54 protein-coding genes, 5 tRNA genes and 1 pseudogene (1 of these 60 only partly in view) are annotated in these 55,239 nt (G+C 58.8%); 19 read left to right on the plus strand and 41 right to left on the minus strand.

The window, feature by feature from the left end; all coding sequences use genetic code 11:
* Positions 1-944 precede the first annotated feature (944 nt).
* Together PspCFBP13508_RS22470 and PspCFBP13508_RS22475 are read right to left on the minus strand one after the other, a co-directional pair.
* Positions 945-1,868 carry a LysR substrate-binding domain-containing protein gene (locus PspCFBP13508_RS22470; protein WP_137215716.1) on the minus strand — a complete coding sequence of 308 codons (924 nt, stop codon included), beginning with the start codon at positions 1,866-1,868 and terminating at the stop codon, positions 945-947.
* 54 nt (positions 1,869-1,922) lie between these two features.
* Positions 1,923-2,897: an MBL fold metallo-hydrolase gene (locus PspCFBP13508_RS22475; protein ID WP_241669544.1), complete on the minus strand. Its 975-nt coding sequence runs from the start codon at positions 2,895-2,897 to the stop codon at positions 1,923-1,925.
* 243 nt (positions 2,898-3,140) lie between these two features.
* Between PspCFBP13508_RS22475 and PspCFBP13508_RS22480 the strand changes: the two genes are divergently transcribed.
* A complete protein-coding gene (locus PspCFBP13508_RS22480; protein ID WP_137215718.1) occupies positions 3,141-3,572 on the plus strand; it encodes an AraC family transcriptional regulator in 432 nt (143 codons plus the stop codon).
* 134 nt (positions 3,573-3,706) lie between these two features.
* Positions 3,707-6,631: a winged helix-turn-helix domain-containing protein gene (locus PspCFBP13508_RS22485; protein WP_137215719.1), complete on the plus strand. Its 2,925-nt coding sequence runs from the start codon at positions 3,707-3,709 to the stop codon at positions 6,629-6,631.
* Here the strand turns inward: PspCFBP13508_RS22485 and PspCFBP13508_RS22490 are convergent.
* The gene (locus PspCFBP13508_RS22490; protein ID WP_137215720.1) at positions 6,596-8,068 is read right to left on the minus strand and encodes a winged helix-turn-helix domain-containing protein; all 1,473 of its coding nucleotides are present in this window, start codon (positions 8,066-8,068) and stop codon (positions 6,596-6,598) included. The two genes, PspCFBP13508_RS22485 and PspCFBP13508_RS22490, sit on opposite strands and share 36 nt — an antisense overlap.
* A gap of 90 nt (positions 8,069-8,158) precedes the next feature.
* Positions 8,159-9,109 carry a GlxA family transcriptional regulator gene (locus PspCFBP13508_RS22495; protein WP_137215839.1) on the minus strand — a complete coding sequence of 317 codons (951 nt, stop codon included), beginning with the start codon at positions 9,107-9,109 and terminating at the stop codon, positions 8,159-8,161.
* 220 nt (positions 9,110-9,329) lie between these two features.
* Here PspCFBP13508_RS22495 and PspCFBP13508_RS22500 point away from each other — a divergent pair, with 220 nt between their 5' ends.
* Positions 9,330-10,052 (plus strand): pirin family protein, encoded by a 723-nt coding sequence (locus tag PspCFBP13508_RS22500; RefSeq protein WP_137215721.1) that lies wholly within the window; start codon positions 9,330-9,332, stop codon positions 10,050-10,052.
* Between the two features lie 41 nt (positions 10,053-10,093).
* On the opposite strand, the gene PspCFBP13508_RS22505 is transcribed toward PspCFBP13508_RS22500, so the two are convergent.
* Both PspCFBP13508_RS22505 and PspCFBP13508_RS22510 read right to left on the minus strand, forming a co-directional pair.
* A complete protein-coding gene (locus tag PspCFBP13508_RS22505; RefSeq protein ID WP_241664185.1) occupies positions 10,094-10,600 on the minus strand; it encodes a hypothetical protein in 507 nt (168 codons plus the stop codon).
* Positions 10,601-10,780: 180 nt separating this feature from the next.
* Positions 10,781-11,656, minus strand: a complete 876-nt coding sequence (locus PspCFBP13508_RS22510; RefSeq protein ID WP_130911104.1) for a LysR family transcriptional regulator — start codon at positions 11,654-11,656, stop codon at positions 10,781-10,783.
* A 112-nt stretch (positions 11,657-11,768) separates the two neighbouring features.
* Between PspCFBP13508_RS22510 and PspCFBP13508_RS22515 the strand changes: the two genes are divergently transcribed.
* From PspCFBP13508_RS22515 to PspCFBP13508_RS22530, 4 genes are all read left to right on the plus strand, one after another.
* Complete coding sequence (locus PspCFBP13508_RS22515; RefSeq protein ID WP_137215722.1) at positions 11,769-12,968, plus strand: YbfB/YjiJ family MFS transporter; 1,200 nt, start codon at positions 11,769-11,771, stop codon at positions 12,966-12,968.
* Between the two features lie 61 nt (positions 12,969-13,029).
* Positions 13,030-14,028 (plus strand): NAD(P)H-quinone oxidoreductase, encoded by a 999-nt coding sequence (locus PspCFBP13508_RS22520; RefSeq protein ID WP_137215723.1) that lies wholly within the window; start codon positions 13,030-13,032, stop codon positions 14,026-14,028.
* A 113-nt stretch (positions 14,029-14,141) separates the two neighbouring features.
* Positions 14,142-15,086 carry an alpha/beta hydrolase gene (locus PspCFBP13508_RS22525; protein ID WP_137215724.1) on the plus strand — a complete coding sequence of 315 codons (945 nt, stop codon included), beginning with the start codon at positions 14,142-14,144 and terminating at the stop codon, positions 15,084-15,086.
* A 52-nt stretch (positions 15,087-15,138) separates the two neighbouring features.
* A complete protein-coding gene (locus PspCFBP13508_RS22530) occupies positions 15,139-15,741 on the plus strand; it encodes a hypothetical protein (protein ID WP_241669541.1) in 603 nt (200 codons plus the stop codon).
* Between the two features lie 61 nt (positions 15,742-15,802).
* Here PspCFBP13508_RS22530 and PspCFBP13508_RS22535 read toward each other — a convergent pair whose 3' ends face one another.
* Positions 15,803-16,132, minus strand: a complete 330-nt coding sequence (locus tag PspCFBP13508_RS22535) for a hypothetical protein (RefSeq protein WP_137215725.1) — start codon at positions 16,130-16,132, stop codon at positions 15,803-15,805.
* 187 nt (positions 16,133-16,319) lie between these two features.
* Between PspCFBP13508_RS22535 and PspCFBP13508_RS22540 the strand changes: the two genes are divergently transcribed.
* Both PspCFBP13508_RS22540 and PspCFBP13508_RS22545 read left to right on the plus strand, forming a co-directional pair.
* Positions 16,320-16,595 carry a hypothetical protein gene (locus tag PspCFBP13508_RS22540; RefSeq protein ID WP_130911099.1) on the plus strand — a complete coding sequence of 92 codons (276 nt, stop codon included), beginning with the start codon at positions 16,320-16,322 and terminating at the stop codon, positions 16,593-16,595.
* 127 nt (positions 16,596-16,722) lie between these two features.
* Positions 16,723-16,938: a hypothetical protein gene (locus PspCFBP13508_RS22545; RefSeq protein ID WP_016774063.1), complete on the plus strand. Its 216-nt coding sequence runs from the start codon at positions 16,723-16,725 to the stop codon at positions 16,936-16,938.
* A gap of 80 nt (positions 16,939-17,018) precedes the next feature.
* On the opposite strand, the gene PspCFBP13508_RS22550 is transcribed toward PspCFBP13508_RS22545, so the two are convergent.
* The 3 genes from PspCFBP13508_RS22550 to PspCFBP13508_RS22565 all read right to left on the minus strand — a co-directional run bounded on the left by PspCFBP13508_RS22550 (position 17,019) and on the right by PspCFBP13508_RS22565 (position 19,903).
* Positions 17,019-17,306, minus strand: coding sequence for a hypothetical protein (locus tag PspCFBP13508_RS22550; protein WP_137215726.1), 288 nt, complete (start codon positions 17,304-17,306; stop codon positions 17,019-17,021).
* Between the two features lie 172 nt (positions 17,307-17,478).
* Positions 17,479-18,504, minus strand: a complete 1,026-nt coding sequence (rtcA, locus tag PspCFBP13508_RS22555) for an RNA 3'-terminal phosphate cyclase (protein WP_137215727.1) — start codon at positions 18,502-18,504, stop codon at positions 17,479-17,481.
* A gap of 172 nt (positions 18,505-18,676) precedes the next feature.
* The gene (locus PspCFBP13508_RS22565; RefSeq protein ID WP_137215728.1) at positions 18,677-19,903 is read right to left on the minus strand and encodes an RtcB family protein; all 1,227 of its coding nucleotides are present in this window, start codon (positions 19,901-19,903) and stop codon (positions 18,677-18,679) included.
* 195 nt (positions 19,904-20,098) lie between these two features.
* Between PspCFBP13508_RS22565 and rtcR the strand changes: the two genes are divergently transcribed.
* On the plus strand, positions 20,099-21,697 hold the full coding sequence (gene rtcR, locus PspCFBP13508_RS22570; RefSeq protein ID WP_137215841.1) for an RNA repair transcriptional activator RtcR: 1,599 nt from the start codon (positions 20,099-20,101) through the stop codon (positions 21,695-21,697).
* A gap of 849 nt (positions 21,698-22,546) precedes the next feature.
* On the opposite strand, the gene PspCFBP13508_RS22580 is transcribed toward rtcR, so the two are convergent.
* The 9 genes from PspCFBP13508_RS22580 to thrS all read right to left on the minus strand — a co-directional run bounded on the left by PspCFBP13508_RS22580 (position 22,547) and on the right by thrS (position 29,999).
* Positions 22,547-22,623, minus strand: a tRNA-Pro gene (locus PspCFBP13508_RS22580).
* Positions 22,624-22,712: 89 nt separating this feature from the next.
* Positions 22,713-23,069, minus strand: a complete 357-nt coding sequence (locus PspCFBP13508_RS22585) for a MerR family transcriptional regulator (RefSeq protein ID WP_003179985.1) — start codon at positions 23,067-23,069, stop codon at positions 22,713-22,715.
* Positions 23,050-23,352, minus strand: a complete 303-nt coding sequence (ihfA, locus tag PspCFBP13508_RS22590) for an integration host factor subunit alpha (protein WP_002553164.1) — start codon at positions 23,350-23,352, stop codon at positions 23,050-23,052. Before ihfA ends, PspCFBP13508_RS22585 begins: the two co-directional genes overlap by 20 nt.
* Before the next feature lie 3 nt (positions 23,353-23,355).
* Entirely contained in the window at positions 23,356-25,734 is a 2,379-nt protein-coding gene (pheT, locus tag PspCFBP13508_RS22595) for a phenylalanine--tRNA ligase subunit beta (protein WP_137215729.1), read from the minus strand.
* 26 nt (positions 25,735-25,760) lie between these two features.
* Positions 25,761-26,777 carry a phenylalanine--tRNA ligase subunit alpha gene (pheS, locus tag PspCFBP13508_RS22600; RefSeq protein WP_003226365.1) on the minus strand — a complete coding sequence of 339 codons (1,017 nt, stop codon included), beginning with the start codon at positions 26,775-26,777 and terminating at the stop codon, positions 25,761-25,763.
* 109 nt (positions 26,778-26,886) lie between these two features.
* A complete protein-coding gene (rplT, locus tag PspCFBP13508_RS22605; RefSeq protein ID WP_002553161.1) occupies positions 26,887-27,243 on the minus strand; it encodes a 50S ribosomal protein L20 in 357 nt (118 codons plus the stop codon).
* Positions 27,244-27,270: 27 nt separating this feature from the next.
* On the minus strand, positions 27,271-27,465 hold the full coding sequence (gene rpmI / locus PspCFBP13508_RS22610; RefSeq protein ID WP_002553160.1) for a 50S ribosomal protein L35: 195 nt from the start codon (positions 27,463-27,465) through the stop codon (positions 27,271-27,273).
* Positions 27,466-27,525: 60 nt separating this feature from the next.
* Entirely contained in the window at positions 27,526-28,077 is a 552-nt protein-coding gene (gene infC, locus PspCFBP13508_RS22615) for a translation initiation factor IF-3 (protein ID WP_169432615.1), read from the minus strand.
* Positions 28,077-29,999 carry a threonine--tRNA ligase gene (thrS, locus tag PspCFBP13508_RS22620; protein WP_130911084.1) on the minus strand — a complete coding sequence of 641 codons (1,923 nt, stop codon included), beginning with the start codon at positions 29,997-29,999 and terminating at the stop codon, positions 28,077-28,079. Before thrS ends, infC begins: the two co-directional genes overlap by 1 nt.
* Positions 30,000-30,369: 370 nt before the next feature.
* Here thrS and PspCFBP13508_RS22625 point away from each other — a divergent pair, with 370 nt between their 5' ends.
* Together PspCFBP13508_RS22625 and PspCFBP13508_RS22630 are read left to right on the plus strand one after the other, a co-directional pair.
* Positions 30,370-30,672, plus strand: coding sequence for a hypothetical protein (locus PspCFBP13508_RS22625; protein WP_137215730.1), 303 nt, complete (start codon positions 30,370-30,372; stop codon positions 30,670-30,672).
* A 290-nt stretch (positions 30,673-30,962) separates the two neighbouring features.
* Positions 30,963-31,175: a cold-shock protein gene (locus PspCFBP13508_RS22630; RefSeq protein WP_003179963.1), complete on the plus strand. Its 213-nt coding sequence runs from the start codon at positions 30,963-30,965 to the stop codon at positions 31,173-31,175.
* A gap of 64 nt (positions 31,176-31,239) precedes the next feature.
* On the opposite strand, the gene PspCFBP13508_RS22635 is transcribed toward PspCFBP13508_RS22630, so the two are convergent.
* Positions 31,240-31,557 (minus strand): I78 family peptidase inhibitor, encoded by a 318-nt coding sequence (locus tag PspCFBP13508_RS22635; protein ID WP_137215731.1) that lies wholly within the window; start codon positions 31,555-31,557, stop codon positions 31,240-31,242.
* Positions 31,558-31,724: 167 nt separating this feature from the next.
* A complete protein-coding gene (locus tag PspCFBP13508_RS22640; RefSeq protein WP_137215732.1) occupies positions 31,725-32,027 on the minus strand; it encodes a hypothetical protein in 303 nt (100 codons plus the stop codon).
* Between the two features lie 131 nt (positions 32,028-32,158).
* On the opposite strand from PspCFBP13508_RS22640, the gene PspCFBP13508_RS22645 reads away from it, so the two are divergent.
* Entirely contained in the window at positions 32,159-32,359 is a 201-nt protein-coding gene (locus PspCFBP13508_RS22645; RefSeq protein WP_122506567.1) for a hypothetical protein, read from the plus strand.
* 33 nt (positions 32,360-32,392) lie between these two features.
* Here the strand turns inward: PspCFBP13508_RS22645 and PspCFBP13508_RS22650 are convergent, their stop codons facing one another.
* The 8 genes from PspCFBP13508_RS22650 to PspCFBP13508_RS22685 form a co-directional block, all read right to left on the minus strand.
* Complete coding sequence (locus tag PspCFBP13508_RS22650; RefSeq protein ID WP_130911080.1) at positions 32,393-33,421, minus strand: nucleoside hydrolase; 1,029 nt, start codon at positions 33,419-33,421, stop codon at positions 32,393-32,395.
* Positions 33,422-33,452: 31 nt separating this feature from the next.
* Positions 33,453-33,857, minus strand: a complete 405-nt coding sequence (gene rbsD, locus PspCFBP13508_RS22655; protein WP_137215733.1) for a D-ribose pyranase — start codon at positions 33,855-33,857, stop codon at positions 33,453-33,455.
* Positions 33,854-34,771 (minus strand): ribokinase, encoded by a 918-nt coding sequence (gene rbsK, locus PspCFBP13508_RS22660; protein WP_137215734.1) that lies wholly within the window; start codon positions 34,769-34,771, stop codon positions 33,854-33,856. Before rbsK ends, rbsD begins: the two co-directional genes overlap by 4 nt.
* Positions 34,772-34,795: 24 nt before the next feature.
* A complete protein-coding gene (locus tag PspCFBP13508_RS22665; protein WP_071171731.1) occupies positions 34,796-35,815 on the minus strand; it encodes a LacI family DNA-binding transcriptional regulator in 1,020 nt (339 codons plus the stop codon).
* A gap of 3 nt (positions 35,816-35,818) precedes the next feature.
* Positions 35,819-36,796 carry an ABC transporter permease gene (locus PspCFBP13508_RS22670; protein ID WP_016774040.1) on the minus strand — a complete coding sequence of 326 codons (978 nt, stop codon included), beginning with the start codon at positions 36,794-36,796 and terminating at the stop codon, positions 35,819-35,821.
* Entirely contained in the window at positions 36,793-38,346 is a 1,554-nt protein-coding gene (locus tag PspCFBP13508_RS22675) for a sugar ABC transporter ATP-binding protein (RefSeq protein WP_137215735.1), read from the minus strand. The genes PspCFBP13508_RS22670 and PspCFBP13508_RS22675 overlap by 4 nt, the downstream gene beginning before the upstream one ends.
* A gap of 55 nt (positions 38,347-38,401) precedes the next feature.
* The gene (locus PspCFBP13508_RS22680; RefSeq protein WP_024012403.1) at positions 38,402-39,358 is read right to left on the minus strand and encodes a sugar ABC transporter substrate-binding protein; all 957 of its coding nucleotides are present in this window, start codon (positions 39,356-39,358) and stop codon (positions 38,402-38,404) included.
* 198 nt (positions 39,359-39,556) lie between these two features.
* A complete protein-coding gene (locus PspCFBP13508_RS22685) occupies positions 39,557-40,006 on the minus strand; it encodes a hypothetical protein (RefSeq protein WP_130911105.1) in 450 nt (149 codons plus the stop codon).
* A gap of 335 nt (positions 40,007-40,341) precedes the next feature.
* On the opposite strand from PspCFBP13508_RS22685, the gene PspCFBP13508_RS22690 reads away from it, so the two are divergent.
* From PspCFBP13508_RS22690 to PspCFBP13508_RS22700, 3 genes are all read left to right on the plus strand, one after another.
* Entirely contained in the window at positions 40,342-41,430 is a 1,089-nt protein-coding gene (locus tag PspCFBP13508_RS22690) for an asparaginase (protein WP_137215736.1), read from the plus strand.
* Positions 41,431-41,627: 197 nt separating this feature from the next.
* Positions 41,628-41,897, plus strand: a complete 270-nt coding sequence (locus PspCFBP13508_RS22695) for a DUF1654 domain-containing protein (protein WP_016774035.1) — start codon at positions 41,628-41,630, stop codon at positions 41,895-41,897.
* Between the two features lie 4 nt (positions 41,898-41,901).
* Positions 41,902-42,591: an endonuclease I family protein gene (locus tag PspCFBP13508_RS22700; protein ID WP_137215737.1), complete on the plus strand. Its 690-nt coding sequence runs from the start codon at positions 41,902-41,904 to the stop codon at positions 42,589-42,591.
* 83 nt (positions 42,592-42,674) lie between these two features.
* Here PspCFBP13508_RS22700 and PspCFBP13508_RS22705 read toward each other — a convergent pair whose 3' ends face one another.
* Positions 42,675-43,040 (minus strand): SPOR domain-containing protein, encoded by a 366-nt coding sequence (locus PspCFBP13508_RS22705; RefSeq protein ID WP_137215738.1) that lies wholly within the window; start codon positions 43,038-43,040, stop codon positions 42,675-42,677.
* A 250-nt stretch (positions 43,041-43,290) separates the two neighbouring features.
* Here PspCFBP13508_RS22705 and csrA point away from each other — a divergent pair, with 250 nt between their 5' ends.
* Positions 43,291-43,485, plus strand: coding sequence for a carbon storage regulator CsrA (gene csrA / locus PspCFBP13508_RS22710; protein WP_003179932.1), 195 nt, complete (start codon positions 43,291-43,293; stop codon positions 43,483-43,485).
* A 219-nt stretch (positions 43,486-43,704) separates the two neighbouring features.
* On the opposite strand, the pseudogene PspCFBP13508_RS22715 reads toward csrA, so the two are convergent.
* Positions 43,705-43,914, minus strand: a pseudogene (locus PspCFBP13508_RS22715) (DUF2214 family protein); the annotation flags it as partial.
* Positions 43,915-44,274: 360 nt separating this feature from the next.
* On the opposite strand from PspCFBP13508_RS22715, the gene PspCFBP13508_RS22720 reads away from it, so the two are divergent.
* On the plus strand, positions 44,275-44,751 hold the full coding sequence (locus tag PspCFBP13508_RS22720; protein ID WP_137215740.1) for a hypothetical protein: 477 nt from the start codon (positions 44,275-44,277) through the stop codon (positions 44,749-44,751).
* Between the two features lie 405 nt (positions 44,752-45,156).
* Here PspCFBP13508_RS22720 and PspCFBP13508_RS22725 read toward each other — a convergent pair.
* Positions 45,157-45,233 (minus strand) — tRNA-Val (locus tag PspCFBP13508_RS22725).
* 183 nt (positions 45,234-45,416) lie between these two features.
* On the opposite strand from PspCFBP13508_RS22725, the gene PspCFBP13508_RS22730 reads away from it, so the two are divergent.
* Positions 45,417-46,700 carry an FAD-binding oxidoreductase gene (locus PspCFBP13508_RS22730; RefSeq protein ID WP_130912345.1) on the plus strand — a complete coding sequence of 428 codons (1,284 nt, stop codon included), beginning with the start codon at positions 45,417-45,419 and terminating at the stop codon, positions 46,698-46,700.
* Between the two features lie 130 nt (positions 46,701-46,830).
* Here the strand turns inward: PspCFBP13508_RS22730 and PspCFBP13508_RS22735 are convergent, their stop codons facing one another.
* From PspCFBP13508_RS22735 to PspCFBP13508_RS22775, 9 genes are all read right to left on the minus strand, one after another.
* Positions 46,831-47,802 carry an XdhC family protein gene (locus tag PspCFBP13508_RS22735; RefSeq protein WP_137215741.1) on the minus strand — a complete coding sequence of 324 codons (972 nt, stop codon included), beginning with the start codon at positions 47,800-47,802 and terminating at the stop codon, positions 46,831-46,833.
* A 1-nt stretch (position 47,803) separates the two neighbouring features.
* Positions 47,804-49,039: a cytochrome c gene (locus tag PspCFBP13508_RS22740; protein WP_137215742.1), complete on the minus strand. Its 1,236-nt coding sequence runs from the start codon at positions 49,037-49,039 to the stop codon at positions 47,804-47,806.
* Positions 49,040-49,041: 2 nt separating this feature from the next.
* Positions 49,042-49,581: a (2Fe-2S)-binding protein gene (locus PspCFBP13508_RS22745; RefSeq protein ID WP_016773947.1), complete on the minus strand. Its 540-nt coding sequence runs from the start codon at positions 49,579-49,581 to the stop codon at positions 49,042-49,044.
* A complete protein-coding gene (locus PspCFBP13508_RS22750; protein ID WP_137215743.1) occupies positions 49,574-52,405 on the minus strand; it encodes a xanthine dehydrogenase family protein molybdopterin-binding subunit in 2,832 nt (943 codons plus the stop codon). Before PspCFBP13508_RS22750 ends, PspCFBP13508_RS22745 begins: the two co-directional genes overlap by 8 nt.
* A gap of 475 nt (positions 52,406-52,880) precedes the next feature.
* Positions 52,881-52,957: transfer RNA gene (locus PspCFBP13508_RS22755), tRNA-Asp, on the minus strand.
* Positions 52,958-53,050: 93 nt separating this feature from the next.
* Positions 53,051-53,127, minus strand: a tRNA-Asp gene (locus PspCFBP13508_RS22760).
* Positions 53,128-53,182: 55 nt separating this feature from the next.
* A tRNA-Val gene (locus PspCFBP13508_RS22765) sits at positions 53,183-53,258 on the minus strand.
* Between the two features lie 196 nt (positions 53,259-53,454).
* The gene (locus PspCFBP13508_RS22770; protein WP_071171659.1) at positions 53,455-54,231 is read right to left on the minus strand and encodes an SDR family oxidoreductase; all 777 of its coding nucleotides are present in this window, start codon (positions 54,229-54,231) and stop codon (positions 53,455-53,457) included.
* Positions 54,228-55,239, minus strand: partial view of an O-succinylhomoserine sulfhydrylase gene (locus PspCFBP13508_RS22775; RefSeq protein ID WP_016773944.1) — the 3' portion only. 200 nt of this gene lie beyond the right edge of the window; only the last 1,012 of its 1,212 coding nucleotides appear in the window; the start codon falls outside the window, past its right edge — the gene reads right to left on this strand; the stop codon is at positions 54,228-54,230. The genes PspCFBP13508_RS22770 and PspCFBP13508_RS22775 overlap by 4 nt, the downstream gene beginning before the upstream one ends.

Raw genomic sequence — 55,239 nt, forward strand, 5'->3', positions numbered from 1 at the left:
TATGCAGACCGCCACAAAAACAGTGTGGGAGCGAGCTTGCTCGCGAAGGCGTCGGGTCAGTCAGATCCACACTAACTGACACACCGTATTCGCGAGCAAGCTCGCTCCCACAGGGATTGGCGGCGTGCGCTCAATATGCAGACCGCCACAAAAACAGTGTGGGAGCGAGCTTGCTCGCGAAGGCGTCGGGTCAGTCAGATCCACACTAACTGACACACCGCATTCGCGAGCAAGCTCGCTCCCACAGGGTTTGGCGGCGTGCGCTCAATATGCAGACCGCCACAAAAACAGTGTGGGAGCGAGCTTGCTCGCGAAGGCGTCGGGTCAGTCAGATCCACACTAACTGACACACCGTATTCGCGAGCAAGCTCGCTCCCACAGGGTTTGGCGGCGTGCATTCAATTTGCAGACCACCACAAAAACAAAGTGGGAGCGAGCCTGCTCGCGAAGGCGTCAGCTCAGTCACATCCACGTTGACTGGCACACCGCTTTCGCGAGCAAGCTCGCTCCCACAGGGGTTAGCGGCGTGCGCTCCATTTGCAGACCGCCACAAAAACAATGTGGGAGCGAGCTTGCTCGCGAAAGCGGTGTGTCAGTCACATCCACACTAACTGACACACCGCATTCGCGAGCAAGCTCGCTCCCACAGGGATTGGCGGCGTGCGCTCAATATGCAGACCGCCACAAAAACAGTGTGGAAGCGAGCTTGCTCGCGAAGGCGTCGGGTCAGTCAGATCCACGCTCACTGACACACCGCATTCGCGAGCAGGCTCACTCCCACAGGGATTGGCGGCGTGCGCTCAATATGCAGACCGCCACAAACACAATGTGGGAGCGAGCCTGCTCGCGATGGCGTCGGGTCAGTCACATCCACACTCACTGACACACCGCATTCGCGAGCAGGCTCGCTCCCACACGAAAACTGCTTGCGTAATCGAGGGCGGTTAAAGCGCTGGAATATCCAGCGGCGCCGCCATGAACTGACTGATCCGCGAGCGCAGCCATTTCTCTGCCGGGTCGTTGTCGTGCACCCCGCTCCACGCCATCGACAATTGCGCCGCATCGATCGGGAATGGCGGGTCTTCGGCACGCAGGGCGCAGCCTTCGACCAAGGCACAGGCGGCGTAATCCGGCACCGTGGCGATCATCTCGGTACCGGCGAGCAAGGCGCGCAAGCCGCTGAACTGCGGCACACCGAGGACGACTCGGCGGCAGCGACCGATCTTGGCCAGATCCAGATCGATATTGCCGCTCAGGTCACCGGAGAACGACACCATCGCATGCGGACGCGCGCAATATTCGTCCAGCGTCAGCGGCCCCGGACGATCGTCGCCGCGCAGCACTTTGCAGGGAATATCACGTAGTTTTTTGCGCTTGGCATTGGCCGGCAGATCCGTGGTGTAGCTGACGCCCACGGAGATCTCTCCAGAGGCCAACAGCGCTGGCATCAACAGATAATTGGCCCGGCGCACCACTACGATGATCGCCGGTGCCTCCTGCTGAAGCTGGCGCAACAGCGGCGGAAACAGACCGAACTCGGCGTCGTCCGACAGTCCGATGCGAAACACATCGCAACTGCTCGCCGGTTCGAATTCCTTGGCGCGGCTGACTGCGCCGGAAATCACGTCCATTGCCGGTTGCAATTCCTTGAGGATCGCCAGCGCCCGCGCCGTCGGTTCCATACCGCGACCGTTGCGCAGCAGCAACGGATCGTCGAACAGATCACGCAAGCGCCCCAGCGCAGCACTGACCGCTGGCTGGCCCATGAACAGTTTTTCGGCAACGCGGGTCAGGTTCTTTTCGAACATCAACGCTTCGAAAATCACCAGCAGGTTCATGTCGACGCGGCGCAGATCGTTACGGTTCATGGGCGTGGTTTCCTTATCGGTGTCAGACGCTTTATGCCAATGGCGCTGGGCACTTTACTCGATCAACGGCACTTTCGCCGCGCGTTTGTAAGGGCCGTACTCCACCGGCACCCACTGGAAATGCTTGCCCTCGGCGGCGATGTGGCCGATGCCCGGGAACGGCAGATGCGCTGCCGTCACCCAGGTCTTGCTCGCTGCCGCAGCACTGAACACTGCCTGCCGACTGGCGATCGCTTGCTGACTGTTGACGTCGAAACCGATCGAGACTTCCGGGTGCAAGAACTGCACCGCGAGGTTGTGCACCAGATCGCCCATGAACACGATGCTCTGCTGCTGCGAGGTGAAGCGGTACGTGGTGCTGCCCGGGGTGTGCCCGGCTTCGAGGGTTGCTTCGACCAGTCCCGGCAATGGCGACTGCCCGGCGGCAAACGTCTTGAAGCGGCCAGCGGCAACGTAGGGCGCCGTCGAATCCTGGGCAATTTTGAAAAACTCTTTGGCGCCGGCCGGAGCCTTGACCAGTGCTGCCGGATCAAGCCAGTAATCGGCCTCTGCCTTGGCCGCATAGACGGTGGCATTGGCGAACAGCGGCTTCTTCTCTGCATCGACCAGACCGCAGACGTGATCGAGGTGCAGGTGGGTCAGCAAAATTGTGTCGACCTGCTCAGGCTTGTAACCGGCGGCCTGCATGTTGGCCGAGAGTTGGCCTGCGGTGGCGCCGATGCACTGCCCTGCGCCGGTGTCGACCAGAATCAATTGTGTGCCGGTGTTGACCAGAAAGGCATTGAACGCCGTCTGCACGCCCGGGGTTTCAATCGAACGCCGTGCGAGCAGCGCGCGAATCTGACTCTGGCTCATGCCCTGCAACAACTTCGGCGACAAATCGTTGTAACCGTCGAACAACGCGGTGACTTCGTAATCGCCCACCGCCAAGCGGAAATAACCCGGCGCCTGAGTGCCCACCTGCGGTGCCTGCGCCATCGCGCCGGACATTGCCAGCATGACCGCCAGAGTCGTTGCTGCTTTCATCATGCCTTTCATTGCATTCCCCCTGAACCTGGCCAACGGCGGCCGCGCTTTGTCGACATCGTCGCGCAAAGCGCCGGGCGCTGACTTGCAAGGATGTGCTGAGTTCCAGCCTTTGCGATGAAATTAACAACGATTAACTCGTCAGCCTCACGCCCTCACCCAACAATGAAGCCCTCTGCGCAGCGTTGCTTTTTGACCTGAGGGAATGCGCCGACCGTGTATTCCCCACCGACACGGACCTTGGCCATGGCTTATCTACAGCAAACCGTCGCCCTCGCCCCTGCTTGCGAACCGGGGAAAAACGCGACTGGCGGACTCAGTCCGCAGCGCGAACGCCAGATCAAACAGTTGATCCTCGAGCGCCTGGGCGAAAGCCTCGAAGTGGCTGAGCTGGCCCGTGCCTGCTCATTGTCGCGCAGTCATTTCTCCCGTGCATTCAAGTGCAGCACCGGCCTGTCGCCACAGGACTGGATCCGCGCCCAGCGCCTGGCCCGGGCCAAGTTGCTGATCCAGCACACCGACCTCAGCCTGACGCAGATCAGCCTGGAATGCGGCTTCTGCGATCAGGCGCACTTCTGCCACATGTTCACCCGCAGCGAGGGCATCAATCCCTTCGCCTGGCGCTGTCGAGTCATGGGCAAGCCGAAAAACAACGCAGCGCAGCCTGCGGTGTTTTGACTGCTGCCGTTACGCCACCCGTTGCACTGATGCTCAAACCTGAGGATTATGCCCGGACACCCCGGATCAGAAGGCCTGCGCTTGCGCCAGGGACTGATTCGCCCTGTCCGCCGCATCACCGCAGGAGCGCGCTGTTGAGTTTCTCCCCGAATCAGGCCATTGCGTTTGGCCCCTATCGGATTCATCCCGGGCAACGACTGCTACTTGAAGGCCAACAGCCTTTGCGCCTGGGACGGCGGGCGATGGATATCCTCCTGATTTTGCTGGCCCACGCCGGCGAGGTGGTGAGCAAGCAGCAATTGATGGCCGGGGTCTGGCCAGACAGCGTTGTCGAAGACATCAACCTGCGCGTGCACATGGCGGCCCTGCGCAAGGCGCTGGGCGACGGACAGAACGGTCAGCGCTACATCGTCACCGTGGCGCAGCGCGGCTACAGTTTTGTCGCCCCCATCCTCATCGACAGCATCGAACAAAAACCGGCGATGCCCGTCGCCAGACACAACCTGCCGCTGCGCCGCACACGAATGATCGGCCGCCAGCCGGTGGTCGATCACTTGATTGCGCAACTGCCGCGCCGACGCTGCATCACTCTGGTCGGCCCCGGCGGCATTGGCAAGACCACCGTCGCCCTGCGCGTCGCCGAACAATTGATCGGCCAGTATCGCGACGGCATACGCCTGGTGGACTTGGCACCCATCGCCGATCCCGCGCTGATCGGCTCGCACCTGGCGACACTGCTTGATCTGTCCGCGCCGGAAGGTGATGCGCAAGCGTGTCTTGTCGATGGCCTGCGTGATCGGCAAATGCTGCTGGTAATCGACAACTGCGAGCACCTGATCGATGCGGTCGCCGCGCTCAGCGAGCAGATTCTGCGGGGGGCGCCAAAGGTGCATATCCTCGCGACCAGCCGCGAGAGCCTACGCGCTGAGGGCGAATTCGTGCAGCGTCTGGAATCGCTCGAATGCCCGTCCTTGTTGACCCCGATGGATCCGGCCCAGGCGCTGGGCTTTGCTGCGCTGCAACTGTTTGTCGAGCGCGCGACCGCGGCGCGGGAAAGCTTTCAACTGAGTCGCGCCGAGCTACCGCAGGCGATCGAAATCTGCCAGCGTCTGGACGGCATCCCGCTGGCACTGGAACTTGCCGCCGCTCAGGTCAGCGAATTGGGCATGGACGGATTGCTCAAGCAATTGCGCGAGGGTTTGCCGCCATTGTCGGCCGGACACCACAGCAGCGCCGAGCGCCACCTGACCCTGCGCGCAACGATGGACTGGAGCTTCAACCTGCTCAACGCCTGCGAGCAAACCTGTCTGCGGCGACTGGGAATTTTCCGCGGCAGCTTCACCCTCGCCTCGGCGGCAGCGGTGGTCATCGGCCAACAGATCGACCCCGGCGCGGTGTTCACCGCTGTCACGCAACTGGTGGCCAAATCCCTGCTGAGCGTCGAAGTGGGTGACGAAGATGTTTTCTACCGGTTGCTCGACACCACGCGCCACTACGCACTGGAAAAACTCGAACAGGCCAACGAGCTCAGCGCAACCCGCCAACGCCACGCCGAGCGCTGCCTGACACTGATGCAGCAGGCGCAGGCGGATTGGGACAATACTCCGACTGTATTGTGGATGGAGCGCTATGCCAGGGGGCTGGAGGATTTGCGCGCGGCGCTGGACTGGAGCCTCGACGGCCCGGGACCGGATGAGCTGGGCGTGCAACTGGCAGCCGCGTCGGCACCGTTGTGGCAGGAGCTGTCGTTGCTGCGCGATTACAGCCGCTATGTGCGCCGGGCACTGAGTCTGCTGGAGGCTTCGCCAGCAGGCTCGCTCCCGCCGCCCTGCCCTAGCCTGCAAATCGCCTTGAAACTGGCGCTCGGCAGCGCCAGCTATCACACCTGGGGCGGCACGCCACAAACCATCCAGGCCTTCGTCGACGCCTGCCGCTTAGCCGAAGAACACGGCGATCTGGCCGGGCAACTGCGTGCAATATCGGGGCATATGGCGGTCAATCTGAGTTGCGGGCATTACCGCATGGCGCTGGCGCAGAGTGAGCAATTTGATCGCATCGGCGTGCACGACGAGCCATTGCTGTCGCTGAGCACGCATCGCTTGCGCGTGCTGGCGTTGCATTATGCCGGCGACCAACCGCAGGCCCGCGTACATGCCGAGCAGGTGCTGCAACGCATGGCTCACAGCGGCCATCTCAATCGCTTCACCCATGGTTTCGGCGTGCAATACGACCAGAGTGTCGCCTCGCTGACGGTGTTGGCCCGAGTGCTGTGGCTGCAGGGTCTGCCCGAGCAAGCCTGGCGCGCGGCACGGCAGGCGCTGGACATCGCCGTGCAGATCAATCACGGCACATCGATCTGCTACACCCTGGCGCTGGCCAGTTGTCTGATCGCTCATTACAACGGTGACGCCGCCAACGCCCGCGCGCTCCTGCAATTGTTGCTGGAGCAGTCGCAGAAGCATTTGGTGCTGCTGTTCAATAATTGGGGGCGGCAGTATGCCCAAGTGATCGATCCGGATAATGCCGCGCCGGTATCGACGCAGAGCAGCGGTTTGATCAGGGAAGTGATGGTTACGCTGGATGAGCGCTTTGTCGATGAGGCACTGGTGGAGCGCGCGCGCAATGGGGACGCGGGTTGGAGTGCAGCGGAAATACTGCGGGCGCGGGCGGCGGCATTAGTGAAGGGTTCAGAGTGGCCCCTTCGCGAGCAGGCTCGCTCCCACAAGGGGTCGGTGTCGGGCGCAAATTCCGAGTTGTGCGCTGTTTCCTGTGGGAGCGAGCCTGCTCGCGAATCGGCCTGCTCAGACACCGCTGAAACCCGAGAAGCCGAACAAATCCTGCAACAAGCGCTGACCATCGCCAGAAGCCAAGGCGCGTTGGCCTGGGAGCTGCGCAGCGCCACGGACCTTGCGCAGTTATGGCAGCGCCAGTCCCGCCATCGCGAAGCATGGGATTTGCTCAGCCCCCTCTACCAGCGCTTCACCGAAGGCTACGCCACACCGGACTTGCGCAAGGTCCGCCTGCTACTCGACAGCCTGCGCGAGCAGTGCCTGGCCTGACGCATTGCGCGTGCGGCTGAGATAGCGCGCATGACGCTGTTGCAGTTCGAGCCTGTCGTCGCTGCGCTCAAAGCGATCACGAGCATAGCGGCGCACGGTGTTGAGCATCCAATAGCGCGCCGTTGCCCGGTTGGGTTCTTGAATGAGCAACGACTTGCGCGCCAACCCTTCGATAATTGCGCTCAACCTGGATCCCGCCAGATCCACGCTGCTGATCACGCTAAGTGCAGCCTCCAGAGTAAAGCCCGTGCTGAACACCGACAGACGCAGCAGAACACGCTGTTCCATTTCCGTCAGGTACTGGAAGCTCCAATCGATCGCAGCGGCCATCGACTGATGGCGCGGCTCCGCGGTGCGCCGTCCTTGGCCAAGCAACTGCAGACCGTTTTCAACCTGGGCCTGTAAGCCGATCAAGCCCAGCGCGTCGATCTGCGCAGCGGCGAGCTCGATCGCCAGCGGCAAACCGTCCAGTTGGCGGCAGATTTCGCGCACACCTGGCAAATCCTGTTGACGCAAACTGAAGCCCTGTTGCCGCGCTCGCGCGCGATTGACGAACAACTGCACCGCCGGATAGCCCATGGCTTCCTCGACGGAGTTCAATGCCGAGCGCTTGGGAATCGCCAACAGCGGCACGTAATGGACGGTCTCGTGCGCGATGTTTAAGGCTTCACGGCCGGTGACCAGAATCGACAGGCGAGGCGCGGCATGCAACAGGGTCTCTACCAGAACCGCGCAACTGTCGCGCTGGTGATCGCAGTTATCCAGGATCAACAGGGCGTGCCGGCCGGTCAGTGTGAAAAAGTCTGTGTTCAGGGTGTGCAACAGGCGCTCGATCAATGGAATGTCATCTTCGAGGCTGGCAAGGTCGACCCACCAGGCGCCATCACGAAAGTATTGCAGCAGCAATTCCGCCACGCGCAGTGCCACAGTGGTTTTGCCAACGCCCGGGGCACCGGTAATCGTCATCAAGCGGCATACCGGCATTTGTCGAACCAGACCACCGATCAAGGCGTCGCGCCCACTGACTGGCGTCAATCGTGCCGGAAGATTGTGCAGGGGCGTGAGCGCGGCGGCGGGCATGGGCAGCGCGTCATTTGGACTCTGCTCTACCGGGGCGACAAAACTGTAGCCACAGTGCGCCACGTGAATGATGTAACGCTGCCCGTTGCTGCCATCGCCCAGTGCGCGGCGCAACGCTGCGATGTGCACCCGCAGGTTGATTTCCTCGACGATCGACGTCGGCCACACTTGAGCAATCAACTGCTCTTTGCTGACCACCTCGCCCGCGTGTTCGAGCAGCACCTGCAGAATGTCCATGGCGCGCCCGCCCATGCGCAGCGGCTGTTCTCCTTCGAGAACCAAGCGTTGGCGCACATGGAAAGCGTACGGGCCAAAACGCAGCACCGAACCTTGGCTTGTGTCGTTGTGATTATTCATGCCAAACATCTTGGCACTGTTGCGTGACGATACAACCGCCACAACCGACGCAATACGGACATCCGGCTGCGGCAGACGGACAGAACCGCTCTAGCTGAACTGTTCGCGGTATTGCAAAGGCGTGAGACCGAGCTTTTCGGCGAACAACGAGCGCATGCGCCGAACACTGCCAAAGCCACTTTTATAAGCGATGGTCTTCAGCGGCAGATCGCTGGTTTCCAGGAGGTTTCGTGCGCAGTCGATACGGGCGTTCTGCAGAAACTCCATTGGAGTCATGTTGACGTCACGGGCGAACAGCCGAGCAAAGTGCCGTGCGCTCATATTCGCCAGTCCGGCCATGCGCTCGACGGTAAAGGCTTCGTCCAAGTGTTCAAGCACGTAATTCTGTGCGCGGGTGACAGGCGTTTCTTGCGGTGAGACGGCCGCCATCAACGGGCTGAACTGCGCTTGCCCACCCTGACGCTTCATGACCACCAACAACACCTTGGCGACGTCCTGGGCGATTTTCTTGCCGTGATCCCTGGCCACCACCGCCAGCGCCAGATCGATGCCAGCGGTTACGCCACCGGAAGTGATGAGATTGCGATCCTCAACGTAGATCTGGTCGGTGGTCACCGTGGTTTTCGGGAAAGCCTTGATCAGGCGCTCGGTGTAGTTCCAGTGCGTGGTGACGCGATAACCATCAAGGAGGCAGGCATGGCCGAGGATGAATGCGCCGGTACAAATCGAACCGTAACGCTCCGCGCGCGGCACGGCTTTCTTCAGCCAGCCAAACAGCTCGGGAAATCTCTGGTTATAGGCGCCGGGGCCGCCGGGCACCAATAACAGGTCATAGCGCTCGGCCGCCTCGTCGATGTGCAGGTCAGCCTGGACCTGTACACCATTGGAAGCCCTCAGCAAGCCGCGCTCCGTGCCTAGAGTCGTCAGTTGGTAGTGCAAATCGGGTTTCAGATAACGGTTGGCGACTGAAAACACTTCCAGCGGCCCGGCCATGTCGAGCATCAGAAAGTCAGGGAACAGCACCATTGCCACGGTTTTCATGGGAGGCATCACACATGTTCAAGGATCAATACGCACGCTACAGCCGGGGCATTATGGCCAACTGAATCGTGATGGGCGTAACCGAATGCGTGAACCATAACGCAAAACTGTCAACCTGAGCCGGACAGTCTTTCAATTTCCACCTACTTATTGGCTTGTCGGGTAACCAGTAACCTTCTCCTCACTCGGACGAATTCACGTCCAGCCAGGAGATTTCATCATGCTGACTCTTCGCAAAGCCTCCGATCGCGGCCTCGCCAATCACGGCTGGTTGAAGTCGTTTCACACCTTTTCTTTCGCCAGCTACCGCAACCCGCGTGAACAGGGTTTCTCCGACCTGCTGGTGATCAACGATGACCGGGTCGCCGCCGGCAAAGGTTTTGGCCAGCACCCGCACCTTGACATGGAGATCTTTTCCTATGTGCTCGAAGGCGCGCTGGAACACAAGGACACCCTCGGCACTGGCTCGGTGATCCGTCCCGGCGACGTGCAATTGATGAGTGCCGGCAGCGGCGTGGCGCACAGTGAGTTCAACCACTCGGCCACCAAGCCCGTGCACTTTCTGCAAATCTGGATCGTGCCGGACGTCAGCGGCGCCAAACCGCGCTATCAACAGGAGCATTTCAGCGCGCAGAAAAAACGCGGTCGCCTGCAACTGATCATCTCGCCGGATGGCAGTAAAGGTTCTCTGAAAGTCCGCCAGGACGCGCGGGTCTATGCAGGATTATTCGACGGCAAGGAAAGTGCCACGCTGCAATTGCCGGCCAATCGTTACGCCTACGTGCACGTCGCGCGTGGCAGTGTCGAACTCAATGGCCAAGCCTTGCAGGAAGGCGACGGCGTGCGGGTTCGTGAAGAACAGCTGCTCACTTTGAGCAACGGTATCGATGCCGAAGTGCTGGTGTTCGATTTGCGCCCTCAGGAGTTGCCGGAAATGCCATGATCTGGCGCGATGCAGAACGGCCTTCCGATGAAGGCCGTTTTTTATTGCGGCGGCACTGTTGAGGGTTGTACGACCGGTTTGGGTGACGATACCTCTTTGCCAATCTGAATCGCTGCCAGCGTGGTTTGTATGGTGGTCAACACCGCCGCCTGATTGGCGAAATGTGCGCCAACCAGCAAGGAAGCCACGCCGAGAAAATGCACAGTGGTGGCCGCCCAGTAATTGGCCTTTACCGTCGATGCCTGCCTGATCGCTTCCCGCGATTCGTCGGCAATTTTCTGCACGCCCATCCACATCACGTCATAACGCTTGTCCCGTTCCTGTAGTGCCTTGTCCCGTTCAAGATAGACCTTGTCCCGCTCTGCCTGAGCAGCCAGGAACCCGCGAATGTCGGCGCGCATTTCTGCCACGCGGCCGTCCATCCTCGTCTCGATGGTCTCTATCCTGGCATCGAATTCTTCGCGACTTATGCTGCTCATGGTTTGCCTGTCCCGCCCTGCATTCGATCTGTCCGTGACCGCATATTGATTCACTTCCCTGATTTTCAATTCGGCACCTTTCCATGGCTACGCGGCCTTCCCTGGCTCTTCCTTTCGATGCGTAACTGAGGTTCGCATCGAGCTGCAGTGACAATAGAACTCATCATTGCTTACGACAAGCCGGCCCATTCTGCCTCGGACGTAGGCTGTTTCGTCAGACCTTGTAGCCTCTGCAAAACCCTGCACCCATTATTGGTTTTCCAGCGCAAAAGCCTCAACGATCTGCTCGATGACCGCCCGTACCCGCGCGGTGTGACGCAGGTCGGCGTGGGTGACCAGCCAGACTTCATACGGCAGCGGCCGGGCGCGCTCCGGCCAGAGCCTGACCAGGCCGTCGCGTTCGCCCATGTACACCGGAATTTCCCCTACACCCAGGCCGGCGGCAAGTGAGCGACGCACCAACAGGCTTGAACTGAGCGTCGCCACGATGCGCCCTCTGTTCAACGGTTCGGAGACCAGGGTCAAATCCTTTTTGCTCTGCAAATACGGCTGATAGACCACCAGATCATGGCCCTCGAATGCACTGCCGGGCTGCGGTTCGCCGTTGCGGTCAACATAGGCCTGCGCTGCGAAAAGTCCTACAGGCCAGCGGGCGATTCGCCGGGCGATGAGATCCGGGTTATCCGGCCGAGTATTGCGCACCGCGATATCGGCTTCGCGCTTGGCCAGACTGAGGATTTGCGTCGACGCATCCAGCTGGATCTGCACATCCGGATGCTGATCATGCAGGCGTGCCATCGCCGGGATGATGAAGTCGATGGCCAGCGAGTCGGTGGTGCTGACGCGTACGTTACCGGTCAGACGATCATCCAGCCCATGGATGTGCCGCTCCAGTTCCAGCGCCGAATGCTCCATTTTTTCCACGCTTCTGAGCGCCGCTTCACCGACTGCAGTCAGCGCGTAGCCATCAGAGGTGCGCAGGAACAGCGTCGCGCTCAAAGACTTCTCCAGCGCGGCGACACGCCGTCCGACCGTGGCCTGGTCCACGCCCAGAACCCGCGCAGCCCCACGCAATGTCGACTCGCGACAGACCGCCAGAAACACTCGGGCATCATCCCAATTCATGCTGATCCTCTTCGAAGCATTTTTGCATCAGTGTGCCGCTTAATCGCTGCGTATGCGCAGCATACGATAGCCGATAAGCTGAGCGCCATACACCTCTTGTGAGATCGCGATCATGCGTACTGCAAACTCTACCGGCATCTGGCTGCCGATCTTCGCCGGACTTTGCGCCAGTCTGGTCAGCATTGGTCTGGCGCGTTTCGCTTACACGCCATTGATCCCTTCGCTGATTCAGGCGCACTGGTTTTCGGCCAATGATGTCGTCTATCTCGGCGCGGCCAATCTGGTCGGCTATTTGATCGGCGCCCTGCTCGGTCGGCCCATGGCTCACCAAACAGGCAACCGCAACGCCTTGCGCCTGATGATGCTGGCGGTCACGGCGGCATTTTTTGCCTGTGCTTATCCGCTGTCGGTGAGCTGGTTTTTCGGCTGGCGTTTGCTGTCAGGTGTTGCTGGCGGCGCGATCATGGTGCTGGTCGCGGCAACCGTGCTGCCTCACGTTCCTGCGTCACGAAGAGGCTTGGCCAGTGGCGCAATCTTCCTTGGCATCGGCCTCGGAATCGCCGGCTCCGGCACCATCGTGCCGCCGCTGCTGAGCCTCGGCTTGCAGGCAACGTGGCTGGGACTGGGCGCGCTGGCGTTGCTGCTGACCGCGGTGAGCTGGTTCGGCTGGCCTGCGGATACCACGCATGCCGTGGCTGCGCACGCAACGTCGGCTGATGAGCCAACACCGTCGGGCGTTTACCTGTTGTTCGCTCAATACGCGTTCATGGCTGCCGGGCTGGTACCTGCCATGGTGTTTCTGGTGGATTATGTGGCTCGCGGCTTGGGGGCCGGCGCGCATATCGGCGCAATGGTCTGGGTCATGTATGGCCTGGGGGCGATTGTCGGGCCGGTGACTTACGGCTTCCTGGCCGACCGGCTTGGCGCCCGCACCGGTATTCGACTGGTGTTGGTAGTGCAAGCCGTCGCCCTCGGTTTGCTGGCCATGCTCCATTCGTTTCTGGCGCTGGCGTTACTGGCGGTGATTTTCGGCTCGTTCCCGCCGGGTATCGTGCCGCTGGCCCTGGCCCGCGTGCATGAACTGGTGCCGTCGCATCACCGCCAACAGATCGCCTGGAGCCGTGCCACTGTGTCATTCGCAACCTTTCAGGCGCTGGCCGGGTTTGCCTATTCGGCATTGTTCAATGCCTCGGGCGGCCAGCACACGCTGCTGTTTGTGATCGCCGCTGGCGCGATCGTCGTTGCCCTGCTGCTGGAGCAAGCCATGCGCTGGCTGCCCTCTACAACTGAACCACGTTGCGCGGCGAACTGAAGGGAATCATTGCGCGCTGCCAGCGTTCCCATCTACACGACCTTTTTCACAGGAATCGACAATGTCACTGCCCAACGAAATGACCCGTTTTGAAATCACCGAACCCGGCGGCCCTGAAGTATTGCAAGCCAGGCGCGTGCCTCTGCCGACCGTTGCCGAAGGCCAAGTGCTTATCCGCGTTCACGCTGCCGGCATCAATCGTCCGGATGCCTTGCAGCGCGCCGGCAAATATCCGATGAAACCCGGGATGGACCCGATTCCCGGCCTGGAAGTGGCTGGCGAAGTGGTTGCACTGGGTCCCGGAGTTACGCGGTTCGCTGTGGGCGATCGTGTTTGCGCACTGACCAATGGCGGCGGATACGCCGAGTATTGCGCGGTACCAGCCGGCCAGACTTTGCCTGTGCCGGATGGAGTCGATTGGGTCCAGGCCGCCGCGATTCCGGAAACGTTTTTCACCGTCTGGGCCAACCTGTTTGGCCTCGGCGGTGCCAAGGCCGGCCAGCGCGTGCTGATTCACGGCGGCACCAGCGGTATCGGCACCACCGCGCTGATGCTCTGCCGTGAATTCGGTATCGAAGCGTTCGCCACCGCCGGCAGTCCTGAAAAATGCGCCGCAATCAGTAAACTTGGCGGGCAGCCGATCAACTATCGGGAAGAAGATTTTGCCAAGGTCATTGCCGAGAAGACCGCAAATCAAGGCGTGAACGTGATTCTCGACATCATGGGCAGCTCGTACCTCAACGGAAATATCAGCGCACTGGCAATGGATGGGCGACTGGTGATGCTCGGCTTCCTCGGCGGCGCCCGCGCTAACGATGTGGATTTGTTGGCGATCCTCGGCAAACGCGCGGTGGTCACCGGTTCGCTGCTACGCGCGCGCACCGCTGCGGAGAAAGCCGCCATCGCCGATCAACTGCAAGAACACGTTTGGCCTGCCCTCAGCGCCGGGCGCTGCCTACCGATCATCGACAAGGTTTACCCGATGGCTGACGCGGCTCAGGCCCACGCCCGCATGGAGGGCGGCGATCATATCGGCAAGATCGTCCTGCAAGTCGCGTGAGCGATTGCAGCATCCTGTAATCGTTGCACATGCACGGTGGTCGAAAATAATCACGCGCAGACCAAGGCATCTGGTAAAAAGCGTTCTTTGTCTGCGCCGTGGTGAAACGATTAATGTTCCTGTCCTTGCTGACTCGCCTGCGACGCCGCCGCCTGGCGTTCGCCATGATGGCCGCGCTGATCATTGGCGTGCCGACGAGTTGTGCGGTACTGGAACACACCGAGCGCAAACTGCTGTTTCGTATCGAGACGGGCACCGCCGGCTGGTATCGCGGTCTGCCCGGCAGCGTTCAGGAACTCGATCTGCAACCGAAGAGTTTCAAGGCCGGGCAGAACATCCATGCCTGGTGGTGGCCGGCGGAACGTGCCAATGCCCCGGCAATCCTTTACTTGCATGGCGTGCGCTGGAACCTCACCGGACAGTTGTTTCGCATAGAGCAGCTACGCGCGGCGGGTTATTCGGTGCTGGCTATCGATTATCGCGGGTTTGGCCAGAGCAAGGGCGATCTGCCGTCGGAGAGCAGCGTTTATGAAGATGCCCGCGTCGCGTGGGAACGCTTCCAGTTGCTGCAACCGGACCCGAACAAGCGCCTGATCTACGGCCACTCTCTCGGTGGCGCGGTGGCGATTGATCTGGCGGCCGAACTGGGACAGAACGCGGCGCGCAACCACACACCGCTGCCGGTACGCGGTCTGGTCATTGAATCAACCTTCACTTCCTTGGCCGATGTCGCCGCCGCCGTGGCGAACACCTCGCTCCCGGTGCGCTGGTTGCTGTCGCAGAAATTCGATTCCATCGACAAGATCGCCGATATTCATATGCCGCTTTTGGTGGTGCATGGCCTGGCTGATGCCTTCGTGCCGCCGCGCTTCAGCGAGCAGCTATTCAATGCCGCTGAGCAGCCCAAGCGTCTGCTGCTGGTGCCCGGAGCAACGCACAACAACAGCATGGCGCTGGGCGGTCAGGGTTATCGCAAGGCCCTGGATGCGCTGATGCAGACCAGACCGTTGCCGAGGGTTGCCGGGCCGACGGTGGCCAAAGGCTCGCGCGACTCTTGATCAGCGCACTGGCATACTGGCGCCCCTTGCGACACCACAAAAAGGACTGAGTGTGTTAACCCGCCCCAATGCCCAATGGATTTACTACCCGATTTGCTGGCTTGCTGTTCTCTCACTGCTGCTGCACATCGCTTTCTATGACTGGAATCTCCTCACCCCAATCGACGTCGGTGGTACCTTCATGGGGGGAATGGGCGGCCAGCTGTTCGCCAGTGGCTGGGTCGCCGCCACTGTAGCTTTGTTATTGGCCATGCTGGTGCGCATACCAGGCGCGATTCATGCCTGCATACTCGCCGGCCTTATGCCGTTGGCCATCGGCGTCTGGTGGCAAATCAACTATCCCGACGACGCGGAACAGCGCATCTACAGCATCAGCCCTCACGAGATCGGCAGTGCGATGCTGATCGGTGCGGTGTTATTCGGGCTCGGCCTGTTTTTGCGTTCCAGGCTTAACAAGCAAAACAAAGGCGCGCCTACACTTTGGGCAATGATCGGCAGATCAGCCACGGCGATTCTCATATCGACAGTATTTATTGGCGTGCCCATTTATGTCGCCAGGCAGATGTCACTGCCGCATTGTGCGTTCACCAAAGACGGCCAGCAGTTGACCATATGTTTGAGTGACGACGACAACGAACGCGTGATCGTCGACTGAATATTTCGCCACCGTTCAAAAAACACAAAAAAGCCCAACCAGTCAGGTTGGGCTTCTTGGCTTATCGCCGTGCCAACTCGTGGCGTACGCACTGTTCGTAATAGGTCTGCTTGACCGCTGCCGGTTTGAGTTTCGAACTGCTGTTATAGGTCTGCTCGGTAATTCCCATCGCGGTCATACGCATCCAGGGTTGCTGGAACCGGCGAACCTGCAATTGCTTGCGCGCGCCATACAGCGAGACTCCGGACAGCTTGGATTGCTGCGCACCGGCAGCAATGTCCGAGCCCCAGGCGCAGGCAAAGCGATGGCCCTTGCTTAACTCTTTTGCCTGCACTCCCGAAGCGATCAAAGCCAGGGAAAGCATCGCAACGGTGATGACAATCGTCCGCATATAGCCAACCTAACCTTTTGAAAAAAAGGCGATTTTGCCGGGGCGAAAGGTCTCTGGGGGCCAGCAATTTGCCTGCTGTCAGGATTTTTTTCATCAGGGTGAAATTCGCCGTTCGTCCAGTACCGCGCACCTTCGCCAGACAGGCCTATCCAACGCTGTACATTCCACCTCGCAGAAGGCCCACGTGATGAACAAGAAAATTTTCGCCTTGTCGTTTTTCAGCCTGTGCCTGATCGGCCCAATTCACGTTTCGGCAGCCGAATCCACGGCGGGCGCCGCCACCCCCGCCACCGCCCTGCCCGGCGTCAATCATGCAGAAAGCTCTCGCGATCATGATGAGAAGGCGAACAAGAAAGGCGAAGAGTCGTCAGGCGCCAACGCAGGCTCCCAGCCGCATGAGACAGAAAAGGATGCCGCGACGTCGAGCGATTCCAACGACCTAGATAAAAAACCCGCTCAGTAAGAGTGGATTCGCTTTTGGTAACGAAAATCCGACACCGAAACTAGCGCAACACCGGGTGATATCAATATGATGCGCGCACTGGCCGCCATAGAGGGCGGCCAGAGGAAAATACATCCAAGGAATGCAAATGAAAGATTTCGTCATCGGCGTCAACAACATCGTTCTCTACATCGCACTGGCGGTCATCCTGATCGTTTCCCTCTTCATGATGAGCCAGAGCTTTCTCTCGGGTCTCGGTATGTTCGTAGGCGGCACCCTGGGCTGGTGCATCGTCTCCGGCTTCTGGTTCGTGCAATCGGCGACCTATGAAGAACTGCGCAAGTTGAACTCGAAAACCAACTGATCTGCGCCGAGTATTCGTTAAAGAGAAAAGGCCAATGTCATCGACATTGGCCTTTTTTTAGCGGCGAAGAGACTGGCTGGTCATTGTTTGGTGCACTGAGCGCCCAGTCCCATGCCCATGGAACCCAGGGCTACCATCGGACCGCTCGGCAATTCGCAGGTATATTCGCCACTTTCGGTTTGAGCGGTGTAGAACGTTGTATTGAAGTCGCTGCGGATGTTGGAAACCTTGATCACGGGTTTGCCGATGGAGGTCTGTGCGCGATTCTTGAGATCACTCTCCCCCGGCTTCACGGTCTGGCATCCCGTGACCGCGAGGACCAGTGTTGCGATTAAAGCGAGAACCGGAATAGTCCTTGATGAATTCATTGCAGATCGACCTTTTTGATTTTGTACCGGAAAATTTGACAGTCAGCTGCCAAGCGACAGGACTTTAAGGTCGAGCCGGAACAGGGGCAATTAGGTCGGATGTGCTAATGGCTCAAGGCTAGCGGCGCTCTCAGTGAAGTTTTGCGACTGCCTTCGGGATCGCAGGTCGCTGCTAATGAGTTTGTAAAACTGCTATACGCAAGCGATCACTGCCCTCCTCCTGGCAATCGATACGGACGGGCAAAAACATCTGGATGACTTCAATGTTGCTGCGCAAATGATCAGTCATGCGCGGCGTGGTGAACGATCCACCGCCGGCCAGCGCCATCGGCAACAGCAACTGATCGGCCAAGTGCTCAGCGACCGCAGCACCACTACGCAGCCAGTCAGCAGCCTGATTGATCGCGGCATCCGCTACTTTCTCAGCGCGTAACGACACTTGGCCAAATGCGCTGAACACTTCAGTGACGTGTTCGAAAACGTACTCCAGCAATAACACATTGCCCGGGCCGCGTGCCGGATCAAGCGTCACCGCTTGCAGCGTCTCCGCAAGCCAGTTCAACCGCTTGGCCACTTGGCTCAGTTCTCGCTGAGCGACGGTAGGCGCAAGTCCGGCAGTCAGCGCCAGAGCCTGCCGTGAAATCGCCTCGCCGCGCTCACACACATCCAGTCGCGTCAGGCGCGACGGCTGCACCGTCACGGCAATCTCGCCACCGCCAGCCGGTACGAAACCATGACGCAGCAACTCCAGCTCGACATTGCCGCCCATGCGCCGCAGCAGCGGTAGCCAACTGCGCGAGAGGAAATCCGTCGGCGGTGCCAGCGGATTGTGCGTGCCACCGGAGATCGTCACCCGACTGGTTTGAGGCGCCTGCAACAGGGCTGGCAACAAAGTCTGTAACACCAGCGTGCAACTGCCGGCCGTGCCGATGGCGAACCTGAAATCGCCGGCACGAATTTCGCGCGGTTCGAAGCTCAAAGCCTGTGAACCCAAGTGCGCACCCGATATCTGTGCGCCGCAAACCTCGGCCGCCGCCATCACGGCTGTCAGATGTTGACGCAGCAATCCCGGACGGCTGCGTCTGGCGCGGATCTGTTTAATACGAAACGCCCGGCCTGTCACCATCGACAGGCTCAGCGCACTGCGCAACACCTGACCGCCACCAATGGCGCCGTCCAGTTCAATTATTTCTTTCATTGCCAATCCTTATGCATACAGCCCGACGATATCCCTGAGGTACCGATACTGCCGTCACGAATCTTGCTGAGCTCTGAGTAATGTCAGGACTTTGCGGTCCAGCTCAGCCGCGATGAAACGGTGCAGTGCCGGACGACGGAGGTTCCAAATGCCCTATCCAGCACGGCAGTCGTTATCCTTTAACGCACACCACCTGACGCAGGGTATGCAGCACTTCCACCAGCTCGCGCTGGGCGTGCATGACTTTGTCGATGTCCTTGTAGGCCATCGGAATTTCGTCAATCACCGCTTCGTCCTTGCGGCATTCCACGTGGGCGGTGGCGCGAATCTGATCGGCGACGGTGAAGGTATTCTTGGCCTTCGTGCGGCTCATGGTGCGCCCGGCGCCATGACTGCAGGAACTGAACGATTCTTCGTTGCCCAGACCGCGCACAATGAAACTCTTCGCCCCCATCGAGCCCGGAATAATGCCCAGCTCGCCCTTCTTCGCTGACACCGCGCCTTTGCGGGTAATCAGCACGTCTTGGCCAAAATGCCGCTCCTTCTGCACGTAGTTGTGATGGCAGTTGACCGCTTCCAGCGCGACCTCGAAAGGTTTGCGGATGATCTGCCGCGTAGCCTGAATCGCTGCGCGCATCATCAGTTCACGGTTCTGTCTGGCAAAATCCTGCGCCCAGCCCACCGCCTCCACGTAGTCATCAAAATGTCGGCTGCCTTCTTCGAAGTAGGCCAGGTCACGGTCTGGCAGGTTGGCGATGTGCTGACGCATATCGGCTTGGGCCATCTGGATGAACAGGTTGCCGATGGCGTTGCCGACACCCCGCGAGCCACTGTGCAACATGAACCAGACCCGATTGGCTTCATCGAGGCACACTTCAATGAAGTGGTTGCCGCTGCCAAGCGTCCCCAAATGCCCACGGTTGTTGGTGTTGGCCAGTTTCGGATACTTGTCGGTGATCAGTTTGAAACGCGGCTGCAACCCCGCCCAGGCCTGATCGGCTTGCTGAGGAATCTCATCCCACGCGCCTTTGTCTCGCCGCGAACGAGTCGAACTGCGGCCGTGCGGCACCGCTTGTTCGATCGCAGTACGCAATCCATGCAGGTTGTCTGGCAGATCTGCAGCCGTCAGCGACGTACGCGCAGCGATCATGCCGCAACCGATGTCGACACCCACTGCCGCCGGAATGATCGCGCCGACCGTTGGAATCACGCTGCCAATTGTCGAGCCCTTGCCCAAGTGCACATCGGGCATCACCGCCAGATGCTTGAAGATGAACGGCATTTTTGCCGTGTTCATCAACTGTGCGCGGGCTTCGTTTTCAACCGGAACGCCTTCGGTCCAGAGTTTGATGGGTTTGCCATTGGCGACTTCGAGAAGCTGATAGGTTTGGTCTTTCATATCTTGGTGTCCATGTTCGTTTCCATCAGCACTGCAGCCGCTGTGCCAGCTTTGGATGCGGCCACGGTTGTTTCTGCTATCTTTTTGATTTTAATAGCTTTTATATCTGATACGACGAGTCTCGATAATCCATGGAAGACAAATCCAACCAGCAAAATTATCATTGCATATCGTCATTTATCTTATGAGATAAGCATGCCCAACAAACGCACGGTCGCCATCGGATTTATCGGAGCCACCCTGGATCGCGTCGGCAAAGGTGCCAGCCGTTGGAATTACTGGCGACCTAGCGTAGGTCTGTGCCAACAAACAGACCTTCCTATCCATCGGCTTGAATTGATTCACGGCCTCGACGCGCGCGACGTCAGCCTCGCCGAGCGTGTCCGAGCGGACATCCAGCAGATTTCTCCGAGCACCGAAGTGCGCCTGCATCCAATGTCGCTGCGCAATCCTTGGGATTTCGAGGAGGTGTACGGCGCCCTGCACGACTTCACCACTGCGTACAATTTTGACACCGAGCACGAGGATTACCTCGTCCACATCACCACCGGCACCCACGTCGCACAGATCTGCTGGTTCCTGCTCACCGAGGCGCGCTATCTGCCGGCCCGACTGATCCAGACCTCCCCCGCCAAGCGCAAGAACGATAACGAACCCGCCTGCGGCACGCATGCGCTGATCGATCTCGACCTGTCGCGCTATGATCGCATCGCCTCACGCTTCGCCACCAAACGCCTCGAAGGCCTGGAATTTCTCAAGTCCGGCATCGCCACGCGCAACCCGGCCTTCAACCGCTCCATTGAACAGATCGAGCGCGTTGCGCTGCGCTCCAAAGCCCCCATGCTGCTGATCGGCCCGACCGGCGCCGGCAAATCCTTCCTGGCTCGACGCATCTACGAACTCAAACGTAACCGTCATCAAATGCAGGGACGCTTTGTCGAAGTCAACTGCGCCACTTTGCGTGGCGACGGCGCGATGTCGGCCTTGTTCGGCCACGTCAAAGGCGCTTTCACCGGCGCGCAGAACTCACGCGATGGCCTGCTGCGCGCCGCCGATGGCGGGATGTTGTTTCTCGATGAAATCGGCGAGCTCGGCGCAGACGAACAAGCGATGCTGTTAAAGGCAATCGAAGAGAAACGCTTCTTCCCGCTGGGCTCGGACAAGGAAGTCGAGAGTGATTTTTTGATCATCGCTGGCACCCACCGCGACCTGCGCAGCCGGGTCGCCGAAGGCCTTTTTCGCGAGGACCTGTACGCACGGATCAACCTCTGGACATTCGACCTGCCCGGCCTCGCCGGCCGCCGCGAGGATATCGAGCCAAACATCGACTTCGAACTGGAACGCCATGCTCGCGAACAGGGTGAGCGGGTGCGTTTCAATCTCGAGGCACGCCGACGCTACCTGGCTTTTGCCAGCTCACGCGAAGCAGCCTGGCTGGGCAACTTTCGCGAACTGTCCGCATCGATTACGCGGATGGCGACTTTGGCCGACAGCGGCCGCATCGATGAAGCGCAGGTAGATGATGAGATCGATCGATTGCGGTATGCGTGGAGCTTGGCGCAACCCTCTGCAGCTGATTTGCCGGGAGATGGACAGAGCATGGACTTGTTCGACCGCTTGCAGTTGAAGGCTGTCATTGAGGTGTGCCAGCAGGCGGACAGCCTGTCCGACGCCGGCCGACAGCTGTTCGGTGTTTCCCGGCAGGCCAAGGCGCAACCCAATGATGCAGATCGTTTGAGAAAGTACTTGGGGCGGTTCGGACTTGAATGGGGCGAGGTAGCGAGCACAAAGTAAGGCGGCATTCATGCTCACACCCCGTCAATGAATACCGTAGAAAAAATGAATTAGCCGCCTGATCCCTCGGTCAAGAATTATGAACGCAGTAAATCTGACGAGGTGACAGCAATGACTATCCAGGCAGAGACACTCGTACAACTGACCGAAGCGCTCCAAGAGCGAGGCATGAAAATGGTCTCAGACGTCCATTTCACCCGCGCACCCTATCGATACAACCATCGCTGGATCTGCATCGTCGAGTAAACATGCTTGTTGCCGGCGCCTGGATCAATCATTCAGGCGCCGGCGCCGCTCGGCTTCGCCCTTGGAACCCAGATGACCGTCTCCATATACATCCCGGCTACGTTGATAGCGGATTCGGTGGCAATAAAAAACCCGGCGCGATGGCCGGGTCTCGTACACGATATGAATTCAATGCGTCTATTTCGCGCCGCCGTTGTCGCGACCCGTTTGCGCATCTTGATCAGAGCCAGGATTGCCGGGTGGCGGATTCCAGTCCTCTGGTCGTTCGTCGGTACCTTGCTTGGGCTCAGAGTCAGCTTGCTCAAGTCCGGAATCATGACCCTCGCCAGAGTCAGGGGTTTGCTCGCCTGGTCCCGGATATGGCGCTTCAGGGCCGTTGTTGTCGTCGATCATCATTCTCTCCCGTCAATGGCGCAGGGGCTGCGCTTAATAAGTGAGAGGAGCTCGGAGCACGAGGAGTGCTGTTTGCTCGACGAGCGGACATTTTCATTAACTCAAACGCTTGAGGGTGCTAGCCGCAGCCGTGATCGAAGTAGCCCCGCAAATCTCACACACATGAAAAAGGCCAATGCTGTGAACATTGGCCTAAGTCATTGAAATATATGGTCGGGACGGAGTGATTCGAACACTCGACCCCTAGCACCCCATGCTAGTGCGCTACCGGACTGCGCTACGCCCCGACTGATGTTGCATCTCGTTCTTCACCTCGAAGAACGCTCAAGAATATATCGCAAGCTTTTGAAAACTGGAAGTATTCAAACGCCGCTTTTTATTTCTTGAGCACCACCAGGACATCTTCCAATTCGGCAATCATCTGCCGAATCATCTGTTTGTACTGGGTGGTATCGTCTTTGGCTTCGTCGCCGGACAGACGCAGACGTGCGCCGCCGATGGTGAAACCCTGATCGTAAAGGAGCGCGCGGATCTGCCGGATCATCAGCACGTCCTGGCGCTGATAATACCGGCGGTTCCCGCGGCGTTTGACGGGGTTGAGCTGAGGAAACTCCTGCTCCCAATAGCGCAGCACGTGTGGCTTTACGGCACACAGCTCGCTGACTTCACCAATGGTGAAGTAGCGTTTGCCCGGGATGACGGGTAGCTCGTCGTTATGACTTGGTTCCAGCATAAGCCTCAACTCGGGCCTTCAACTTCTGCCCTGGACGAAAGGTGACCACACGGCGAGCCGTGATCGGGATTTCTTCCCCCGTTTTCGGGTTGCGGCCAGGCCGCTGGCGTTTGTCCCGAAGGTCGAAATTGCCGAAACCGGACAATTTGACCTGCTCGTTGTCTTCAAGAGCGTGCCTGATTTCCTCGAAAAACAGTTCTACCAATTCCTTGGCTTCCCGCTTGTTCAGGCCCAGCTCTTCATACAGACGTTCCGCCATCTCAGCTTTCGTCAAAGCCCCCATACGTCACTTCCTTAACGTGGCGTTCAACCTTTGTTCGAGCGAGGTGAGGATATTTTGCGTCGTCGAATTCACCTCATCGTCATTAAGAGTGCGCGATGGATGCTGCCAGGTCAAGCCAACTGCAAGGCTTTTTCTATCAGGATCAATACCTTTACCCTGATACACGTCAAACAGCCTGAGCTCTGTGAGCCATTCGCCTGCATTTTCACGGATTACGTCCAGCACAGCCGAGGCCGCGACGTCTTTGTGCGCGATCAGTGCAAGGTCACGACGCACTTCAGGAAAGCGCGACAACTCGTGGAATTTCGGCATTTTACCGAGCGCCACTTCCGCCAGAACCAGCTCGAAGACGAACACCGGACGATCCAGCCCCAGCGCCTTCGACAGCTCAGGGTGAATTGCACCGATGAAGCCCACTTCGCGACCATCACGCTCGATGCGCGCGGTCTGGCCCGGATGTAGCGCTGGGTGTTTGCCCGGAGCAAACGTGAACGAATCCAAGGCACCGGCAAAACCCAATACCGCTTCCACGTCAGCCTTGACGTCGAAGAAGTCGACGGTGTCGCGGCCCTGAGCCCAGCCTTCCGGCAAGCGGCTGCCGCAAACAACGCCGGACAACATCGGCTCTTGCTTCAGGCCTTCAAGCTGACCAACGAAGCGCAGGCCGCTCTCGAACAGACGCACGCGATCCTGCTGACGATTGAGGTTGTGCTGCAACGCCTTGACCAGACCTGGCCACAGCGACGAGCGCATGGCTGCCATATCGTTGGAGATCGGATTGGCCAGCAACAGCGGCTCGACGCCTGGATTGAACAATTCGAACTGACGCGGATCGATGAAGCTGTAAGTGATCGCTTCCTGATAACCACGAGCAACCAGCAGACGACGCAACTCAGGCAGATCGCTACGCGCTTCGGCCTTGGCTTGTGGCGCCAGACGCGCTTGCGGGTAACGAACCGGCAGACGGTTGTAACCGTACAGACGCGCCAGCTCTTCGATCAGGTCGACTTCCAGACTGATATCAAAGCGGTGGCTTGGCACTTCAACGCGCCATTGCCCTTCCCCGTCAGCGGTGATGTTCAGGCCCAAGGCACTGAGCAGACGCTCGACCTGTGCCGAATCCATCTCCATGCCTAGCATCTGCGCGATGCGCTGAGCACGCAAAGTGATCGGTGCAATCGATGGCAGGTGTTGCTCGCTGACGGTCTCGATGATCGGGCCAGCTTCGCCACCAGTGATTTCCAGCAGCAGGCCAGTGGCGCGCTCCATGGCTTCACGGGCCAGCTGCCAGTCAACGCCACGCTCGTAGCGATGCGAAGCGTCGGTGTGCAAGCCGTAGGAACGTGCCTTGCCGGCAACAGCAATCTGATCAAAGAACGCAGATTCCAGGAACACATCGCGCGTGGTCGCGGAAACACCGCTGTGCTCGCCACCCATGACGCCGGCGATCGCCAGTGCACGAGTGTGGTCAGCGATGACCAGCGTATCGCTACGCAGGCTGACTTCCTGACCATCAAGCAGAACCAGCTTCTCGCCCTCTTCAGCCATGCGCACACGAATGCCGCCATGGATTTCGGCGAGATCGAAAGCGTGCAGTGGCTGGCCGAGCTCGAGCATCACGTAGTTGGTGATGTCGACGGCAGCGTCGATGCTGCGCACGTCGGCGCGACGCAGACGTTCAACCATCCACAGCGGAGTTGGCTTCGACAGGTCGACATTACGGATGACCCGGCCCAGATAACGCGGGCAGGCCGCTGGGGCCAGCACCTCGACCGAACGGGCTTCGTCGTGTACCGCTGCAACCGCAGCCACCACAGGACGGGTTACCGGCACGGCGTACAGCGCGCCGACTTCACGGGCCAGACCGGCCAGGGACAGGCAGTCACCACGGTTCGGGGTCAGGTCGACCTCGATGCTGGCGTCTTCCAGATCCAGATACACACGGAAATCTTCGCCCACCGGCGCATCAGCCGGCAGCTCCATCAGACCGTCGTTGCCCTCACCGACCTGCAGCTCTGCCTGCGAGCACAGCATGCCGTTCGACTCGACGCCACGCAGCTTGGCCTTCTTGATCTTGAAGTCGCCCGGCAGTTCGGCACCGATCATGGCGAACGGAATCTTCAGGCCCGGGCGCACGTTTGGCGCACCGCACACGACCTGGAAGGTTTCCGCGCCATTGCTGACCTGGCATACGCGCAATTTGTCGGCGTCCGGATGCTGCTCGGTGCTCAGCACCTCGCCCACCACCACACCACTGAATACGCCGGCGGCCGGAGTAACGCTATCGACCTCAAGACCGGCCATCGACAGACGAGCAACCAGCTCATCGCGATCTACCTGCGGGCTAACCCAGCCACGCAGCCATTGTTCACTGAATTTCATCCTGCTCTCCTAAGAATTCGTTACGACTAGCGAAATTGCGCGAGGAACCGCAAGTCGTTGTCGAAGAACAGACGCAAGTCGTTCACGCCGTAACGGAGCATGGCCAGACGCTCGACGCCCATGCCGAAGGCAAAGCCGGAGAACTCTTCCGGGTCGATGCCGGACATGCGCAGCACGTTCGGGTGAACCATGCCGCAGCCCATCACTTCCAGCCAGCCAGTCTGCTTGCAGACGCGGCAGCCTTTGCCACTGCACATCACGCATTCCATATCGACTTCAGCGGATGGCTCGGTGAACGGGAAGTACGAAGGACGGAAACGCACGGCCAGTTCTTTCTCGAAGAACACCCGCAGGAATTCTTCGATGGTGCCTTTGAGATCGGCAAAATTGATATCGCGATCGACCAGCAGGCCTTCGACTTGGTGGAACATCGGCGAATGGGTGATATCGGAGTCGCTGCGATAGACGCGGCCCGGGCAGACGATGCGGATCGGCGGCTGCTTGGATTCCATGGTGCGGACCTGTACCGGCGAGGTATGGGTGCGCAGCAACATGTTGGCATTGAAATAGAAGGTGTCATGCATCGACCGGGCCGGGTGATGGCCTGGGATGTTGAGCGCTTCAAAGTTGTGGTAGTCGTCTTCGACCTCAGGGCCTTCGGCGATGCCGTAGCCAATGCGGGTGAAGAACTGCTCGACGCGCTCCAGAGTCCGGGTGACCGGATGCAGACCGCCAGAGGTCTGGCCACGGCCCGGCAACGTCACGTCGATGGATTCGGCAGACAGTTTGGCAGCCAGTTCGGCTTCTTCAAACAATGCCATGCGCGCATTGAGAACGCCTGTAACACGTTCCTTGGCAACGTTGATCAGCGCGCCGACTTGCGGACGCTCTTCTGCCGGCAGATTCCCCAGGGTCTTCATCACCTGAGTCAATTCGCCCTTTTTGCCAAGGTATTGAACCCGGATTTGCTCCAGGGCATTGATATCTTCAGCGCTTTGCACAGCCTCTAGTGCTTGAGAGACCAGCGCATCCAGGTTTTCCATGTACAGACTCCAGATACAAAATAGGGGAAGAGCTTGAAGGCTCTTCCCCTATTTATGACGTTTAACACCTGGCCCCACAGAGGTGAGGCCGGGTGACTGTCGGGGGTACTTAAGCCAAGGTGGCTTTAGCTTTCTCGACAATCGCAGCAAACGCCGCTTTTTCGTTCACTGCCAGATCAGCCAGAACCTTGCGGTCGATCTCGATGGACGCTTTTTTCAGGCCAGCGATGAAACGGCTGTAGGACAGACCGTTAACACGAGCACCAGCGTTGATACGAGCGATCCACAGAGCGCGGAACTGACGTTTTTTCTGACGACGGTCACGGTAGGCGTACTGGCCTGCCTTGATTACCGCTTGCTTGGCAACACGGAATACGCGGGAGCGTGCGCCGTAGTAGCCTTTAGCAAGTTTCAGAATTTTTTTGTGACGCTTACGGGCAATGACGCCACGCTTTACACGAGCCATGAGTTACTTCCTCTATTCTTGACTAAATTAACGAAGGCGCAGCATGCGCTCGACTTTTGCCACGTCAGACGGATGCAGCAAGCTGCTACCGCGCAGTTGACGCTTACGCTTGGTCGACATTTTAGTCAGGATGTGGCTCTTGAAAGCGTGCTTGTGCTTGATGCCGTTAGCAGTTTTCAGAAACCGCTTGGCAGCACCACTTTTGGTTTTCATTTTTGGCATGTTCGGATACTCCGCATTCAGTTGATAAACATAATCAGAAGGCCTGCCGTGCCCTGTTGATTACTTCTTCTTTTTCGGGGCGATGACCATGATCAGCTGGCGTCCTTCCATCTTAGGATGCTGTTCGACCGAACCGTACTCGAGCAGGTCTTGTTCAACCCGCTTGAGGAGTTCCATCCCCAGCTCCTGGTGGGCCATCTCACGGCCGCGGAATCGCAAGGATACCTTGGCCCTGTCCCCGTCACTCAGGAAACGTACCAGGTTGCGCAGTTTTACCTGGTAATCCCCTTCCTCCGTCCCTGGACGAAACTTGATTTCTTTAACCTGAATCTGCTTCTGGTTTTTCTTTGCCGCGGCAATCTGCTTCTTCTTCTCGAAGATCGACTTGCCGTAGTCCATCACCCGGCAAACAGGCGGGACTGCGTCTGCGGAAATTTCCACCAGATCAAGCTTTGCTTCTTCAGCGATACGAAGCGCTTCATCAATCGAGACGATGCCAATCTGCTCGCCATCAGCGCCAATTAACCGAACCTCGCGTGCCGAGATATTCTCGTTGATCGGGGCTTTCGGTGCAGCTCGTTTATCTTGTCTCATTTCACGCTTAATAATAATTACTCCGAATCTGGGCGACCACGCCGGGAAACCGCTTGCGCGAGAAACTCAGCGAACTGGGCGACGGGCATCGAGCCCAGGTCAGCACCTTCACGAGTACGCACAGCGACAGTCTGCATCTCGACTTCCTTATCTCCGATAACCAAAAGATAGGGAACCTTGAGCAAAGTATGCTCGCGGATTTTAAAGCCGATCTTTTCATTTCTCAAGTCGGACTTGGCACGAAATCCGCTTTCGTTGAGAGTTTTTTCAACCTCTGCAACAAAATCTGCCTGTTTATCAGTGATATTCATGATCACCGCCTGGGTCGGCGCGAGCCACGCAGGGAAAGCACCTTCGTAGTGCTCGATCAGAATCCCGACGAAACGCTCGAAAGAACCGAGGATCGCTCGGTGCAACATCACAGGGTGTTTGCGGCTGTTGTCTTCAGAGACGTATTCAGCGCCCAAACGGACAGGCAGGTTAAAATCGAGCTGCAAGGTACCACACTGCCAGACGCGACCGAGACAATCTTTCAGCGAGAACTCGATCTTCGGCCCGTAGAAAGCGCCCTCGCCCGGCTGCAGATCGTACGGCAGGCCAGCAGAATCAAGGGCTGCAGCCAATGCTGCTTCAGCGCGATCCCACAGCTCATCGGAGCCGACGCGTTTTTCCGGACGAGTGGACAGTTTCATCTCGACTTCGGTAAAGCCGAAATCGCGATAGACGTCCATGGTCAGCTTGATGAACGCAGCGGACTCGGCCTGCATCTGCTCTTCGGTGCAGAAAATGTGCGCGTCGTCCTGGGTGAACGCTCGCACACGCATGATGCCGTGCAACGCACCCGATGGCTCGTTACGGTGACAGGCACCGAACTCGGCCAGACGCATCGGCAACTCACGGTAGCTTTTCAGGCCCTGATTGAATACCTGCACGTGGCACGGGCAGTTCATCGGCTTGATGGCGTAGTCGCGGTTTTCCGACTGAGTGGTGAACATGTTGTCGGCATAGTTGGCCCAGTGCCCGGATTTTTCCCACAGGCTGCGGTCGACGACTTGAGGAGTCTTGATCTCAAGGTAGCCGTTGTCGCGCTGGATCTTGCGCATGTACTGCTCGAGCACCTGGTACAGAGTCCAGCCATTCGGGTGCCAGAACACCATGCCCGGGGATTCTTCCTGGGTATGGAACAGGCCCAGACGCTTGCCGATCTTGCGGTGATCGCGCTTCTCGGCTTCTTCGATGCGCTGGATGTACGCCGCCAGTTGCTTCTTGTCAGCCCAGGCGGTGCCGTAGACGCGCTGCAACTGCTCGTTCTTGGCGTCGCCACGCCAGTAGGCGCCCGACAGCTTGGTCAGCTTGAAGGATTTCAGGAAACGCGTGTTCGGCACGTGCGGACCGCGGCACATGTCGACGTACTCTTCGTGATAGTACAGACCCATGGCCTGCTCGTTCGGCATGTCTTCGACCAGACGCAGCTTGTAGTCTTCGCCGCGAGCCTTGAACACTTCGATCACTTCGGCGCGCGGAGTGACTTTCTTGACGACGTCGTAATCCTTCTCGATCAGCTGCTGCATGCGCTGTTCGATGGCCGCCATGTCTTCCGGCGTGAAAGGACGCTCGTAGGCGATGTCGTAATAGAAGCCTTCGTCGATGACCGGGCCGATGACCATCTTCGCGGTCGGGTACAGCTGCTTGACCGCATGGCCAACCAGGTGCGCGCAAGAGTGGCGAATGATCTCCAGCCCCTCTTCATCCTTTGGCGTAATGATTTGCAGGGTCGCGTCGCTGCTGATGATGTCGCTGGCGTCGACCAGTTGGCCATTGACCTTGCCCGCGAGCGTCGCCTTGGCCAGACCTGCACCAATGGATGCGGCGACCTCGGCTACGGAAACCGGGTGATCGAATGAACGTTGACTGCCGTCGGGAAGAGTAATAGTTGGCATGGCGCCTCCTCTCCTAGTGGTGACCCCTACCAAAGGTCACGTGGGTTGGGATGAGCCAGTACAAGATCCGATCCAGGCCATTCAATGACGAACGCCTGCCTTACAGCGGCAGGAGCCTTGCGGCCAACCGGAAAACCGAACCAGAGTGACTGGGATTCAAATCGGAAAAATTCGCACGCCGACCGCTTCGGGACTGAAGGTCATCCGAAGCCTGAGAACGCTTGAGCCCGGCATGCTAGCACAGATGAGCGGTCGCTTGAGCCCTGATTTGGCAGAAGGCGAAATGTCCGTTTTTATGCCAGAGTGCTGAACTTGATAGGCCATTGCGCCCTCAGATAACAAGACATTGACCCACAAGGAGCATCCTCGCATGCGTCTGAAAACCTTATTCGCCGTCGTCGCCCCCGTCGTTATGCTGCTGCCATTGAGCGCCCATGCCGACTGGCCGAAAGGCGAGCGCGAGAAGTACATGGCCCAGTGCACTCAGGCTGCCACCCAGCAAATTGGTGCTGCCGCAGCGAAATCCCACTGCGCTTGTGGTGCTGACGCCATCAAGTCCTATCCGGCCAGCGACATTCAGGCGCTGATGGACAACAAGGCGACTCCTGAATTGCAACAGAAAGCCCTTGGCCAGATCGCCAAATGCAAGGCAAATACCGCCCCGAAAAAATAAGAAAACCGGGTATTAACATCGGCTGAAAGACGGAAAAAAGTGCTGGAAATGAGCCTTTTCAGACGATTTATGCAGGTTTTACAGGTTTTTTTATCGTCTTTACGTTTCGCTGAAAGCCTTTCAATCCGGGGCTTTCAGCAGAAACGGGTGGTAAAGAAAACACGACTGATTGGCAAACAGCACGTCCGGGGGGCTCCCAAAGCGAACATTTCGACTATGATACCCGGGTGTGCCCAGTTGGCCTGAGCAGCACAGTACTACTGAAAATATATGTTTCTTGGAGATACACCATGTCTAATCGCCAAACCGGCACCGTTAAATGGTTCAACGATGAAAAAGGCTTCGGCTTCATCACTCCTCAAGGTGGCGGTGACGACCTGTTCGTACACTTCAAAGCTATCGAATCCGACGGTTTCAAAAGCCTGAAAGAAGGCCAGACCGTCTCTTTCGTGGCTGAGAAAGGCCAAAAGGGTATGCAAGCTGCACAGGTTCGCCCAGAGTAATTTCTCGGCGCACTAAAAAAACCCCGTCCTGGTGACGGGGTTTTTTATGTCTTGGACAAAGTGCTCAGCCGCAGTTGACGCGGGTAACCACCAGGTTGTTGTCGGTATTGAGGTTCAGGCGATCGGAGCGGTATTCCAGGGTGATCATGTCGTTTGGCTTGAGGAAGCGCGCATTTTGCGCCCCAGCCTTGGCACGTGCCTGATCCAGCAATTCAGGGGATGCCTTCTTGCCGATGGCGAATTGCGCTGCCGATGCTTCGCAGCGGCTGCTTCCCGATTCAGCCGCCACGGGTTCCTTTGCCGAATCGCTGGAGGTTGTGCTGCAACCAGCCAATAGCGCAGCGGCCATAAGTGCACCCAGTGTCGCGAACTTCAAAGGCATGAAGCCTCCTTGTTTTCAAATGTTTAAGCAGAGATCGTGCGACCGCCAATGCGGCGTTTGGTTTCAAGGCTCAAGCCATGCCCTGCCCCACGAGCGGAAAAATGCCGAGTGTGCCTGAGCTGCGCGCGGCGACTCAGCAAACAATCGTGACTGAATATTAACGACGCTCAATAAACGTCAATGTAGTCATACGGCGGATTCGGCCAGTTGTCCTTGAGCGCGTTGTAAATCTGCATCACCCAGACTTCATCGCTGGCTGCGACGTTACCCACATAGCCGGAGCCCTTTGCCCAGGTTTCCAGGCGAAAAAGAAGACCGTCGATATCCTGCCCACCGGTCACGGTGGACAGATAGGCGATGCCGTCTTTGGTCACGCGCAATTGGTTGTGTACGTCGTCACTGGCCGAGGCGAGCAATTGGCGCACTGCTTCGAGTGTGAGGCCGTCAGGGCTATTCAGATCGATCTGCACAACAGGGTCCTTGGCAAGCCGGAAAAGACCAAGTGTCGCATAGCACTCCGCTCATGCCTAAGTCGCAGTGCCAAACGCCGCGCAAAATGGTTAACTCGAAAAACAGACATCCTGACCTTTCGAGCCTCCTCATGACCAGTGTAAGCATCGACGCCGCCATCAACGCCAAATGGGCCGAAGGACACAGCTCTTACAGCCCCGGCACGACGGAAGAACTGGCGCTGATCGGCATCGATCTACTGGTCAAGGAGTTGGGGATAGAAGCGGCGCAACATTTCATCAATCAGGTATTCGAACGCTATCCGATCGGTCAGGCCGAACAGGCACAGTGAAACCCCGCAGACAACAGCCTGCGGGTTTACGACTTATTTCAGACGCTTCAAGCGCTCGGTCAGCAGGTCAAAGAATCCCTGGGCATCGCCATTTTCGACCCAGAACGCGTTCTTCGGTGCTTTCAAACCGTCGTACCAGTCAACGATGGTCTGGCCGAATGTCGGTCCTTCACGGCTATCCACCACGACGTTGACCGCACGGCCGGTGAACAGCTCAGGCTTGAGCAGGTATGCCACAACGGTCGCGTCATGCACCGGGCCGCCGGGAATGCCGTAGTGCTCCATATCGCCCTTGATGTATTCGTTGAGAATGTCGCCGACGATTTTGCTCGCATTGTTGTTCAGCGCGGCGATCTGCTTCAGGCGTGCATCGCTGGTCAGGATCTTGTGGGTCACGTCCAGCGGCAGATAGGTGAGTTTCACCCCGCTCTTGAGCACCACCTCAGCCGCCTGAGGATCAGCGAACAGGTTGAATTCAGCGACGGGGGTAATGTTGCCACCGTTGAAATGCGCCCCGCCCATGATCACCACTTCCTTGATGCCCTGAACGATTTCCGGTTCCTGGATCAACGCCAGAGCCAAGTTGGTCTGCGGGCCGAGCATGGCGATAGTGATGCTGTGCGGTTTGGCGGATTTAAGGGTGTCGATCAGATAATTGACCGCATTGCCTTTCGCCAGGCCTTTCTTCGGTTCGTGAACCGTCACGCCCGACAGGCCTTCCTTGCCATGAATATTCTCGGCGTAGATCGGCGTGCGCATCAGCGGCCTCGGTGCGCCAGCGTAAACCGGCACGTCTTCGCGCCCTGCCCATTCGCGAGCCAGCCGCGCGTTGCGCGAGGTCTTGTCCAGGCGCACATTGCCCGCGACGGTGGTCAAGGCACGGATATTCAATTCATCCGGCGAAGCCAGGGCAAAGAGCAAGGCGACCACGTCGTCAGCGCCTGGATCGGTGTCGATGATCAGGTCGATCTTTTCCGCCGCCTGAGCGCCGGTCGCAGTAATCACAGACAAAAGCAGCAGACCCCGAAGCAGTTGATGGAGTTTTTCAGCATAGCGTTGCATAGCGCATTCCTTGTGCAGGTGAGATCGGAAATCAGAATGTAACCCCGGCGACCAGAACGATGTTGCAGTACGGCTGACATTCTCCTGTACGAATGATCGCCCTGGCCTGTCGGCTAAGCACCTTGAACTGCTCATGAGTGAGCAGATCCCTACGGCCCAGCGCTCCCTCTTCGTTCAAAGCATTCAGATCGCCCAGTGCCGTCGGTTGCTTGTCGAAAATCTCCTTGGCCAGCACATGGCTTTCCACCTGCATCTCGCTGAGCACGACTTTCAGCGTGCTGACAAAATCAGGGATGCCATGGGTCAGCGCCAGATCGATCAATTCGACACCCGGCGGCACAGGCAAACCGGCGTCGCTAATCACGACCATGTCACCGTGACCAAGAGAAGCGATCAGTCGCGACAGCGCGACGTTGAGTAATGGAGTCTTTTTCATGCGGGTCTGAACGCCTGTACTTCGGACATGGTTGGAATGGACGGTTGCGCACCTGCACGGGTAACCGACAATGCAGCGGCGATCTGACCGTAGCGAATCGCCTCTGCCTCGGATTTGCCACTGGCCAGCGCTGCGGCGAAACCGCCGACAAAGGTGTCACCCGCCGCGGTGGTATCCACTGCCTTTACGGTCGGCGCGGGGAAATGTTCGAAGCCCTTGCCATTGGCGAACAACGAACCCTGCGCGCCCAAGGTGACGATGACTTTACCGGCACCCATGGCGATCAATTGGCTGGCAGCCGTTTCTGCCGACTGCAGCGAGTCGACAGCCAAACCGCTCAACGCTGCAGCTTCGCTCTCGTTGGGAATCAGGTAGTCGATCGCGGCAAACCAGTCTGCCGGCAAAGGGCGACTGACTGGCGCCGGGTTAAGAATCACGGTTTTGCCCAGTTCACGTGCACGCTTGAGCGCATGCCCGACCGTCGCATCGGGAATCTCGAGCTGACAGATCACTACATCGGCGGCCTGCAAAATCGCGTCAAAGCGCTCGATTACCGCCGGCGTCATCGCGCCGTTGGCACCAGCGACAATCACGATGGCGTTCTGGCTGTTGTCATCCACCACAATCAGCGCGACGCCACTGGAATCCTCTACGACACTGACAGCCTGGCAGTCGATATCCTCGGCGAGCAAGGCATCGCGTAATCGCACGCCGTAGTCGTCATGGCCCACGCAGCCGATCATCGCCACCTGCGCACCCAGACGAGCAGCCGCAACCGCCTGATTGGCGCCCTTGCCGCCCGACACCGTGGCAAAGGAATGACCAATCAGCGTTTCACCGCCGCGCGGCAGTCGTGGCGCCCGGGTGACCAGGTCCATGTTCAGGCTGCCTATTACCACTACATTTGCTGGCATACATCACTACTCATCAATTCGGTTTCAGCGATATTCGGTAAACACGCCGGACAGCGGCGCGGTCGATTCGCGCAGGACAATACTCGGGGTCACGATGCGTTGATCGGTGCCCGAGTCCGGCGCAGCAATTCTGCGCAACAGCACTTCGGCGGCCATCTCGCCCAGTTGCAGGATCGACTGGCCGACCGTGGTCAACGCCGGATAGACATAACGACTCATCTGAATGTCATCGAAGCCGATCACCGACAGCTCGGCCGGCACCCGAACATTCCGTTCAGCCGCCGCACGCAGCACACCGATGCCAATCATGTCGTTGCCGGCAAAAATCGCACTGGGCGGATTGCTTTCAAGCAGCCGGGCCGCGGCGTTGTAACCGCCGGTGCTGGTGAAGTCGCTTTCCAGCATGCGCTCTTCGCGCACCTCGATTCCCGCCTCTTGCAGCGCTCGGCAATAACCGGCCTGACGCATTTGCGCCACGCTGGTACTGGCTGGACCGCCGATCGTGGCGATGTCGCGATGCCCCAACTCGAGCAGGTGGCGGGTTGCCAGATAAGCGCCGTATTCGTGGTCGATGCGCACCAGATCGGCATTCACACCTTCCAGGCCCCGGTCGACGATGACCATCGGCGTCTTCACGCCTGCCAGCCCTTGCGCCAGACCACTGTCACCGCCAGCAGAGGCGACGATCAAACCGTCGATGCGCTTTTCCAGCAACACACGCAAATAGCTGCGCTGCTTGTCCGGGTTGTCGTCGGAGTTACAGAGGATCACGCAATATCCGTTGCGCTCGCAGTAATCCTCGATTCCCCGCGCCAGTTCGGCGAAGTATGGGTTGAGACTGTTCGGCACCAGCAAGCCGATGGTCGCGGTGGTCTTAGCTTTCAGCGAGCGCGCCACGGCACTGGGTACATAGTCGAGACTTTTGATCGCCGCCTCGACTTTACGCCGCACTTCCTGACTGACCGGACGGGTGTTGTTCACCACGTGGGACACGGTCGTGTAGGAAATGCCCGCGAGCGCCGCTACATCCTTGATCGTTGCCATGGTTCAGCCCCGGCGACTGGCGCGTTGACTGCGATAGGTGTCGAGCACCACAGCGATAACGATTACCGCGCCGGTGATGATGCGCTTGGTCGGCTCCGTCGCACCAATCTGCGCGAGACCGGCCGCGAGTACGGAAATGATCAACACACCAAAGAAAGTGCTGATCACCGAACCGCGCCCGCCCATCAGGCTGGTGCCGCCGATAACCACGGCCGCGATCACTTGCAGTTCCAGTCCGGAACCTGCGTTCGGGTCCGCGGCTTCCAGACGGGAAATCTGAAACAGCGCAGCGATACCTGCCAGCAGCCCCATCAAGCTGAACACCAGAATCTTGTAGGGCTTGGGATTGATCCCGGCCAGACGCACGGCCTCTTCGTTGGTGCCGATGCCGATCAGATAACGACCAAAAACCGTGCGGGTCAGAACCGCCTGCGCAATGAAGATCACCAGCAAAGCGATGATGAACGACGGGGAAATGCCGAACGCGATCGGATTCGACAGCCAGGCGAACGCATCGCCAATGTACGCAGTACGCGACCCGGTCATCTGATATGCCACACCGCGGGCCATTTCCAGCACGCCGAGGGAGACGATGAACGACGGAATCCGCCAGGCCACGGTGATCGAGCCAGTGATGGTCCCGGCCAGAGCCGCCACGGCCATGCCGAGCAGCGCAGCCGGCAGAACGCTCCAGCCCCAGCCGAGAATCGCAACGCTGACCGTCGATGCGGCCAGCGCCAGCACCGAGCCGACGGACAAATCAATACCGCCGATGATCAGCACAAAGGTCATGCCTACCGCCAGCACCATCAGGTCGGGAATCTGGTTGGCCAGGGTGCTGAAAGTGTTGTACGAGAGAAAATGGCTGCTCAGGACCGAGAACAGCGCAATCATCGCCAGCAAGGCACCGGCCAGGCCCAGATAAGTACCCAGGCCGAAGAAATTGCCACTACGTTTACTGGCAGAAGATGCAGTTTTCATGGGAGATCCCTAGGCGCTGCTTCATTGAGCAACGCATCACGTTTCTGGTAGCCGGCGAAAGCGGCGGCAAGCAAATCATCCTGGGTCCAGCTGTCGCGCTCGAAGGTGTCGATCAGCCGCCCCGCCGAGAGCACGCCGATCCGATCACAGATCAGCATCAATTCGCGCAAGTCGCTGGACACCACCACCAGCGCCTTGCCCTGACGGGTCAGCTCGCCGAGCAGACCGTAAATGTCGAACTTGGCACCGACATCAATTCCGCGAGTGGGCTCGTCGAACAGCAGCACTGAACAGTCGCGCTCCAGCCAACGACCGATCACGACCTTCTGCTGATTGCCGCCGGACAGCTCCGAAACCAACTGCGTAGGGCTCGAGCTGCGGATGCGCATGGCCTCGATCTGACGTTGCGCCAAGGAAATTTCGTCGCCGTTGTTGACGAAACCGCCACTGGAGATTTCCGGCATGTTGCCCAAGGCGATGTTGGCGCTGATCGACTGACTGAGCAGCAGCCCTTCGCCCTTGCGATCCTCGGTGATCAGCGCAATGCCGTTGCGTACCGCATCGACAGGCGAGCGAACACTCACAACCTTGGCCGGCGAGCCGAGCGCGATGGTGCCGCTGTCGGCAACATCGGCACCGAAGATCAGCCGCAGCAACTCCGTGCGCCCTGCCCCGATCAATCCGGAAATGCCGTAAATCTCGCCGGCGCGCACCTCGAAGGAAACATCGCGGACCTTGTCAGAACGCGTCAGGCCGTTGACCGTCAGCGCCGGAGCGCCGATCTTGCGCGGCCCCATGTCGATGTGTTCGCCCAGTTCGCGACCGACCATCAAGGTGACCAGTTGCTCGCTGTTGTAGTTGGCCATCGGCTCGACGCAGACCAGATTGCCGTCACGCAGCACAGCAATGCGTTGCGCCACACGCGCCAGTTCTTCGAGGCGGTGAGAGATATAAATGATGGAAACGCCGCGAGCCTGCAGTCGCGTGATCTGCTCGAAGAGCATTTCGACTTCGCGCGCCGTGAGCATCGCGGTCGGCTCATCGAGGATCAATACGTGGCAATCGCCGATCAGGTTGCGCGCGATTTCGACCATTTGCTGATGACCGATGCCCAACTCGCCGACCAGCGTATCCGGGTCGATCGCGTCGAGGCCGACTTGCGCCATGGCTTCGATCGCCGCCTTGCGCAATTGCTTGCGACTGATCCAGCCCGCGCTGCTCGGCAGATTATCCAGAAACAGGTTTTCCGCCACCGACAGCGTCGGCAACAGATTGAGTTCTTGCATGACCATGCGCACGCCAAGCTCTTCAGCCTGGGTACGGCTGCCCGGACGGTAGTCCTTGCCGTGGAATTGCATCTGGCCGGTAGTGGGTGTGACCAGACCACCAATGATCTTCGACAGGGTACTTTTGCCGGCACCATTTTCGCCGGTCAGCGCCAGTACTTCACCGCGCATCAGCGTCAGATCGATGCCGGTGAGCACCGGTTGCGCATAGGTCTTGCCGATACCGCTGACCGAGAGGACAGCGTTCGGGGCGGAAACTGACATAGAAATCTCCATGCGCTCGCCCGGACGGACGAGCGCCGTTGTGTCGCCAGATGACTTACTGGGTGACCAGCTCGACCGGTGTTTCGATCACGCCGTTGGCACCGCTGTCGACTTTCTCGCCCTTGATGATTTTCAGCGCGGTTTCGATGCCGAACACGGCCTGCTTTGCAGCAAACTGGTCAGCAGTGGCCAGCACACGACCGTCCTTGAGCATTGGCTTGATGGCATTGATGTTGTCGTAACCGACGACTTTCACCTGCCCTGCCTTGCCAGCGGCACGGACTGCGGAAACGGCGCCGACCGCCATGCTGTCGTTACCAGCCAGCAGTGCTTTGACATCGGGGTATTCACTGAGGATCGAAGCGGCAACCTTGTTGCCCTTGTCGATTTCCCAGTCACCGGATTGCAGCGAGACCACTTTGATCTGTGCGGCTTCCATCGCGTCCTTGAAGCCGGCCGTACGTGCCTGCGCGTTGGTGGTGGTGGACACGCCTTCGATGATGCCGACCTCGTCGCCCGCCTTCAGTTGCTTGGCCAGGTATTCGCCCACCAGACGTGCGCCCTTGCGGTTGTCCGGACCTACGAAAGGCACGTTGATGTTTTTGCTTTTGACCACGGCAGGATCGAGCTGGTTATCGATGTTGATCACCGTGATACCGGCGTCTACGGCCTTCTTGATCACTGGCACCATGGCCTTGGAGTCAGAAGGCGCGATCACCAGCGCATTCACCTTGGCCAGAATCATCTGTTCGACGATGCGAGTCTGGCCAGCGGTGTCGGTTTCGTCCTTGATGCCGTTGGAGATCAGATCGAAATCGGCGGAGTGTTCTTTCTGGTAGGCCTTGGCGCCGTCTTCCATGGTCAGGAAGAATTCGTTGGCCAAAGATTTCATGACCAGCGCGACTTTGGGCTTTTCTGCAGATTCGGCGAACGCCGAGGAGACAGGTAGTGCGGCGGCTGTGGCAGCCAGCATAGCGACAGCAAGAAGACGTGCGGCGAATGGCAGCTTCATGGGTTCACTCCGATCTTATGATTATTGTGAGCAACGTTTGCGCTGACGTAAGCTACGTCACGGCTTCGGGACCAGAGGCCCTTCCAAGCCGCGCAAACGTTTGCGTAGACCGGACTATGAGAATACCGCCGACATTTGTCAACAATCAGAAATCGTCTTTTGTTGTAGGCCGAATCGCTGAGCTGGCCATCTGACGCTTCAGGCGGTCGTGTTGACCAAGCCCCCGCTGGTAGCGCTTTTCGACATTTCCTTGACCAATGCACCCGCTACTTCCGCCAGTGCCGCGCTGGTTTGCGCAATCTGGCCCTGGATCGACATTACTGCCTGGGTTTTCGCTTCAGGCGTCGGATAGCTAGCAGCCTGAGCGGCAGCCAGTTGCTGTTGCTGCTCCTGGAGTTGCTTTTGCAATTCCTTCATCCGCTTGAGCAACGTCTTGACGGTGATGCTGAGATTGCTGTCAGCCTCCGTTTCACTGTTTTCCTGCACAGGACCACCACCGGTTCTGACCTGATTCTTCTCAGTCTTCTCGGTACCCAGCGCCTGCGCCGATGCCTCATTGGTCGCGTCGTTCAGGGTGTTGATAGTCGCTGCAGTTTTACCGCCGATGGTGACTGCAGCGGGATTGGCAAAACCGACCGTCAATGACATGTGAACTCCTAAGATTTGGTTTCCTTGAGGACGCATCGGCCTGAAAGCACATTTCTTTAGCGGGGATTTGTCACGGGCCGGCATTTCAAAAAATCGCCATCGGTGAGCCGAACGAGAATCCGCCTGTCGTTCGGAATCCCGGATGGGCAAGGCGGAAACAATACTTCGACTATCGACAAATATTGATTTAAATCATCGGCTTAAACATTTTCCGCCAGCACATTACGCATGGTATGAATCCTGCTCCCCTCCTTGCACCTCGAGCATTCAGATCGGCTTGGGGCGCATCTAGATGAACCTGCATCAGCACCGTCTCACGACTAGAGAGAAAAATAATGAAATCTGCTTTCAATACTTTGATTCCGGGCGCATTGGCCCTCCTCCTGCTCCTGCCTACTGCCCTTCAGGCAAAAGAAGCCGAAACCCAGACGAAACTGGCCAACGTCGTCGTCCTCGCCACAGGTGGCACCATCGCTGGCGCCGGCGCCAGTGCGGCCAACAGCGCCACGTATCAGGCAGCAAAAGTCGGTATCGAACAACTTATCGCCGGCATCCCCGAGTTGAGCAAACTGGCTAACGTGCGTGGCGAACAAGTCATGCAGATCGCTTCGGAAAGCATTACCAACGACAACCTGCTGCAATTGGGTCGTCGCGTTTCCGAACTGGCTGACAGCAAGGACGTTGACGGCATCGTTATCACCCACGGCACCGACACCCTCGAAGAAACCGCTTACTTCCTGAACCTGGTCGAGAAGACCGACAAGCCGATCATCGTCGTAGGTTCGATGCGTCCGGGCACTGCCATGTCGGCAGACGGCATGCTCAACCTGTACAACGCCGTCGCCGTGGCGAGCAGCAAAGAAGCACGCGGCAAAGGTGTGCTGGTCACCATGAACGACGAGATCCAGTCCGGTCGCGACGTCAGCAAAATGATCAACATCAAGACCGAAGCGTTCAAAAGCGCCTGGGGTCCACTGGGCATGGTTGTCGAAGGCAAATCCTACTGGTTCCGCCTGCCAGCCAAGCGTCACACCATGGATTCGGAATTCGACATCAAGGACATCAAGAGCCTGCCTGACGTAGAAATTGCCTACTCCTACGGTAACGTCAGCGATACCGCCTACAAGGCACTGGCCCAAGCCGGCGCCAAAGCGATCATCCACGCCGGCACCGGCAACGGTTCGGTATCGTCCCGCGTGGTTCCATCGCTGCAAGCGTTGCGCAAGGATGGCGTGCAGATCATTCGCTCGTCCCACGTCAACGCCGGAGGTTTTGTCCTGCGTAACGCCGAACAGCCTGACGACAAATACGACTGGGTTGTCGCTCACGATCTGAACCCGCAAAAAGCCCGCATCCTGGCGATGGTCGCGCTGACCAAGACCAACGACAGCAAAGAACTGCAACGGATGTTCTGGGAATACTGATTGACCTTCGCCTGATCACTACTCGATCGGGCAATTGCGCACCACTTGCCAACTTGGCAGGTGGTGCCTCGCTTACAACCCTCAAGCATTTTTCCCACACAAATCTCGACAAGCCTTACACCAAAATCAGAAACCCGCTGTCAGAGGATTTTCTTGAATTTTAAGCAGTTGCGAAATCGCTTACAGTTAAATACTGTATGCACGTACAGCTTAATAAGGATAACCTCGTGGCCACCTCTCCTGCTGCTCCTGACGCTTACGAACGCATGGGTATGCGCGTTCAGAAAATCATCAATTCCCCCACCGCACAAAAAGCCAAAGCCGCACTTATTTTCCGTTTGCCGGATGAGCCGATGGATGACTGGGAGCGCCTGCTTGAGGAAATCGACGAGAACGACAACGTTACCCTCGCTTATCGCGATGACGGTGGCGTGCAGATTTTTTGGGTTGTGCCGAAGGAAGATTGATTCAATGAGTGTCCGGTGTATTGCTTTGCTGTTGTTGATTTTCGCTGTGGGCGCCCAGGCTGGCGCGCCACGAACCTTTTCCGAAGCCAAGAAAGCCGCGTGGAAACTCTACGCGCCGCAGTCCACCGAGTTTTACTGCGGCTGCAAGTACACCGGCAACAAAGTCGATCTGAAGGCTTGTGGTTATGTGCCGCGCAAAAACGCCAAGCGTGCGTCGAGAATCGAGTGGGAGCACATCGTGCCGGCGTGGCAGATCGGACATCAGCGACAGTGCTGGCAGCAAGGCGGACGCAAGAATTGCACACGCTACGACCCGGTGTATCAAAAGGCCGAAGCTGACTTGCATAACCTGGTACCGAGCATCGGTGAAGTCAACGGTGACCGCAGCAACTTCAGCTACGGCTGGTTGCCGGTGCAGTCCGGTCAGTACGGTTCCTGCCTGACGCAGGTCGACTTCAAGGCGAAGAAGGTCATGCCCCGCCCTTCGATTCGCGGCATGATCGCCCGCACATATTTTTATATGAGCAAACAATACGGACTGCGCCTGTCCAAACAGGATCGGCAGTTGTACGAGGCGTGGGACAAGACCTATCCGGTGCAGGACTGGGAGCGTCAGCGCAACCAAAGCGTGGCGTGCGTGATGGGGCGTGGCAACGAGTTTGTCGGCTCGGTGAATCTGAAAGCCTGCGGCTGATTGCAGCATAAATAAAAAATGCCTCGAGCGTTATGCTCGAGGCCTTTTTCATGTCTCTTCAACCTGTTTTGAAGGCGCTTCGCTTATGGCGTGAGCGGATGCTCGATCACCACCGATTCGATATTTTGTTTCTTGGCTTTTACCAGCGCTGCATCGACCTGCACCTTTCGCGCCTCGGCGTCAGCCTGGGAATTGAACGGACCGATCAAAATTCGTGTTTTACCGCTGCCGTCCTTGACGACCGTCGGAACGAAAGCATGCTCGATCAACCAGCCGCTCAGGTCACTGACTGCCTGCGGAGTTTCGCCACGCACTTCCAGATCCCACTGTGGCGCGGCGGCCGCCGGCGCTGCCGCGACCTTCGTCTCAGGCTTCGGCGCATCTACATTCCTGCCTTCACCGCAGCCTGCCAATGCCAGTGCCGCTACCAGCCAAACCAATTTGCGCACAACGCTTTCCTCGGAATTCACAAAGCGGGGATCTTAGCATTCAAAAATACTTCGCGAGCCCCGCAAAATGGGCACAAAACAACGAGAATGATGATTGCAGCCTCTGTATAGTTACGCCCTGGGAATTAATGCCGCTTCTGCGCGTCAGAAAGAGGCACCCAAACCGTGAGACTTCGCACTAATCTATAGATACCACCGACCTCTGCACTGTCTGAATCAGGTGCCCTACAAAGCAATCAAGGAGAAGACCATGCTGATACTCACCCGCAAAGTCGGTGAAAGCATAAACATTGGTGATGACATCACGATCACCATCCTCGGAGTCAGCGGCCAACAGGTCCGCATCGGCATCAACGCTCCGAAAAACGTGGCAGTGCACCGTGAAGAAATTTATCAACGCATCCAGGCCGGCCTGACCGCTCCGGACAAGCCGCAAACGCCCTGAGCCACTCTGCATTACGTAGCCAGTCCTATTGCCGTCGCGCAAGACTGGCTAAAGATTCACGCGCCGTTTAGCCATCCGCATTTCACCCCGCTGGGCACGGCGCCTGAAGCATGCTGACTCCTTTCACTTGCCCCTTCCCTCTTTTCTTGCGCCGATATTACCTTTCACTTCTGGAGCTGGCTGTCGGACGTTTCCGATAGAGCGCGGAGAATTTCGCCTTTTCTCGTACCCGCCAAACGCACGCATCGCTCCGGTGACCAGCAGCGTCAACGCCGAAAGCCCCCACAGGTTATCGGCGAGCAGAACGCGCTTGGCCGCTCCCGTACCCGACGCAAATAGGCTGGACGCTCTGCCACGCGCCAGCACTGCCCAAAAGGCCAAGGCAAACGCAAACAGGTGAATCGCCGCAAGAATCCACTGACTCAGCATCGACGCGCTCCTCTATAAAGAGTCGAAAATCGGCCAGTCATTAGTAGTCGAAAAAACGGCGCCTCGCTCGGAGGTGGTGGAGCGACGGATTGCCAAATGCCAAATCGCAGGCAAAAAAAATCCCAAGCAGCTGATGGAAGCTTGGGATTTAAAAATGCATAAACCGTGGTGGTGAACGCGAGGCAGATGTTACTTAAGTTCACAACCACCAACAAGGCTTTTTCGATAACCGGTTGGAGAAAAAAATCTGTAAGTCTTTCATTAGCCACATTTTTTTAACGAAAAATCAGAAAAACAACCGTCTGCCAGCCGATGAAAGCCGGAGTCGAATGCAATCACCCCCCCGGGGACAACAGAAAATTGTTTCAGTTTTATGCTTCAGAAAATATTTTTCCCGTAGAATATCCACCTGAACAGAAACAGATCGAAAATCAGGTCAAGGAAGAATTCGTGGGACGCATTACCGCTGCTGTATGGCCTCTACTTTCCATCTTCGCTTTCTCCGCCAGTGCAATTGCTGCACAGGACGATTACTACGCGGCCTACTCTATCGTGAGTGTTGATGGCGACATGCCGATCCGCACCGTGATAGTGAAGCGGGTCAGTCAGGATTTCGTTTCCTATCGCGGCTTTCAATTCGATTGCACCAATCAGGCGCTGAGTCAGAGCGGATTCTATAACGCCCCTGATCTGGCTCTTGGCGAATTGGCCAAGGCTACGCCTTCGTCAGGCAACTACACATTCATGACTGACCGCGCCCGCGCTAAAGCTTGTGACATCGAGAGCTCGCAAACTCTAGGTGGACTGAATCAGCCGCAGCCTCAAGGACCTTCCTGAATCTGCTCGCAAATCCACCCCGGCGTGACATGAATCAGCACAGTTTGCTCGAGTGACTGCCCGGAATGGCTGATCAGGCCCAATCTGATCAGCCATTCGCCAAAATCAACAGCCAGACGAAACCGGAGCCATCGCCATTTTCCGCGCCATGGGCTTCGCCAAGTACGCCGCCGCTATCTAAGCCCCACCCCACCGAACCGATCAAATTATCATCTCAGCCAGTCGACCTTCTGACGACGTATGAAGGGCTGTTCCATGCCGTTTGCTGCAAATGAAAAAGGAACGCACTGAGCGGAAGATGTGTTCGGTGGTCGCCTGCTTGAAGTTTGCCCAAACATCAGACAACAAAAAAGGGCCCACCTTTCGGTGAGCCCTTCCAGACCGCCCAGCAGAGCGGATTTTGTTTGGTAGGCGCGATTGGACTCGAACCAACGACCCCCACCATGTCAAGGTGGTGCTCTAACCAACTGAGCTACGTGCCTGCTGTGAGGCGGCATTCTACGGAATTCCGGAGGGGTGTCAACACCTTTTTTTCACCTAACCCTATGAATATGCAAAATATTTAATTTCGCCTCAGCGACGAAGATTTTCCGGTGGCTGGCGGAGGTTTTTCAACTCGGGTAGGATCGACGCACTCGTAAAATATATTAAACAGAGGCAGCAGGATGGCGAACACCCAATACCCAGAGTCTTATTACGCTGCGTCGGCCAATGCCGTACCACCACGCCCTGTGCTGCAGGATGATGTGGAGACGGACGTCTGTGTGATCGGCGCCGGGTATACCGGGCTGTCGTCCGCCCTGTTTCTGTTGGAGAACGGTTTTCGCGTAACCGTGCTGGAAGCGGCGAAAGTCGGTTTCGGCGCTTCGGGGCGAAACGGTGGACAGATCGTCAATAGCTACAGCCGTGACATTGATGTCATCGAACGCACCGTCGGCCCCAAGCAAGCGCAATTGCTCGGTGAAATGGCCTTTGAAGGCGGCCGGATCATTCGCGAGCGCGTGGCCAGATACAACATCCAGTGCGACCTGAAAGACGGCGGTGTATTCGCCGCCCTTTCCGCCAGACAAATGGGTCACCTGGAATCGCAAAAGCGCCTGTGGGAACGCTTCGGCCACACCCAGCTGGAATTGATGGATCAACGCCGCATCCGTGAAGTGGTGGGTTGCGATCAATACGTCGGTGGCATGCTCGATATGAGCGGCGGCCACATCCATCCGCTGAACCTGGCGCTCGGTGAAGCGGCGGCAGTCGAGTCTCTCGGCGGCACCATCTATGAGCAATCACCTGCCGTGCGCATCGAGCGCGGCGCCAGTCCGGTGGTGCATACGCCGCAGGGCAAGGTCAGGGCCAGGTTCATCATCGTCGCCGGCAACGCCTACCTCGGCAATCTGGTGCCGGAACTGGCGGCCAAATCGATGCCGTGCGGTACGCAGGTGATCACCACCGAGCCGCTGGGCGATGAGCTGGCAAAGGCGCTGTTGCCGCAGGATTATTGCGTGGAGGACTGCAACTATCTCCTCGACTACTATCGCCTGACCGCCGACAAGCGTTTGATCTTCGGTGGCGGCGTGGTTTACGGCGCTCGCGATCCGGCGAACATCGAAGCGATCATTCGCCCCAAGATGCTCAAGGCGTTCCCGCAACTCAAGAATGTGAAGATCGACTACGCCTGGACCGGCAACTTCCTGCTGACCCTGTCGCGCTTGCCGCAAGTCGGTCGCCTGGGCGACAACATCTATTACTCGCAGGGTTGTAGCGGTCACGGCGTCACCTACACGCACCTGGCGGGCAAGGTCCTCGCCGAAGCGTTGCGCGGTCAGGCCGAGCGTTTTGATGCCTTTGCCGACCTGCCGCACTACCCGTTCCCCGGCGGGCAGTTGCTGCGCACACCGTTTGCCGCGCTGGGCGCCTGGTATTACGGGTTGCGGGATAAGTACGGCCTATAAACACCATTGTGGCGAGGGGATTTATCCCCGTCGGGGGTGCGCAGCGCCCCTCTCTTGAGCAGGAGGGGACTGCTGCGCAGTCCAACGGGGATAAATCCCCTCGCCACAGTAGATTCAGCAAGGCTTTGGATCAGAGCTGATCCCGAGCGATCCCGCTGCGAATCCGCAGGATATCCGCCAGCACCGCCAGCGCAATTTCCGCCGGGGTCTTGCTGCCAAGGTTGAGGCCGATCGGCGCATGAATCCGCGCCAGCTCTGCCTCACTCAAGCCACCAATGCGGCGTAAGCGCTCGAAGCGTTTCTGCGACGTCTGCTGAGATCCCATCACACCGATGTAAAACGCCTCGGTGCGCACCGCTTCCATCATCGCCAGATCGTCGATGCGCGGATCATGGGTCAGCGCCACGACTGCTGTGTCGCGATGGCAGCCACCGTCGGCAATGAACACCGAAGGCAACTGCCGACGGACCTCCACGCCATTGAGCACCACACCTTCAAGCACTTCATCACGCGGATCGCAGAGAATCACTTCGAAGCCAAGCCCTACAGCAAACTCGGCACAGGCCTGCGCCACACTGGAGTAGCCAGCGAGCAACAAACGCTGTGCTGCACCAATACGGATGCGCACCCGATCAATCTCACGCTCGATCCGTGCACCCTGCTCGCGATCAGCCAACAGAACGCGCGCACCGCTGGCCAGATCGACTTCGCGAAGCAGCCGACGTTGACCCAGCAGCGCTGATTCCAGTTCACGCAGATGCGCCTGCACCTCGCAGTCGGCGTCAAGTTTCTCCACCAACACATCGAGAATGCCGCCACAAGGCAGGCTGACCCGCGAGCGCGGATCATCGCCTTCGCCGTAACGCACGACGCTTACTGCTTCGAGAAATGCACCTTCGGCGACGCGCTGAAGAAAGTCCTCCTCGACGCAACCGCCCGACAGCGAACCGATCCACTGCCCGCCTTCGCTCACCGCGAGCAGCGAGCCCGGCGCGCGCGGTGCCGAACCGTAAGTGGCCAGCACCGTGCACAGCCAGATTTGCTGCCCGGCCACCGACCATTCCAGCGCCCGACGCACCACTTGCAGATCGAGATGCTGCATATCAGTGGGCCTTGTGCTCGACGCTCGGCGCGTCGGCTTGCAGCTTCTGCACTTCGCTCACCGCCAGTTCAGCGCCCTGCCCGCCCCAACCCTGACGCAAATAGTTGAGCAGATCGGTCAATTGCTCAGGACTGAGCTTTTCAGCAAAACCCGGCATCGGCTGCATGTGCTCGAACCCGGAAAACTTCTGTTCGCCGATACCATCCTCGATCACTCGCAACAGGTTGCGCGGATCTTCCAGGCGCAACGTGGTGTTGCCACGCATGGCCACTGCGATGTGCGGTTTGCCTTCACCGCCAGCCGCGTGACAACCGGCGCAGACGTTCAGGTATTCCTGACGGCCGCGCTGAGCACTCGGGCTGAGCTTGCCGAGCGGCACCTCGACGAGCTCTTTGGCTGGCGGCGGTTGCTCGCCGAGCAGGAATGTCGCCATTGCCGCCAGATCCGTATCGCTCAGCCCCTGAGTGCTGTTGTGAAACACCGGGAACATCTCGTTGAACATCGTCCCTTGCGCGCTCATGCCGTGCTTGAGAAACGTGCTCAGATCCTGCTGATTCCAGCCGCGCGCGGCCAGGTCGGTGGCCAGCAGGCTTGGCGCCAGATAACCGTTGAGGATGCCGCCGGTCATGCGCTTGTCCATTTGCATCGCGCCGGGCAGGCCGCGTGGCGTATGGCATTCGCCGCAGTGACCGAGAACGTCGACCATGTACTGGCCGCGCTTCCACGCCGCACTTTTGCCTTCCGCCGATTCAAGCTTGACGTCTTTGCCGTAGAGCATGTTCCAGCCAGTCAGGCCCAGACGCACATTGAACGGAAAGCTCAGGCTGGTCACCGGCGCGGCGCGTTCGATCGGCTCGATGGTTTTCAGATACGCGTGAATCGCATCGGAATCGGCGCGCGGCATCAGGTGATAAGAGGTGTACGGCATCGCTGGATACAGATTCGCACCGTCGCGCCGCTTGCCTTCGGTCAGCGCAGCGAAGAACTCGTCATCGCTGTACAGACCGATGCCGTGCTCTTTGCTCGGGGTGATGTTGGTGCCGTAGATCGTGCCGAATGGCGAGACGATCGGCAGGCCGCCGGCATAGGGCGCGCCACCCGGTGCGGTGTGGCAGGCCATGCAGTCAGCGGCGCGGGCGAGGTATTCGCCGCGCTTGATCTGATCGTCGGCGTGGGCCGCCATGAGCGGCGCAGCCAGTCCGACCGCGAGGGCCAAGCGGGTCAGTAAACGCTTCATGCTCAACCCTCCTTGACCAGACCAAGATCGGTCAGCACGTTGCGCGTGGCGTTGTAATAACGCACGTAACCGGTGCAGCGGCAGACGTGATGGCCGAGGCTGTCCTCGATCACCTGTTCCAGCTGACTTTTGACGATCGGCTGGCGCTGCAGCTTCTCGACCAACACCGTCGCGGCGTTGACGAAGCCTGGCGCGCAATAGCTGCACTGGAAGGCGAACTCGTCGACAAAGCGCTGCTGGATCGGATTGAGCTCGGTGACCTGACCCTGCTCGTCGCGAGTGGCGTGGCCTTCGATGGTGCGGACTTTCTTGCCCTCGAAGTAGTGCGCGCCGGTGATGCAGGTGCGCACTTCTTCGCTGGTACCGTCTGGGTTATCGACGATCACCACGCAGGCGTGGCAGATCCCCTGACCGCAGCCCAGCCGCGAGCCGGTGAGGTTTTTGTATTCGTGCAGGTAGTCGATCATCGGCAGGTCATCAGGGATGTCCACCGGGCCGACGGATTGACCATTGAGGGTCAGTTGAAGCGGACGGTTAGCCATTGAGGGCCTCCTTGATGCGCGCAGCGGTGATAGGCAAGTCACGAACACGTTTACCAATGGCGTGCGCCACGGCGTTACCGATGGCACCGACAATCGGGATCATCACCACTTCGGCGATGCCCTTGGACGGATCGCTCGGCGACAGCGGCGGCAGGATCTCCGCGGTCTGCTTCCACACCGCAACGTGACGCGCCATCGGCAGGCGGTAACGGTTGAAGTTCCAGTCACCCTCCCCCGGCCCGCCTTCGTACAACGGCATTTCTTCCATCAGCGCATGGCCAATGCCCATGGCGATACCGCCTTCAAGCTGACCCTTGACCAACTCTTCAACCAGCACGCGACCGCACTCGATCCACGAATGGTGATTGAGCACCTGGACTTCCGCCGAGCCTTTATTGACCTTCAACTCGACCAGCGTCGCGACCGGGCTGTAATAGGTCACGGCAGCGTTGTTCAACTGCACTACCGGGTAGTTGACGTTCTGCCGATCGAGCAGGTGGAAACCGGCGCTGTTCATCTGCGCTTTCTTCGCTTGCGGCGCGCCATCGCCGTATTTCACCGCCAGACCGTCGAGCGGCAGGCGCTCGCGCACGCCGTCGATGCTGTATTCAGCCTCGGCCCAGCTCCAGCGGTTGAAACCGTGCACCGTGGCGCCTGTAACCAGACCGCGCTCGTGGGCGCGCTTGGCCAGCTCTTCGAAACTCAGCGGCTGCATGCCGTTGGCGGTCAGCTTGCCGTCGATCCAATGCGCATCTTCGCGGCGCACCACGTAAGGGTTGGCCTGACCGCCATACGGACCCTGACGCCAGATCTCCAGTGCCGCCGGCCACAAGCCGTGGTTGAACAGCACACGTGCCGCTTCCCGGGTTGCATGGCTGAAGTAATAGGCGGAGTTGGTCGCCGAGGACGCCGACGCCAGCTTGCCGACCCAGCGCGGATTGCGCAGCAGATTGTCCTGCTCGGCCTGGCTCATGATGTAAGGGTTGCCGCTGGTGATCAGCTGCATTTCCTGCCATTCGGTTTCGCCGGTCTTCACCTCATGCGCGGGGCTGCCGAGGAAATCGGCGACGACCAGGGCTTGCGAGGTGGACATGCCGGTACCGATTTCGATGCCGATGTGGCGCAGGGTGATGCGCCCGTCAGCGGTGAATTCGATGCTGGCCATCGGCGCTTCGGAGCCGGTGCCGAAGTCTTTCTGGCAGATGGCGAAACCGACGCCGTACCAGTTATCCGGGTCTGCCGCTTCACGTTGTTGCTTGATCGCGTCGCGGTTTTTCCAGACTTCGTGCACCGAGGCCTTGTCGAGAATTTCGTGCAGGCGCAGTGCACCGGCCGGGACTGCGCCCTGGGTGTTTTTCATGCCGGAACGCAGGGCATTCCTGCGGCGCAAGTCGATAGCGTCGACACCCAGGCGATTGGCGATCTCATCGACCATCATTTCGGTGGCCGCCATGCTTTGCAGGGTGCCATAACCGCGCATCGAACCCGCCTCGACCGCGCGCGAGTGATACGCGGTGACTTGCAGGTCGTTCTGCGGCATGTAGTAGATCGACTGCGCAGCCGTGGCGCCAACCGCCGCCACCGATGGGCTGTAGTTGACCCGACCGCCGCCGTCGACGCTCATTTCTGCACGGAAAATCTTGAAGGTGTAGTCGTTCTTGTCCACGGCCAACTGGTAGCGGATGTCGAACGGGTGACGCTTGATGCCGCTCTGGAATTGCTCATAGCGGTCGTTGGCCAGACGCACCGGCACACCGGCGCCGTACAGCGCGGCCAGGGCTGCGTAGTAGACGAAAATGTTGTGGTCTTTGGAGCCATACCCGACGGTGTAGCCAGGGTGCATGTTCAGGTTGGCCAGGCCGAAACGCGACGGCCCGATCATCTTCGCGGTCTCGGTCGCGACTTCCAGCGGGCATTGCGTCGCCACGACGAAATGCAGGGTTTTGGTTTTCGGGTCGTACCAGCCGTTGCCGTTGTCCGGCTCGAGGGCGGCCGGTTCGATCGACGGCGTCTTGTAGCGCTCATCGAACACCAGCCAGTTGTCTGGCGGCGTGTCGATTTCCTGCTTCATGCGGTCGGCGTAGAACAGGCCGCGCTCGGTGAGGTTGCCATGAAGGTTCGGCGATGCATTCCACACTGGACGGCGGTTCTTCAGCATCGGAAACAGGATCGAATCCTTGAGGCTGGCGAATTCGTCTTCGTCCGCCGAAGTCGCGCCGCCGACTCGCACGTAGCGGAAGCTGCCGTAGGGGTCGCCTTCGTAGAACGGCACTTTGGCGCCGTAACGAATCGCTTTGTCATGGAATTTGAGTTGATTCTTGGCCTGACGGAAACGCTCGAAGTCGTTCCAGATCAGGATCGCCACCGGATGACCGATGAACATCGGCACTTTGCCTTCTGGCAGCAATGGATCAGGCGCGTGCTCTTCGGGGAAGTGGATACCGTCCTTGTCCAGGTCGGCAGCGGTAACGATGCGGTCCGGCTGCAGATCAGCGCCGAGCCACGCCAGGTCGTAGCCTGCGTAGATGCGGTCGGCCTTGATGGTTTTCAGCAGCATGGCGTGGCCTTGTTGTTCAGGCCAGCCGGGCATGTCCTTGGCGCGGATGTCGCGGGCAAACACTTTGCTGCCGCAGACCTTGGACAGAGCATCGTTGCGTTGCCGCGCCTTGCCGTTATTGCCGAGCCATTTCTCGGACGGCACGGTGACGCTGTTTTCCATCAAGGCAGCCAGCGCCTGACTGCTGAGCGGCGTAAGCGTAACGCTCACACCCGCCACCAGCCCGCCCTGGAGGAACGAGCGCCGGGATATTTCACGGTTGGACATGGATCATCCTCTGGGCGGTTATAGGTCCGCCCTTGTGGTTATCTACTGGGGATCTCGAGTCGTGCAGAAGCTCTTTCTGGCGAAGCAAAGAGCTGTATTGACAGTGCAAAGCTGACCGAAAGGTTAACTTTAAAGGTTTCTGCGCCCACAGCAAACAACCAGTTACAAAAACCTGACTAAATAATCAAAAAATCAATGCGACGTGGCACCGCACGCGTCTTGAAGGCTTTCTTGTAGGAGCTGTCGAGTAAAACGAGGCTGCGATCTTTTGATCTGGATTTTTTAAGAGCAGGATCAAAAGTTCGCAGCGTACCGCAGCTCCTACAGGGGATTTGTGCAGGAGTTCGAGAGGGGAATAGCCAAATTTCAGACACAAAAAACCCCGGCCTTTCGACCAGGGTCTTTGCTATCGATCCGACTCAGCCGATGGCTGGTTTCGGCGCTTCAAGGCGTTCAGTGGTCCTTGAAACAGATATGGCGCAGCGGACGGGACTCGAACCCGCGACCCCCGGCGTGACAGGCCGGTATTCTAACCGACTGAACTACCGCTGCGTATCGCTTTGAGCTTGCGCTCAAGTAACTCGTTTTGATTGCCGGCTTCGGTGCCTGGCAATCGCGAATCAGATGAATCTGATTCGTAAAATATGGCGCAGCGGACGGGACTCGAACCCGCGACCCCCGGCGTGACAGGCCGGTATTCTAACCGACTGAACTACCGCTGCGCGTCGGTGCAGGCACTTTCAGCCTACTCTCTTGCTTGCGCAAGCTTCTCGGGAGTGGTGGGTGATGACGGGATCGAACCGCCGACATTCTGCTTGTAAGGCAGACGCTCTCCCAGCTGAGCTAATCACCCGTTTGCATCTCCGAGGCCGCGAAATTTACGCAGGTGGCGCAGCTAAGTCAATAGCAGGATTGGAGTTTTTTTCAAAAAGGGGTTCAAGCTTCAAGCTTCAAGCTTCAAGCTTCAAGAAAAGGATGATCACCTAAAACAGGCACACCAGCGTCTTGCTTTAACTTGAAGCTTGCAGCTTGCAGCTCGAAGCTGCCTTTCACTGCTCGTAGATCATCTTCTTGGTCATGCCGCCATCGACGACAAATTCCTGGCCGGTGACAAACCCGGCATTCCTCGACAGCAACCACGCCACCATTGCCGCCACGTCCTCGACAGTCCCTACCCTGCCCGCCGGATGCTGAGCATGATCGGCATCGGCCAAAGGTTCGGCGCGACGCACCGAGGGATCACGGGCATCAATCCAGCCAGGACTGACTGCGTTCACGCGGATTTCCGGTCCAAGGCTGATTGCCAGCGCATGGGTCAGCGCCAACAGCCCGCCCTTGCTCGCCGCATACGCCTCGGAGTCCGCCTCCGACTGTCGCGCGCGGGTCGAGGCCAGATTGACGATCGAACCGTTGTGCGCACGCAGATACGGCGCACAGTGCTTGGCCAGTAACATCGGCCCGCTCAGATTCACCGCCAGCACCCGATTCCAATACGCCAGATCGAGGCTTTCCAGGGTGATGTTGTGCGGATCGGCCACCGCCGCGTTGCAGACCAGCGCATCAAGACGACCAAACTGCCCCAATACCTCGGCCACGCCCAGCGCGACCTGGTTTTCGTCGGCGACGTCCATGGCGATGAACCAGGCGTTCTCGCCGAGCACCTTCGCCACTTTCGAACCACGCACCCGATCAAGATCGGTCAGCACCACCTGCCAGCCTTCGCTGATCAGCCAGGCGGCAATTCCAAGGCCGATACCGCGCGCAGCCCCGGTGACCAGCGCCACGCGGCCATGGGTATTGGCCGCCGGTGTGGACAACTCGATCACAATGCCGCCAGACCGCGCGCCAGATCAGCTTGCAGGTCAGCCACATCTTCCAGACCGACCGCAACGCGGATCAGACTGTCACGAATGCCTGCCGCTTCACGCTCCTGTGGCGCCAGACGGCCGTGGGAGGTGGTGCTTGGATGGGTGATAGTGGTTTTGCTGTCGCCAAGGTTGGCGGTGATCGAAATCAACCGCGTGGCATCGATAAAGCGCCAGGCGCCTTCTTTGCCGCCCTTGACCTCGAAGCTCACCACCGCACCGAAGCCCTTCTGCTGGCGCTGAGCCAACTCGTGCTGCGGATGGCTCTTCAGACCGGCGTAATGGACCTTCTCGATGCCGTCCTGCTGCTCCAGCCATTCGGCCAGCGCCTGAGCGTTGGCGCAATGCGCTTTCATGCGCAGGTTGAGGGTCTCGAGGCCTTTGAGGAAGATCCACGCGTTGAACGGGCTGAGGGTCGGCCCGGCGGTCCGCAGGAAACCCACCACTTCTTTCATCTGCTCACCGCGACCGGCGACAACGCCGCCCATGCAGCGGCCCTGACCGTCGATGAACTTGGTCGCGGAGTGCACGACAATGTCTGCGCCGAGCTTCAGCGGCTGCTGCAACGCCGGGGTGCAGAAGCAGTTGTCGACCACCAGTTGCGCGCCCTTGGCATGAGCGATTTCTGCCAGCGCAGCGATATCCACCAGCTCGGCCAACGGATTGGACGGCGATTCGACAAAAAGCAGTTTGGTGTTGGATTTGATTGCCGCATCCCAGGCCGACAGATCGGCCAGCGGGACGTAATCGACTTCGACACCGAAGCGCTTGAAATACTTCTCGAACAGGCTGATGGTCGAGCCGAACACGCTGCGCGATACCAGTACATGATCGCCAGCACTGCACAGGCTCATCACCACCGCCATGATCGCGGCCATGCCGGTGGCCGTGGCGACGGCCTGCTCGGCGCCTTCCAGCGCGGCGATGCGCTCTTCAAACGCACGCACGGTCGGGTTGGTATAACGCGAA

Source organism: Pseudomonas sp. CFBP13508, assembly GCF_005233515.1.
In the GTDB taxonomy this organism is placed as follows: Bacteria; Pseudomonadota; Gammaproteobacteria; order Pseudomonadales; family Pseudomonadaceae; genus Aquipseudomonas; species Aquipseudomonas mercuritolerans.

What these genes read in the sequence shown, in the direction of transcription:
- PspCFBP13508_RS22540 (WP_130911099.1), top strand. Translation starts at nt 16,320, where the DNA reads ATGAACAAGAAAATTTTCGCCTTGTCGTTTTTCAGCCTGTGCCTGATC.
- PspCFBP13508_RS22735 (WP_137215741.1), bottom strand. Translation starts at nt 47,802, where the DNA reads ATGCAGCATCTCGATCTGCAAGTGGTGCGTCGGGCGCTGGAATGGTCG.
- PspCFBP13508_RS22665 (WP_071171731.1), bottom strand. Translation starts at nt 35,815, where the DNA reads ATGGCAACGATCAAGGATGTAGCGGCGCTCGCGGGCATTTCCTACACG.
- PspCFBP13508_RS22585 (WP_003179985.1), bottom strand. Translation starts at nt 23,069, where the DNA reads ATGCTGGAACCAAGTCATAACGACGAGCTACCCGTCATCCCGGGCAAA.
- PspCFBP13508_RS22550 (WP_137215726.1), bottom strand. Translation starts at nt 17,306, where the DNA reads ATGAATTCATCAAGGACTATTCCGGTTCTCGCTTTAATCGCAACACTG.
- PspCFBP13508_RS22745 (WP_016773947.1), bottom strand. Translation starts at nt 49,581, where the DNA reads ATGGCTAACCGTCCGCTTCAACTGACCCTCAATGGTCAATCCGTCGGC.
- PspCFBP13508_RS22690 (WP_137215736.1), top strand. Translation starts at nt 40,342, where the DNA reads ATGAAATCTGCTTTCAATACTTTGATTCCGGGCGCATTGGCCCTCCTC.
- PspCFBP13508_RS22520 (WP_137215723.1), top strand. Translation starts at nt 13,030, where the DNA reads ATGTCACTGCCCAACGAAATGACCCGTTTTGAAATCACCGAACCCGGC.
- PspCFBP13508_RS22480 (WP_137215718.1), top strand. Translation starts at nt 3,141, where the DNA reads ATGGCTTATCTACAGCAAACCGTCGCCCTCGCCCCTGCTTGCGAACCG.
- pheT (WP_137215729.1), bottom strand. Translation starts at nt 25,734, where the DNA reads ATGAAATTCAGTGAACAATGGCTGCGTGGCTGGGTTAGCCCGCAGGTA.
- PspCFBP13508_RS22495 (WP_137215839.1), bottom strand. Translation starts at nt 9,109, where the DNA reads ATGAAAACCGTGGCAATGGTGCTGTTCCCTGACTTTCTGATGCTCGAC.
- rplT (WP_002553161.1), bottom strand. Translation starts at nt 27,243, where the DNA reads ATGGCTCGTGTAAAGCGTGGCGTCATTGCCCGTAAGCGTCACAAAAAA.
- PspCFBP13508_RS22750 (WP_137215743.1), bottom strand. Translation starts at nt 52,405, where the DNA reads ATGTCCAACCGTGAAATATCCCGGCGCTCGTTCCTCCAGGGCGGGCTG.
- PspCFBP13508_RS22545 (WP_016774063.1), top strand. Translation starts at nt 16,723, where the DNA reads ATGAAAGATTTCGTCATCGGCGTCAACAACATCGTTCTCTACATCGCA.
- rbsK (WP_137215734.1), bottom strand. Translation starts at nt 34,771, where the DNA reads ATGCCAGCAAATGTAGTGGTAATAGGCAGCCTGAACATGGACCTGGTC.
- PspCFBP13508_RS22535 (WP_137215725.1), bottom strand. Translation starts at nt 16,132, where the DNA reads ATGCGGACGATTGTCATCACCGTTGCGATGCTTTCCCTGGCTTTGATC.
- PspCFBP13508_RS22685 (WP_130911105.1), bottom strand. Translation starts at nt 40,006, where the DNA reads ATGTCATTGACGGTCGGTTTTGCCAATCCCGCTGCAGTCACCATCGGC.
- PspCFBP13508_RS22730 (WP_130912345.1), top strand. Translation starts at nt 45,417, where the DNA reads ATGGCGAACACCCAATACCCAGAGTCTTATTACGCTGCGTCGGCCAAT.
- PspCFBP13508_RS22625 (WP_137215730.1), top strand. Translation starts at nt 30,370, where the DNA reads ATGCGTCTGAAAACCTTATTCGCCGTCGTCGCCCCCGTCGTTATGCTG.
- ihfA (WP_002553164.1), bottom strand. Translation starts at nt 23,352, where the DNA reads ATGGGGGCTTTGACGAAAGCTGAGATGGCGGAACGTCTGTATGAAGAG.
- PspCFBP13508_RS22470 (WP_137215716.1), bottom strand. Translation starts at nt 1,868, where the DNA reads ATGAACCGTAACGATCTGCGCCGCGTCGACATGAACCTGCTGGTGATT.
- PspCFBP13508_RS22645 (WP_122506567.1), top strand. Translation starts at nt 32,159, where the DNA reads ATGACCAGTGTAAGCATCGACGCCGCCATCAACGCCAAATGGGCCGAA.
- csrA (WP_003179932.1), top strand. Translation starts at nt 43,291, where the DNA reads ATGCTGATACTCACCCGCAAAGTCGGTGAAAGCATAAACATTGGTGAT.
- PspCFBP13508_RS22525 (WP_137215724.1), top strand. Translation starts at nt 14,142, where the DNA reads ATGTTCCTGTCCTTGCTGACTCGCCTGCGACGCCGCCGCCTGGCGTTC.
- PspCFBP13508_RS22500 (WP_137215721.1), top strand. Translation starts at nt 9,330, where the DNA reads ATGCTGACTCTTCGCAAAGCCTCCGATCGCGGCCTCGCCAATCACGGC.
- rbsD (WP_137215733.1), bottom strand. Translation starts at nt 33,857, where the DNA reads ATGAAAAAGACTCCATTACTCAACGTCGCGCTGTCGCGACTGATCGCT.
- PspCFBP13508_RS22740 (WP_137215742.1), bottom strand. Translation starts at nt 49,039, where the DNA reads ATGAAGCGTTTACTGACCCGCTTGGCCCTCGCGGTCGGACTGGCTGCG.
- rtcR (WP_137215841.1), top strand. Translation starts at nt 20,099, where the DNA reads ATGCCCAACAAACGCACGGTCGCCATCGGATTTATCGGAGCCACCCTG.
- PspCFBP13508_RS22565 (WP_137215728.1), bottom strand. Translation starts at nt 19,903, where the DNA reads ATGAAAGACCAAACCTATCAGCTTCTCGAAGTCGCCAATGGCAAACCC.
- pheS (WP_003226365.1), bottom strand. Translation starts at nt 26,777, where the DNA reads ATGGAAAACCTGGATGCGCTGGTCTCTCAAGCACTAGAGGCTGTGCAA.
- PspCFBP13508_RS22650 (WP_130911080.1), bottom strand. Translation starts at nt 33,421, where the DNA reads ATGCAACGCTATGCTGAAAAACTCCATCAACTGCTTCGGGGTCTGCTG.
- PspCFBP13508_RS22515 (WP_137215722.1), top strand. Translation starts at nt 11,769, where the DNA reads ATGCGTACTGCAAACTCTACCGGCATCTGGCTGCCGATCTTCGCCGGA.
- PspCFBP13508_RS22510 (WP_130911104.1), bottom strand. Translation starts at nt 11,656, where the DNA reads ATGAATTGGGATGATGCCCGAGTGTTTCTGGCGGTCTGTCGCGAGTCG.
- PspCFBP13508_RS22675 (WP_137215735.1), bottom strand. Translation starts at nt 38,346, where the DNA reads ATGTCAGTTTCCGCCCCGAACGCTGTCCTCTCGGTCAGCGGTATCGGC.
- PspCFBP13508_RS22695 (WP_016774035.1), top strand. Translation starts at nt 41,628, where the DNA reads ATGCACGTACAGCTTAATAAGGATAACCTCGTGGCCACCTCTCCTGCT.
- PspCFBP13508_RS22700 (WP_137215737.1), top strand. Translation starts at nt 41,902, where the DNA reads ATGAGTGTCCGGTGTATTGCTTTGCTGTTGTTGATTTTCGCTGTGGGC.
- PspCFBP13508_RS22630 (WP_003179963.1), top strand. Translation starts at nt 30,963, where the DNA reads ATGTCTAATCGCCAAACCGGCACCGTTAAATGGTTCAACGATGAAAAA.
- PspCFBP13508_RS22680 (WP_024012403.1), bottom strand. Translation starts at nt 39,358, where the DNA reads ATGAAGCTGCCATTCGCCGCACGTCTTCTTGCTGTCGCTATGCTGGCT.
- PspCFBP13508_RS22490 (WP_137215720.1), bottom strand. Translation starts at nt 8,068, where the DNA reads ATGAATAATCACAACGACACAAGCCAAGGTTCGGTGCTGCGTTTTGGC.
- PspCFBP13508_RS22475 (WP_241669544.1), bottom strand. Translation starts at nt 2,897, where the DNA reads ATGATGAAAGCAGCAACGACTCTGGCGGTCATGCTGGCAATGTCCGGC.
- PspCFBP13508_RS22670 (WP_016774040.1), bottom strand. Translation starts at nt 36,796, where the DNA reads ATGAAAACTGCATCTTCTGCCAGTAAACGTAGTGGCAATTTCTTCGGC.
- thrS (WP_130911084.1), bottom strand. Translation starts at nt 29,999, where the DNA reads ATGCCAACTATTACTCTTCCCGACGGCAGTCAACGTTCATTCGATCAC.
- PspCFBP13508_RS22635 (WP_137215731.1), bottom strand. Translation starts at nt 31,557, where the DNA reads ATGCCTTTGAAGTTCGCGACACTGGGTGCACTTATGGCCGCTGCGCTA.
- rpmI (WP_002553160.1), bottom strand. Translation starts at nt 27,465, where the DNA reads ATGCCAAAAATGAAAACCAAAAGTGGTGCTGCCAAGCGGTTTCTGAAA.
- rtcA (WP_137215727.1), bottom strand. Translation starts at nt 18,504, where the DNA reads ATGAAAGAAATAATTGAACTGGACGGCGCCATTGGTGGCGGTCAGGTG.